49 protein-coding genes and 1 pseudogene (2 of these 50 running past the window's edge) are annotated in these 56,863 nt (G+C 64.3%); 22 read left to right on the top strand and 28 right to left on the bottom strand.

All coding sequences use genetic code 11. The annotated features are described in order from the left end of the window. Positions 1–1,282, top strand: partial view of an Hsp70 family protein gene (locus AC2CQI_RS13210; protein WP_484580402.1) — the 3' portion only. Its footprint begins 410 nt before the window's first position; 1,282 of the gene's 1,692 nt are visible here — the last part of the coding sequence; the start codon falls outside the window, past its left edge; the stop codon is at positions 1,280–1,282. Here the strand turns inward: AC2CQI_RS13210 and AC2CQI_RS13205 are convergent. Both AC2CQI_RS13205 and AC2CQI_RS13200 read right to left on the bottom strand, forming a co-directional pair. Next, a complete protein-coding gene (locus AC2CQI_RS13205) occupies positions 1,230–3,941 on the bottom strand; it encodes a DUF805 domain-containing protein (protein ID WP_484580401.1) in 2,712 nt (903 codons plus the stop codon). The two genes, AC2CQI_RS13210 and AC2CQI_RS13205, sit on opposite strands and share 53 nt — an antisense overlap. Further along, entirely contained in the window at positions 3,938–4,633 is a 696-nt protein-coding gene (locus AC2CQI_RS13200; protein ID WP_075803736.1) for a DUF1266 domain-containing protein, read from the bottom strand. Before AC2CQI_RS13200 ends, AC2CQI_RS13205 begins: the two co-directional genes overlap by 4 nt. Before the next feature lie 428 nt (positions 4,634–5,061). Between AC2CQI_RS13200 and AC2CQI_RS13195 the strand changes: the two genes are divergently transcribed. After that, positions 5,062–9,051, top strand: coding sequence for a bifunctional nitrate reductase/sulfite reductase flavoprotein subunit alpha (locus AC2CQI_RS13195; RefSeq protein ID WP_484580400.1), 3,990 nt, complete (start codon positions 5,062–5,064; stop codon positions 9,049–9,051). A gap of 77 nt (positions 9,052–9,128) precedes the next feature. Here AC2CQI_RS13195 and AC2CQI_RS13190 read toward each other — a convergent pair. Further along, a pseudogene (locus AC2CQI_RS13190) lies at positions 9,129–10,181 on the bottom strand (nucleotidyl transferase AbiEii/AbiGii toxin family protein). Next, positions 10,150–10,569 carry a DUF6088 family protein gene (locus tag AC2CQI_RS13185; protein ID WP_075803739.1) on the bottom strand — a complete coding sequence of 140 codons (420 nt, stop codon included), beginning with the start codon at positions 10,567–10,569 and terminating at the stop codon, positions 10,150–10,152. Before AC2CQI_RS13185 ends, AC2CQI_RS13190 begins: the two are co-directional and overlap by 32 nt. A 420-nt stretch (positions 10,570–10,989) precedes the next feature. On the opposite strand from AC2CQI_RS13185, the gene nirB reads away from it, so the two are divergent. From nirB to AC2CQI_RS13150, 7 genes are all read left to right on the top strand, one after another. Further along, positions 10,990–13,548 (top strand): nitrite reductase large subunit NirB, encoded by a 2,559-nt coding sequence (gene nirB / locus AC2CQI_RS13180; RefSeq protein ID WP_484580399.1) that lies wholly within the window; start codon positions 10,990–10,992, stop codon positions 13,546–13,548. Next, positions 13,548–13,907 carry a nitrite reductase small subunit NirD gene (gene nirD / locus AC2CQI_RS13175; protein WP_484580398.1) on the top strand — a complete coding sequence of 120 codons (360 nt, stop codon included), beginning with the start codon at positions 13,548–13,550 and terminating at the stop codon, positions 13,905–13,907. The genes nirB and nirD overlap by 1 nt, the downstream gene beginning before the upstream one ends. Positions 13,908–14,000: 93 nt before the next feature. Further along, on the top strand, positions 14,001–14,933 hold the full coding sequence (gene pcaQ / locus AC2CQI_RS13170; RefSeq protein WP_075803742.1) for a pca operon transcription factor PcaQ: 933 nt from the start codon (positions 14,001–14,003) through the stop codon (positions 14,931–14,933). A gap of 177 nt (positions 14,934–15,110) precedes the next feature. Further along, complete coding sequence (gene bamJ / locus AC2CQI_RS13165) at positions 15,111–15,869, top strand: BamJ family beta-barrel-assembly machinery protein (protein WP_075803743.1); 759 nt, start codon at positions 15,111–15,113, stop codon at positions 15,867–15,869. Positions 15,870–16,144: 275 nt separating this feature from the next. After that, positions 16,145–16,585: a YkvA family protein gene (locus AC2CQI_RS13160; protein WP_075803744.1), complete on the top strand. Its 441-nt coding sequence runs from the start codon at positions 16,145–16,147 to the stop codon at positions 16,583–16,585. 100 nt (positions 16,586–16,685) lie between these two features. Further along, entirely contained in the window at positions 16,686–17,030 is a 345-nt protein-coding gene (locus AC2CQI_RS13155) for a helix-turn-helix domain-containing protein (protein WP_484580397.1), read from the top strand. Next, positions 17,027–17,395: a hypothetical protein gene (locus AC2CQI_RS13150; RefSeq protein ID WP_075803746.1), complete on the top strand. Its 369-nt coding sequence runs from the start codon at positions 17,027–17,029 to the stop codon at positions 17,393–17,395. Before AC2CQI_RS13155 ends, AC2CQI_RS13150 begins: the two co-directional genes overlap by 4 nt. An 85-nt stretch (positions 17,396–17,480) precedes the next feature. On the opposite strand, the gene AC2CQI_RS13145 is transcribed toward AC2CQI_RS13150, so the two are convergent. Next, positions 17,481–19,238, bottom strand: coding sequence for a bifunctional diguanylate cyclase/phosphodiesterase (locus AC2CQI_RS13145; protein WP_075803747.1), 1,758 nt, complete (start codon positions 19,236–19,238; stop codon positions 17,481–17,483). Positions 19,239–19,382: 144 nt separating this feature from the next. Continuing rightward, positions 19,383–21,485, bottom strand: a complete 2,103-nt coding sequence (locus AC2CQI_RS13140; protein WP_372239121.1) for a carboxy terminal-processing peptidase — start codon at positions 21,483–21,485, stop codon at positions 19,383–19,385. Between the two features lie 138 nt (positions 21,486–21,623). Here AC2CQI_RS13140 and AC2CQI_RS13135 point away from each other — a divergent pair, with 138 nt between their 5' ends. Beyond that, positions 21,624–22,586, top strand: coding sequence for an NAD(P)H-quinone oxidoreductase (locus tag AC2CQI_RS13135; protein ID WP_484580396.1), 963 nt, complete (start codon positions 21,624–21,626; stop codon positions 22,584–22,586). A gap of 90 nt (positions 22,587–22,676) precedes the next feature. Further along, positions 22,677–24,028 (top strand): IS3 family transposase gene (locus AC2CQI_RS13130; RefSeq protein WP_484577124.1). Its coding sequence is split into 2 segments (ribosomal slippage): positions 22,677–23,157 and positions 23,157–24,028, totalling 1,353 coding nucleotides; the frame shifts between segments, so codons are not numbered across the junction. A gap of 96 nt (positions 24,029–24,124) precedes the next feature. Here the strand turns inward: AC2CQI_RS13130 and AC2CQI_RS13125 are convergent. The 6 genes from AC2CQI_RS13125 to AC2CQI_RS13100 form a co-directional block, all read right to left on the bottom strand. Continuing rightward, on the bottom strand, positions 24,125–24,778 hold the full coding sequence (locus AC2CQI_RS13125) for an HAD family hydrolase (RefSeq protein WP_484580395.1): 654 nt from the start codon (positions 24,776–24,778) through the stop codon (positions 24,125–24,127). Between the two features lie 22 nt (positions 24,779–24,800). Continuing rightward, positions 24,801–25,790 carry an ABC transporter ATP-binding protein gene (locus tag AC2CQI_RS13120; protein WP_484580394.1) on the bottom strand — a complete coding sequence of 330 codons (990 nt, stop codon included), beginning with the start codon at positions 25,788–25,790 and terminating at the stop codon, positions 24,801–24,803. Position 25,791: 1 nt separating this feature from the next. Further along, positions 25,792–26,589: an ABC transporter permease gene (locus tag AC2CQI_RS13115; protein ID WP_075803752.1), complete on the bottom strand. Its 798-nt coding sequence runs from the start codon at positions 26,587–26,589 to the stop codon at positions 25,792–25,794. Beyond that, positions 26,576–27,418 (bottom strand): ABC transporter permease, encoded by an 843-nt coding sequence (locus AC2CQI_RS13110; protein ID WP_484580393.1) that lies wholly within the window; start codon positions 27,416–27,418, stop codon positions 26,576–26,578. Before AC2CQI_RS13110 ends, AC2CQI_RS13115 begins: the two co-directional genes overlap by 14 nt. Then, positions 27,415–28,221: an alkaline phosphatase family protein gene (locus tag AC2CQI_RS13105; RefSeq protein WP_484580392.1), complete on the bottom strand. Its 807-nt coding sequence runs from the start codon at positions 28,219–28,221 to the stop codon at positions 27,415–27,417. The genes AC2CQI_RS13110 and AC2CQI_RS13105 overlap by 4 nt, the downstream gene beginning before the upstream one ends. A 105-nt stretch (positions 28,222–28,326) precedes the next feature. Then, positions 28,327–29,391 (bottom strand): ABC transporter substrate-binding protein, encoded by a 1,065-nt coding sequence (locus AC2CQI_RS13100; RefSeq protein WP_484580391.1) that lies wholly within the window; start codon positions 29,389–29,391, stop codon positions 28,327–28,329. Positions 29,392–29,736: 345 nt separating this feature from the next. Here AC2CQI_RS13100 and AC2CQI_RS13095 point away from each other — a divergent pair, with 345 nt between their 5' ends. Beyond that, positions 29,737–30,450 carry a UTRA domain-containing protein gene (locus AC2CQI_RS13095; protein WP_484580390.1) on the top strand — a complete coding sequence of 238 codons (714 nt, stop codon included), beginning with the start codon at positions 29,737–29,739 and terminating at the stop codon, positions 30,448–30,450. On the opposite strand, the gene AC2CQI_RS13090 is transcribed toward AC2CQI_RS13095, so the two are convergent. From AC2CQI_RS13090 to minC, 7 genes are all read right to left on the bottom strand, one after another. Beyond that, positions 30,447–32,603: a mechanosensitive ion channel family protein gene (locus tag AC2CQI_RS13090; RefSeq protein WP_484580389.1), complete on the bottom strand. Its 2,157-nt coding sequence runs from the start codon at positions 32,601–32,603 to the stop codon at positions 30,447–30,449. The two genes, AC2CQI_RS13095 and AC2CQI_RS13090, sit on opposite strands and share 4 nt — an antisense overlap. Positions 32,604–32,652: 49 nt before the next feature. Beyond that, on the bottom strand, positions 32,653–32,823 hold the full coding sequence (locus AC2CQI_RS13085; protein ID WP_178392000.1) for a hypothetical protein: 171 nt from the start codon (positions 32,821–32,823) through the stop codon (positions 32,653–32,655). Positions 32,824–32,941: 118 nt separating this feature from the next. After that, on the bottom strand, positions 32,942–34,231 hold the full coding sequence (locus AC2CQI_RS13080; RefSeq protein WP_075803759.1) for a M18 family aminopeptidase: 1,290 nt from the start codon (positions 34,229–34,231) through the stop codon (positions 32,942–32,944). Positions 34,232–34,336: 105 nt separating this feature from the next. Next, positions 34,337–34,972: an RluA family pseudouridine synthase gene (locus AC2CQI_RS13075; protein WP_484580388.1), complete on the bottom strand. Its 636-nt coding sequence runs from the start codon at positions 34,970–34,972 to the stop codon at positions 34,337–34,339. A gap of 93 nt (positions 34,973–35,065) precedes the next feature. Next, a complete protein-coding gene (gene minE, locus AC2CQI_RS13070) occupies positions 35,066–35,323 on the bottom strand; it encodes a cell division topological specificity factor MinE (RefSeq protein WP_075803761.1) in 258 nt (85 codons plus the stop codon). A 3-nt stretch (positions 35,324–35,326) separates the two neighbouring features. Next, positions 35,327–36,139, bottom strand: a complete 813-nt coding sequence (gene minD / locus AC2CQI_RS13065) for a septum site-determining protein MinD (protein ID WP_075803762.1) — start codon at positions 36,137–36,139, stop codon at positions 35,327–35,329. Positions 36,140–36,241: 102 nt separating this feature from the next. Then, the gene (gene minC, locus AC2CQI_RS13060) at positions 36,242–36,997 is read right to left on the bottom strand and encodes a septum site-determining protein MinC (protein ID WP_484580387.1); all 756 of its coding nucleotides are present in this window, start codon (positions 36,995–36,997) and stop codon (positions 36,242–36,244) included. A 121-nt stretch (positions 36,998–37,118) separates the two neighbouring features. Here minC and AC2CQI_RS13055 point away from each other — a divergent pair, with 121 nt between their 5' ends. Next, positions 37,119–38,045 (top strand): lipid A biosynthesis lauroyl acyltransferase, encoded by a 927-nt coding sequence (locus AC2CQI_RS13055; protein WP_484580386.1) that lies wholly within the window; start codon positions 37,119–37,121, stop codon positions 38,043–38,045. A gap of 34 nt (positions 38,046–38,079) precedes the next feature. Next, a complete protein-coding gene (locus AC2CQI_RS13050) occupies positions 38,080–39,282 on the top strand; it encodes a patatin-like phospholipase family protein (RefSeq protein ID WP_484580385.1) in 1,203 nt (400 codons plus the stop codon). Between the two features lie 53 nt (positions 39,283–39,335). Here the strand turns inward: AC2CQI_RS13050 and AC2CQI_RS13045 are convergent, their stop codons facing one another. Continuing rightward, positions 39,336–40,121, bottom strand: a complete 786-nt coding sequence (locus AC2CQI_RS13045) for an MlaA family lipoprotein (protein ID WP_484580384.1) — start codon at positions 40,119–40,121, stop codon at positions 39,336–39,338. After that, positions 40,114–41,412 carry a serine/threonine protein kinase gene (locus tag AC2CQI_RS13040; protein ID WP_075803767.1) on the bottom strand — a complete coding sequence of 433 codons (1,299 nt, stop codon included), beginning with the start codon at positions 41,410–41,412 and terminating at the stop codon, positions 40,114–40,116. Before AC2CQI_RS13040 ends, AC2CQI_RS13045 begins: the two co-directional genes overlap by 8 nt. Before the next feature lie 240 nt (positions 41,413–41,652). Between AC2CQI_RS13040 and AC2CQI_RS13035 the strand changes: the two genes are divergently transcribed. Next, the gene (locus AC2CQI_RS13035; protein WP_075803768.1) at positions 41,653–42,018 is read left to right on the top strand and encodes a hypothetical protein; all 366 of its coding nucleotides are present in this window, start codon (positions 41,653–41,655) and stop codon (positions 42,016–42,018) included. A gap of 113 nt (positions 42,019–42,131) precedes the next feature. On the opposite strand, the gene AC2CQI_RS13030 is transcribed toward AC2CQI_RS13035, so the two are convergent. Beyond that, the gene (locus AC2CQI_RS13030) at positions 42,132–43,679 is read right to left on the bottom strand and encodes a glycoside hydrolase family 17 protein (protein ID WP_484580383.1); all 1,548 of its coding nucleotides are present in this window, start codon (positions 43,677–43,679) and stop codon (positions 42,132–42,134) included. Positions 43,680–44,023: 344 nt separating this feature from the next. On the opposite strand from AC2CQI_RS13030, the gene AC2CQI_RS13025 reads away from it, so the two are divergent. The 3 genes from AC2CQI_RS13025 (at position 44,024) to AC2CQI_RS13015 (ending at position 47,043) form a co-directional block, all read left to right on the top strand. Then, positions 44,024–44,872 (top strand): glycine betaine ABC transporter substrate-binding protein, encoded by an 849-nt coding sequence (locus AC2CQI_RS13025; RefSeq protein ID WP_075803770.1) that lies wholly within the window; start codon positions 44,024–44,026, stop codon positions 44,870–44,872. 204 nt (positions 44,873–45,076) lie between these two features. Next, a complete protein-coding gene (locus AC2CQI_RS13020; protein WP_075803771.1) occupies positions 45,077–45,388 on the top strand; it encodes a DUF485 domain-containing protein in 312 nt (103 codons plus the stop codon). Continuing rightward, positions 45,385–47,043 carry a cation acetate symporter gene (locus AC2CQI_RS13015; RefSeq protein WP_075803772.1) on the top strand — a complete coding sequence of 553 codons (1,659 nt, stop codon included), beginning with the start codon at positions 45,385–45,387 and terminating at the stop codon, positions 47,041–47,043. The genes AC2CQI_RS13020 and AC2CQI_RS13015 overlap by 4 nt, the downstream gene beginning before the upstream one ends. Before the next feature lie 71 nt (positions 47,044–47,114). Here the strand turns inward: AC2CQI_RS13015 and AC2CQI_RS13010 are convergent, their stop codons facing one another. Continuing rightward, the gene (locus AC2CQI_RS13010) at positions 47,115–47,267 is read right to left on the bottom strand and encodes a DUF3309 family protein (RefSeq protein ID WP_009407510.1); all 153 of its coding nucleotides are present in this window, start codon (positions 47,265–47,267) and stop codon (positions 47,115–47,117) included. A 399-nt stretch (positions 47,268–47,666) separates the two neighbouring features. On the opposite strand from AC2CQI_RS13010, the gene AC2CQI_RS13005 reads away from it, so the two are divergent. The 3 genes from AC2CQI_RS13005 to csrA all read left to right on the top strand — a co-directional run bounded on the left by AC2CQI_RS13005 (position 47,667) and on the right by csrA (position 49,181). Continuing rightward, positions 47,667–48,482, top strand: coding sequence for an SDR family oxidoreductase (locus AC2CQI_RS13005; RefSeq protein WP_075803773.1), 816 nt, complete (start codon positions 47,667–47,669; stop codon positions 48,480–48,482). Positions 48,483–48,530: 48 nt separating this feature from the next. Then, positions 48,531–48,866: a YnfA family protein gene (locus AC2CQI_RS13000; RefSeq protein WP_075803774.1), complete on the top strand. Its 336-nt coding sequence runs from the start codon at positions 48,531–48,533 to the stop codon at positions 48,864–48,866. 129 nt (positions 48,867–48,995) lie between these two features. Beyond that, complete coding sequence (gene csrA / locus AC2CQI_RS12995; protein ID WP_009407517.1) at positions 48,996–49,181, top strand: carbon storage regulator CsrA; 186 nt, start codon at positions 48,996–48,998, stop codon at positions 49,179–49,181. Here csrA and AC2CQI_RS12990 read toward each other — a convergent pair whose 3' ends face one another. From AC2CQI_RS12990 to mnmC, 5 genes are all read right to left on the bottom strand, one after another. Further along, a complete protein-coding gene (locus AC2CQI_RS12990) occupies positions 49,182–49,409 on the bottom strand; it encodes a YheU family protein (protein WP_075803776.1) in 228 nt (75 codons plus the stop codon). 147 nt (positions 49,410–49,556) lie between these two features. After that, complete coding sequence (locus AC2CQI_RS12985; protein WP_484580382.1) at positions 49,557–50,741, bottom strand: osmoprotectant NAGGN system M42 family peptidase; 1,185 nt, start codon at positions 50,739–50,741, stop codon at positions 49,557–49,559. A 13-nt stretch (positions 50,742–50,754) separates the two neighbouring features. Next, positions 50,755–52,500 carry an N-acetylglutaminylglutamine synthetase gene (gene ngg, locus AC2CQI_RS12980; protein WP_484580381.1) on the bottom strand — a complete coding sequence of 582 codons (1,746 nt, stop codon included), beginning with the start codon at positions 52,498–52,500 and terminating at the stop codon, positions 50,755–50,757. 3 nt (positions 52,501–52,503) lie between these two features. Next, positions 52,504–54,291 (bottom strand): N-acetylglutaminylglutamine amidotransferase, encoded by a 1,788-nt coding sequence (locus AC2CQI_RS12975; protein ID WP_484580380.1) that lies wholly within the window; start codon positions 54,289–54,291, stop codon positions 52,504–52,506. 235 nt (positions 54,292–54,526) lie between these two features. Continuing rightward, on the bottom strand, positions 54,527–56,515 hold the full coding sequence (gene mnmC / locus AC2CQI_RS12970) for a bifunctional tRNA (5-methylaminomethyl-2-thiouridine)(34)-methyltransferase MnmC2/FAD-dependent 5-carboxymethylaminomethyl-2-thiouridine(34) oxidoreductase MnmC1 (RefSeq protein ID WP_484580379.1): 1,989 nt from the start codon (positions 56,513–56,515) through the stop codon (positions 54,527–54,529). Positions 56,516–56,630: 115 nt separating this feature from the next. On the opposite strand from mnmC, the gene pap reads away from it, so the two are divergent. Then, positions 56,631–56,863, top strand: the 5' portion of a protein-coding gene (pap, locus tag AC2CQI_RS12965) for a polyphosphate:AMP phosphotransferase (protein ID WP_484580378.1). The gene runs 1,258 nt beyond the window's last position; the window shows 233 of its 1,491 coding nt (coding positions 1–233); its start codon is at positions 56,631–56,633; the stop codon falls past the right edge of the window.

Genomic DNA, 56,863 nt, shown 5'->3' with positions numbered 1-56,863 from the left:
GGTCTTCGCCGCCGAACTGGCCGGCCTCAAGGTGCAGCGCCTGATCAACGAACCGACTGCCGCCGCCATGGCCTACGGCCTGCACGAGCAGAAGTTCGAACGCACCCTGATCTTCGACCTCGGTGGCGGCACCTTCGACGTCACCGTGCTGGAATATTCGCTGCCGCTGATCGAGGTGCATGCCTCCACCGGCGACAACTTCCTCGGCGGCGAGGATTTCACTGCCGCGTTGCTGCAAGCCTGCCTGAAGGACTGGCAGCTCGATATCGCGAAGATCGAGCCCCAGGCCCTGGCCACCCTGTGCGATGCCCTTGAACAGCTCAAATGCCGCCTGGCCCAGGGTCCGCAGTCGCTGAGCTGGAAAGGTGCGGGTGAGGTGCGTGAATGGCGACTGGACGAAGCCCGTGCCCAGTCGATCTGGGAGCCGCTGCTGGCACGCCTGCGCGCACCGATCGAGCAGGCCCTGCGCGATGCCCGCCTGAGCCCGCGTGACCTCGACAGCCTGGTGCTGGTAGGCGGTGCCACGCGCATGCCGGCGGTGCAGCAGATGGTCGCCACCCTGTTCGGGCGCCTGCCGTACCGGCACCTCGATCCGGACACCATCGTCGCCCTCGGCGCCGCCAGCCAGGCGGCCTGCAAGGCGCGGGACGCGGCGATCGAAGAGCTGATCCTGACCGACGTCTGCCCCTACACCCTGGGCATCTCGACCACCCGGGGCGAGGAGGTGCGCGGCGCCTTCTCGCCGATCATCGAGCGCAATACGGTGATCCCGACCTCGAAGGTGCAGCGCTTCTACAGCACCCACCCCGAGCAGAAGGTGATCCGCATCGAGGTGTACCAGGGCGAGCGCCCGTGGGTGCGCGACAACATCTTCATCGATGCCTTCGAGGTGCAGTTGCCCCAGGTCGGGCGCCAGCAGGAACTGGATGTGCGTTTCAGCTACGACATCAACGGCCTGCTGGAAGTGGACGTGACCCTGCTGGAAAGCGGCGAGCGCCACAGTCACAGCATTGACCGCAGCCCCACTGGCCTCGACGAGGAAGCCCGGGCCAACAGCCGTGCGCGCCTGGCCGCGTTGAAGATCCACCCCCGCGACACCTTGCCCAACCGAGCCCTCACGGCCCGTCTGGAGCGGGCCTGGATGCACAGCCTGGGCGAGGAGCGCGAGCGTATCGGCGCCTGGCTGGACGAGTTCAATGCGGTACTCGCCAACCAGCGCGCCGAAGAGATCACCAGCCGTCGCCAGGCTCTAACACGCTTGCTGGACGAGCTCGGCGTTTAGGTTTCAGCTGGCGCAGCAGCGCCTGCAGACCGCCGGCTTTCGGGTTCTGCCCGTTGGCCGGCTTGCCGAAGCGACTGGGCAGGATGTCGCCGGGCAGCACCAGGAGTGCCAGCAGGTACAGCGGGATCAGCACCGGCACGATCACCAGGGCGATCCATAGCCAGATCGGCTGCTCGCGGTCGCGCAGGCGGCGGATTCCGGTGCCCAGCGTGCCGACGGTGCAGAAGATCGCGGCCAGCACATGCAGCTCGTTCGGCATGAACGGGATGCTGGCGCCGAACCCGGCCCAGAGCGCCAGCATCAGCCCGTAGTCGCGCCGGCCCAGGCGCCGGTCGATTCTCCAGAACTGCCAGGCCCCGACCGAGTCTTCCGGGGTATTCACTTCCATCATGGCTTCGGCCAGCCCCAGCACTGCGGTCACTGCCAGGCGCAGGCCTGTGCCGTTGGCCGGGTCGTCCTTGGCCATCTGCAGGGTCGCCAGGGCTCGGGAGGCGGGCCAGGCGGTGTTGACCGCTGCCATTTTCTCCAGCGCGTCCAGGGCCAGGTAGAAGGTATCGCTATCCTTGCCTTCCAGCGCCTTGCGCGCCGGGCGCTGGATCTCGCGCTTGGGCAGGTGCTGGCGGAATTGCTCGCACCACGGGTCGTCGCCGGCCACGGCCTGCATCCGGTCAAGCACGTGGCCGCGATCCTCGTCGCTGAAGCGCGGGTTGAAGAACAGCGCGCCGAGGAACAGGGTCATGCTGTAGCGATCGCCGCCGAAGGCCTCGGGGTCACTGCCGAAGGTTCTGAGCAGGAGGTTGTGGCGCGGCAGCCGGGCGTCTGCCAGGACGCTGTCGAGGGTGCAGAGTTCGTCGGCGAGCAGTTCCTGTACCGGGTTGTCGCGGTCCAGGCCAGCCAGCAGCGTCTCGACTGGCGCCCCGGATTCCAGCCATTGGCCGAGCAGGTCGCGGGTCTGGGCGAACGGATGCCCGGCCGGGTAGTCGAGGTTGCGCAGCATCGACGGGGTGATCAGGGCCAGCCAGCGCTCGGGTTGCTCCAGCAGGGCAAGGATGAACAGCCCTTGTGCGTGCCAGGTCCACGGATCCTCGGCAGGGTCCGCTGCGCTCAGTTCGATGTCGCGGTTGGCCAACCGTCCCAGGTGGTCCAGGGCAAACGGAGCGGGTTGCATCTGGCCGGGGGCGAAATGCTCGAACACTCGCTGCAGGGCGCGCAGGTCGTAGGCGCGCATGTGCCGCAACCAGTTGCGGCAGGCAAGGGGACCGAATTCCTTGGCCAGGGCGCGGGGGAAGTCCGGGTATTTTGCTTCGCTGTGCAGATAGCCACTGAGGGCTAGCGGCACCGGTGCCTCTGTCAGCCAGCGCAGGCGCTGTGCGGCCTGGCGGCGGAAAGCCTTGAGCACCAGTTCCTCGAACAGCTCCGTAGCGTCGGGCGCTTCGCTGATTTCCCGCAGCAGCGCGTCGTTGCCACGGGCCAGGCCCCAGGCGTAGCGGTAAAGGCGTTGCAGGTGTGGCTGCGGATGGTCGTCCAGCAGCAGGGCCAGCAGATTGACCTCGGTGCTGTCATCGAGACGCCAGTCGACGTAGGCGGCAGCCAGGCCATCCAGCTCCGTGCGCCTGGCGATGTACCAGCGTGACAAGGTCTCCGGGGATTGAGCAAAGCTGCCGAAGAGCTGGCCCTGTTCCTCCAGGCCTGGCGGCCAGGCATCGACGTCCTGCTGCCGGTCGAAGGCCTGGACCAGCAGCGGCACGAACTGCGGTTGCTGGCCGTGGCACAGCTCGATCAGCCGGCGCGGCGCCTGCGGATGCTGGAACTCCCAATGCAGCCGCGTCCAGCTGACCAGCGCTTCCGGGACCTGGTCCAGGATCGTCGCGTGCTGGGCCAGGAGGAACAACAGGTCGATATCGTCCGGATCAGCGGCCTGCTGTTCGGCGCAGCGCTCGTACAGGCTCTGGCTGGGCACTTCCGCCTTGGCGAACTGCACCATCAGGCGCTGCACCAGGCTGTCGTCCGCCGGCAGGGGCAGGCAGGTATGCAGGTTGGCGAAGCTGGCGTACTCGAACAGCGGGCGCTGGTGGAACAGGTACTCCAGGGAGTTCAGGTACCACAGGGTTTCCTGCTGGGCGATCGCCGACCACTGGCCCATCAGCCCGGTGGGGAAGGGGTCGGGTTGTTCGAGGTGCTCGAGAAAGCCCTCGATCTCCCGCGCCGCGTCGAAGTCCAGGCGCAGCAGTTGCTGGGACCAGGCCAGGCGTTTGGCGAGCAGGCCTACGCACTCGCGGGAAATCATCCCGCAACTGCGCACGCCTTGCAGCAACGACCAACTGACGTCCTCGAGGGTTTCCAGCGGCAATTGGTCCAACTGGCGGACAAAGGCCTGCCAGGCCGGCGGGTCGTAGCGCCGGGTGCTGTCTTCGAGCAGGGCGCGGAATTCGTCGAGGATGCCCGGTGGGGCTGCGGACTCTGGCTCTTCCCGTGGCGGCTCTTCCCTTGATGGCTCCTCGCGCGCGTGGCGCAGGGCACTTTCATAGGCTTCGCGCAGGGCCTGGAAACCTTCCGGGTCGGTTTCCGGGTGATGTTCCGGCAGGCGCGCGCGGTAGGCGCCGCGAATGGTGTTCTGATCCTTGGTCGGTTCGATGCCAAGGCGGATCCAGCAACTCATGACCAGTTACCTTCGGCGAGGGAGTCGGGTTGTTCCGGCAGGTTCAGTTCCAGGTGCCAGGGCAGGTCGATCAGCGGCGAGTCGGGGTCGTTGCTCAGGCTGGCAATGATGTGCTGGTTCCAGTGCTCGGAGCCCTGGCGTTCCAGTTGCCGGCTGAACTGCTCATCGGGCAGGTCGGAGCAGCCCCACAGGCCGCGGCCGATCACATAGCCCGCCACATAGGACGACCAGCTGCCGTAGTAATGCCGCGCCCGTGCCGCCAGGCGGCCTTGCAGCCAGAGGCTTTCCTCGAAGCTGATCCACTCGTTGCGCAGCCCGCAACGCAGCAGGAAGCCCATCCGTCCCAGATCCCAGGAACGGGTGCCGCCGAAGCCGCAGTCGAGGAAGGTACGCGCGGCGTAGTCGTGGAGGATTCGTTCGCGCAGGCTCAACTGTTCCAGCAGCGTCTGCCACTCGCCGGGCAGTGCGCGCTGATAGCGCCAGTAAGCGGTGTTGAGGTCGGTGGCGTGACCGTTGTCGGCCATGCGCCTGACGATATCGAGCAACTGCTCGCGGGAATCGACGTTCCACGACTCGCCCAGGTTGATCTTGCGTTCTTCGTCGTAATAGTACGGCGAGGTGTAGCTCGCGCCGTTGAGCGCGGCCATTGGCGCTGACAGGGCATAGAGCCAGCGCTGTTCGATCTCTTCCATGAAGCACTCCGGAGGCGGGACGGGCGGATTGTAACCAGACGTTAGAGGCTACGACCACGTCTGCCGCGCTTTGGTGCGGGCCTCACCACGACGGTGCAGGTTTACGCGGGTCCTTGGGGCTAGTCATGACGTTTGTGCTCGCCACGGACCCTGTAGGAGCTGGCTTGCCAGCGATAGGGCCAGACCTGAAAACATCGTTGCCCGGGCTGGCCTCATCGCTGGCAAGCCAGCTCCCACAGTGGTCCGCGTTGCTCTGAGTGCCGGCTTGCGAACAATCTGGCGCGCCCCTTGCTTTACCTGCGTATCAGGCAATCAACGTCGATTGCCCCGTTCACGACAAAGGCGCCGTGCTGCTCCCCCTGATCCTTCAGGCAGGAGCGGCAGGGCGCCTTTTTGTTTTTGCGCAGTAAGGCAGGGGAGTCAGGGCCATGACCAGCACGACGGTGCGCAGTGTCTGTCCGTATTGCGGTGTCGGTTGCGGCATCGTCATGAGCGTGACCAACAACAGGGTGACCAAGGTCAGCGGTGACAAGCAGCACCCGAGCAATTTCGGCCGCCTGTGCACCAAGGGCCTGAGTTGCCATCAGCCGCTGCGCGACTCCGGGCGCATGGAGTGGGCCTGGCTGCGCGACCAGCGCCAGCGCGATCCGGTACGCCTGGGGATGGACAAGGCCATCGAACAGACCGCCCGGCGCTTGCGCGACATCATCGACACCCACGGCGCGGATGCCTTCGCCCTGTATGTCTCCGGGCAGATGTCGCTGGAGGCCCAGTACCTCGCCAACAAACTGGTGAAGGGCTATATACGCAGCCGCCATATTGAATCCAATTCGCGCCTGTGCATGGCCAGTGCCGGTAGTGGCTACAAGCTGTCCCTGGGCGCCGACGGGCCGCCGGGCAGCTACCAGGATTTCGACCGCGCCGAGGTGTTCTTCGTGATCGGCGCGAACATGGCCGACTGTCACCCGATCCTCTTCCTGCGCCTGCTCGACCGGCTCAAGGCCGGCGCCAAACTGATCGTGGTCGACCCACGGCGCAGCGCCACGGCGGACAAGGCCGATCTGTTCCTGCAGGTCCGTCCCGGCACCGACATGGCGCTGCTCAACGGCCTGCTGCACCTGCTGCTGGAGAACGGCCACACCGACAACGCCTTCATCGAGCGCTACACCGAGGGCTGGGACGAGCTGCCGGCCTTCCTCGCCGACTACACCCCGGCGCGGGTCGCAGACATCACCGGCTTGAGCGAGGCCGCCATCCGCCAGGCCGCCGCCCTGATCGGTGGTGCGAAGAACTGGATGAGCTGCTGGACCATGGGCCTGAACCAGAGCATCCACGGTACCTGGCACAGCAATGCACTGTGCAACCTGCACTTGGCCACCGGCGCCATCTGCCGCCCGGGCAGCGGTCCTTTCTCCCTGACCGGCCAGCCCAATGCCATGGGCGGACGGGAAATGGGCTACATGGGGCCGGGACTGCCCGGACAGCGTTCGGCGCTGGTCGAGGCTGATCGCCAGTTCATCGAAAAGCTTTGGAGACTCCCCGCCGGCAGCCTGCGCGCCGAGGCGGGCGAGGGCACCATCGGCCTGTTCGAGCAGATGGCGGCGGGGCAGGTGAAGGCGTGCTGGATCATCTGCAGCAACCCGGTGGCCAGCGTTTCCAACCGGCAGAACGTGATCGACGGGCTGCGCAAGGCGGAGCTGGTGATCAGCCAGGACGCCTTCCTCGACACGGAAACCAACCGCTACGCCGACATCCTCTTGCCGGCTGCGCTGTGGGCCGAATCCGAAGGGGTGATGATCAATTCCGAGCGCAACCTGACCCTGACCGCCAAGGCCGTGGATGCCCCGGGCGAAAGCCTCGCGGACTGGCAGATCATTGCCCGGGTGGCCTGCGCCATGGGCTATGCGGAGGGTTTCAGCTACGCCAGTGCCGATGAAGTCTTCGATGAAATCCGCGAGGCCTGGAACCCCGCCACCGGCTATGACCTGCGCGGCCTGGACTACGCAAAACTGCGCAGCGGTCCACAGCAATGGCCCTTCGAGCCGGGCCGCAGCGAGGCGCGCAGTCCGCTGCGCTACATCAACAACGGCCTGAGCCAGAACCTGCGGGAAAACGCCGACGGCGAGCGTCCGGCAATCACCTTCGCCACCGCGTCCGGCAAGGCGCGCTTCTTCGCCCGTCCGTGGCTGCCGCCTGCCGAACTGCCGGACGAGTCCTACCCGCTGGTGCTCAATACCGGACGGGTCCAGCACCAGTGGCACACCCTGACCAAGACCGGCAAGGTCGCCAGCCTGAACAAGCTGGAGCCGGGTCCGTTCCTGGAGATCCATCCGGACGATGCCGCCGTCCTCGGCATTGTCGAGAAGGACCAGGTGCAGGTCCGCTCGCGTCGCGGTCAGGCGGTGTTGCCGGCGCGGATCAATACCCGGGTGATGCCGGGCAACTGCTTTGCGCCGTTCCACTGGAACGACCTGTATGGCGAGCAACTGGCGATCAACGCCGTGACCAGCGATGCGGTGGACCCGATCTCCCTGCAACCGGCTTTCAAGCACTGCGCCGTGGCCCTGACCCGGGTTGGCGGTGAACGAATCGATGCCCTTGAACTGAACCCTGCCCTCCCCGAGGAGACCCGGCCGATGCCCACCGACACCCTGCGCAAGGCCCTCGGCCTGGGCGCGCCGCCCGCCATGGCCCTGGCCGAGAGCGAGCAGCAGTATCTCCACGGTTTCCTGCAAGGACTCGGCGCCGCCCAGCCGCACGGCGTACCGGTGTTGCCGGCGAGTGCGCCGCTGGCGCTGGAGCGGCGGCTGTTTATCGATGGGTTGCTGGCGGGCGTCTATTCGCGCGCCGAGCCGGCCAGCTTGCCGGCGCTGGTGGAAACGCCCCGGCATCTGGTGCTCTGGGCCTCGCAGACCGGCAACAGCCAGGCCCTGGCCGAACGCTGCGCCAGTCATCTGCGCGAGGCCGGCCTGACGGTGCAACTGGAGTGCATGGAAGCTGCCCAGCCGGCGCAGGTCGGCACGGCGGCGAGCCTGCTGCTGATCACCAGTACCTTTGGCGATGGCGAAGCACCGGACAGCGCCGCGGCGTTCTGGCAGTCGCTGCAGGGCGAGGCCGGGGACTGGGCGAAACGGCCTTACGCGGTGCTGGCTTTGGGCGATTCCAGCTACGACCAGTTCTGTGGATTCGGACGCAGGCTGGACCAGCGCATGGCCGAGCTGGGTGGCCAGCGCCTGCTGGAGCGGGTGGATTGCGAGCCGGACTTCGACGAGCCCTTCGCCGGCTGGTTGCAGGCGTTGACGGCCAAGCTGGCGCAGGCGCCGGTCGCATTGACCGAGGTGGAGAAACCGGCGTTCGGCAAACAGACTCCGCTCCCCGCGCGACTGCTGGAAAACCGCCTGCTCAATGGACCGGGGGCGAGCAAGGAAACCCGGCAAATCGTCTTCGATCTGGGCGACAGCGGCATGAGCTATCAGGCGGGCGATGCGCTTGGGGTGTGGCCGCGCAACTGTCCGGAGCTGGTGGCCGAGTTCCTGCGTTGCTCCGGTCTGGATGGCAGTGCCGAGGTCGATTGTAAAGGACCGATGCCCCTGGCGACCGCGTTGACCGAGCACCTGGATGTCACCCGCATCACTCCGCAGATCTTGCAGAAAATCGACGGTCTGCCCACGGACAAGGCCGCGCTGAACGACTGGCTGTGGGGCCGGCAACTGGTGGACCTGCTGGCCGAGTTTCCGTTGAAGCTGTCCCAGGCCGAATGGCTGACACTGCTCAAACCGTTGCAGCCGCGCCTGTACTCCATCAGCTCCAGCCCGAAGCGGCACCCGACGCAGGTGCACCTGACCCTGTCCACCGTGCGTTATGGCCAGCGCAAGGGTGTGTGTTCCAGCTTCCTCGCCGATCGCGCGCAGGACCTGAAGGTCGCGATCTTCCCGCAGCCTTCGGCGAGCTTTCGTTTGCCGCAGAACGATGAGCTGCCGGTGATCATGATCGGTCCGGGCACCGGGATCGCGCCGTTCCGCGGGTTTCTCCAGGAGCGGGAAGGGCGCGGGGCCAAGGGGCGCAACTGGCTGTTCTTTGGCGAGCAGCGTGAGGCCTGTGATTTCTACTACCGCGACGAACTGATGGCATGGCGCGAAAGCGGCTTGCTGACCCGGCTGGACACGGCGTTCTCGCGGGATCAGGAGGAGAAGATCTATGTGCAGCAGCGCATGCGGGAGCAGGGCGCGGAGTTGTGGCGCTGGTTGCAGGAGGGGGCGTTTTTCTATGTGTGCGGGGATGCTGCGCGGATGGCGAAAGATGTGGATGCGGCGTTGAAGGCGGTGGTGGCGGAGCATGGCGGGATGAGTGTCGATGAGGCTGGTGCTTATGTGGCGCAGATGGGGAGGGACAAGCGGTATCTGCGGGATGTCTACTGAGAGTCAAGTCACAGGCTTCAAGCCGCAAGCGGTGGCGCGGAACGCTTTTTCTCGCCGCTTGAGGCTTGAGGCCGGCCTCAAGCTGGATGGTTGAGTAGTCGTTCTGCCACCGCAGCGAACGAGGCGTAGCACGTCTGGAAATCCGGTTTGTCCGTTGAGTAAAGCAATGGCTTCAGACGATATTCGAAGTTCTCCCTGAGTCCTTCGTGGGTGGCAGCATTGGCCAGGGCACGTCGAAGTACTGCATAGGGATCCTGGTCAAATTCAGGATGCTGCCGTTGAAACTCTTCCACATCCTTGGCGACCAGCGCAGCGAATACCTGGCACGCAGGCTCGATGGCATCGGGCTGGCTTTCGGCGATACGCCAAACATCGTAAACGTGACGCACCAGCGCGGTATCGAATGTCCCGCGTTGATGCCCATCCCAGTTCCAGGCGCAGCGACGCAGCAGTGATAACACCTTCTCGCCTAGCGTCTCCGCTACGCTGATGCAGGTCATCGAGAAGCGTTCGGGTGCTTCGCGAGGGATGAAGTCGTCAAGCATGTAACCCATTTCACGTGCCTCGCCAGCCAGCACCGGAGGACGGTGAATCAGCTCAAGCTTGAGCTGGGGGCGGAGTGCACCGGAGGTGTCCTGGAAATGCGCACCGTATGAAACCAGCAGGCAGTAATAGCGTCGGCTATCCCGCATGATCGGGTTTTCTTCGTTGTCATGAACGACACATTGAAAGCCCATCTAGGCCAAGCGGCGCTCGATTTCTTCCTGCAAATCCTTCAACCGCCCGCGGTTTCCCTTGTCTCCCAGGCTATAACCTTCCGGTACTTCTTCCAGCACAACCTTGATATCGATGTCTTCGGACATTCGCTCAATCAGGCCGTGTGCTTTCGAAAGGCAGGTGCCACCTGCGAAAACCAGGCGCGTAGCTACATCAATAGAGGCTGGGGCAGGGTCCCCTTTACGACGATCCCGCTGACGTGCGGTATCTACCATCTCGATTTGAGCTAGAGCGCGAAGTGCGTCAGTGATGTGCTGGTCCTTCTCAGCCACTGCTGGTGGGAGATCACCCAACATCCCCGCAGTAGCAGCATCTTCGATATCAGATCGAAGCGCGTCTGGAATTTTTTTCATACGCTAAAGTGCTGTTCCCTACCTTGACCTTCCGCGAGATGCGCCGACGCCCGGTGTTGATCGTCGCGCCCATTGGAATCTGGGTCGACTTGCCGCTGTTGTACTCCGCGACCAGCGAACTGGGCTCCACACAAATATTGAGCTTGCTGAACAGTTCGGCAGCGATCATCTCCAGAGTCCCGGCCGGTGTTGGCAGGCCTGTGAATTTATTGATGCGGGTTTTGGCAAATGCGCCTTTGCTCACGCGTACGAGCCTGCCTTCTGCGACAAAACGCGCCAGCACTCGCCCGATTTGAGAGTCACTGGCCATGCTCGCGAAGTCCGAGCGCAAGACCACCAAGCCCGCACGCTGCGTGATGGAGCGAACCATCCGGTCTTCGAGTTTCATAAGGTGCCCCCACTACAGCTAAAAATAACAAGGTCACTCTACTCCTCGATTTCAATTTCATCCACTATTCAAAGGGGTTTTATCCTGCAAAGACTGCGCATATATGCATAGATATTGTATTCATGCTGGATCTTTCGCCTTAGCAGGCACACCATCAGGAAACATGCTCCAAAACGGTGATTCCCGCACCACCATGGTTCAGAAAACCACCCCCTAAACCCCGAAATCCCCCGAAATCACGCCCCGCCAGCACTTGGCACAGTCCCTGCTTTTACCTTTTCACAACGTCCTCGGTGGTCAACGTCGATCACCCCTCAGGACCATAACGATCAAGACCAGGCAAAGGCGCCTGGAGCTTCGGCTCCAGGCGCCTTTTTTTGTGTTTTTTTGGGGCACGCCCCACACCGTGAGGAACCGCGCATGAACGCCTTCGCGTCCATCCAACAACGAGAAAAGCTGGTAATCGTCGGCAACGGCATGGTCGGCCATCACTGCGTCGAGCAACTGATCGAACGCGGCGCCCTGGCCCGCTTCGAGGTGCGGGTGTTCGGTGAGGAACGGCAGCGCGCCTATGACCGGGTGCACCTGTCCGAGTACTTTGGCGGCAGTGATGCCGAAGCCCTAGCCCTCGGTGAAGCCGGCCTGTACGCCGAACACGGCGTGGCCCTGCACCTGGGCGAGGCGGTGCTGGAAGTGGACCGCGAACGCCGCGAGGTGGTGACCAGCGCCGGCCGTTACGCCTATGACCATCTGATCCTCGCCACCGGCTCCTATCCCTTCGTGCCGCCGATCCAGGGCTCCGAAGGGGTGGCGCGCCTGGTCTATCGCACCCTCGACGATCTCGACGGCATCCGCGCCGCCGCTGCCAGCGCCCGACGCGGCGTGGTGGTCGGCGGTGGCCTGCTCGGCCTGGAGGCGGCCAACGCGCTCAAGTCCCTCGGCCTGGAAGCCCATGTGGTGGAGTTCGCCCCGCGCCTGATGCCGGTGCAACTGGACGGCGAGGGCGGCGCGGCGTTGCGGGCGCGAATCGAGGCGCTGGGGGTTGGCGTGCACCTGTCCCGCGCCACCCAGGCCATCGTCGCCGGCGAGGAGTACCGCTACCGGATGAACTTCGACGGCGGCGAGTTCCTTGAGACCGACCTGATCGTGTTCTCCGCCGGGATCCGCCCGCAGGATGCCCTGGCCCGTGCCTGCGGCCTGGAGGTGGCGCAGCGAGGCGGCGTGGTGATCGATGACGCGTGTCGCAGCAGCGATCCGCACATCTATGCCATCGGCGAATGTGCGTCGTGGAATGGCAGCGTGTTCGGCCTGGTCGCGCCGGGTTACAGCATGGCGCGCAACCTGGCGGCAACCCTGGCCGGGCAGCCGTCCAGTGCCTTCACCGGCGCCGATATGTCGACCAAGCTCAAGCTGCTCGGCGTCGATGTCGGTTCCATCGGCGACGCCCACGGCGCCACTCCGGGTTCGCGCAGCTACCGCTTTATCGACGAGGGCGGCAGCAGCTATCGCCGGCTGGTGCTGGATGCCAGCGGCAAGCGGGTGATCGGCGCGGTACTGGTGGGCGACAACAGCTACTACGACACCCTGCTGCAATATGCGCAGAACGGCATTGCCGTGCCCGCCGATCCGTCGGCGCTGATCCTCCCGCAATCTTCCGGCGCCCCGGCCCTGGGCGCCGATGCCCTGCCGGACAGCGCGACCATCTGCTCCTGCCACAACGTCAGCAAGGGCGCGATCTGCGCCGCCATCGACAGCGGCTGCGGCGACCTCGCGGCGGTCAAGGGCTGCACCAAGGCGGCCACCGGCTGCGGCGGTTGCGCGGCCTTGCTCAAGCAGGTCTTCGAGCATGAACTGACGGCGCGCGGCGTGGCCGTGGACAAGAGCCTCTGCGAACACTTCGCCTACACCCGCCAGGAACTGTATGCGCTGGTGCGGGTCGAAGGCATCCGTGATTTCGACGAACTGCTGACCCGTCATGGCAAGGGCCATCTGGGCTGCGATATCTGCAAGCCCACGGTCGGCTCGATCCTCGCCTCGTGCTGGAACCAGCCGATCATGGACCCGGCGCTGGTGCCGCTGCAGGACACCAACGACACCTTCATGGCCAACATGCAGAAGAACGGCACCTACTCGGTGGTACCGCGGATTCCCGGCGGCGAGATCACCCCGGACAAGTTGATCGTGATCGGCGAGGTGGCGAAGAAATACGACCTCTACACCAAGATCACCGGCGGCCAGCGCATCGACCTGTTCGGCGCGCAGTTGCACGAGCTGCCGCTGATCTGGGAAGAACTGATCGCCGCCGGCTTCGAGACCGGGCATGCCTACGGCAAGTCGACGCGCACGGTGAAGTCCTGCGTCGGCAGCACCTGGTGCCGCTACGGCGTGCAGGATAGCGTGAAGATGGCCTTGCTCCTGGAAGACCGCTACAAGGGCCTGCGTTCGCCGCACAAGCTCAAGTTCGCGGTGTCCGGCTGCACCCGTGAGTGCGCCGAGGCGCAGAGCAAGGACATCGGTGTGATCGCCACCGAGAAGGGCTGGAACCTGTATGTCTGCGGCAACGGCGGCATGCGTCCGCGCCACGCCGAGCTGTTCGCCACCGACCTGGACGACGCGACCCTGGTGCGCCTGATCGACCGCGTGCTGATGTTCTACATCCGCACCGCCGACAAGCTGCAGCGCACCTCGGTGTGGCGCGAGAACCTGGAAGGCGGCCTGGACTACCTCAAGCAGGTGATCCTCGACGACAGTCTCGGGCTTGCCGCCGAACTGGAAGCGCAGATGCAGCATGTGGTCGACCGCTACGAATGCGAGTGGGCCAATGCCCTGAAGGACCCGGAAAAGCTCAAGCGCTTCCGTACCTTCGTCAACGATCACCGCGCCGACCCGGGCGTGCACTTCGTCCGCGAACGCGGCCAGCGCCGGCCGATTGCCGCGGCCGAACTTCACCTGATCCCTGTCACCGAGGAGGTGCTCTGATGAGCCTGTCGAATGCTGTGTTGAAAACGCCGGTGGCCTGGACGCCGGTCTGTGCCGAATCCGACCTGGTGGCCCGTTCCGGGGTGGTGGTCTGGCATGAGGGGGCGCAGGTGGCGCTATTCTACGTGCCGGGGGCGGAGACCGAGGTGCATGCGCTGGATAACCATGACCCGGTGTCCGGGGCCAATGTGATCGGGCGTGGCTTGATCGGCAGCCTGAAGGGCGAACTGGTGGTGGCTTCGCCGTTGTACAAGCAGCATTTCTGCTTGCGCGATGGGCGCTGTCTGGAGGATGACGAGCAGGCGTTGCGGGTGTGGCCGGTGCGGGTGAATGAGGGGCGGGTGGAAATTGGGGCCTGACAGGTAATCGGGTTGCTCCTATCGCTGGCTTGCCAGCGATAGGGCCCTCAAACCCGGCACAAAAATGTCAGGACACAGATACACTCCCACCCCATGAACCTCGACTCCCGTATCAAATTCCGCCATCTCCTGTGCTTTCTCGAAATAGCCCGCCAGGGCAGTTTCGCCAAGGCCGCCGATGCCGTGGCCATCACCCAGCCGGCGATTTCCAAGACCCTCAAGGAACTTGAAGACCTGCTCCAGACCCGCCTCTTCGAACGCGGCCGCCAGGGCGTCGAGCTGACGCCCGCCGGGGTGCGCTTCATGCGCTACGCCGGCCCCTGCGTGCAGGCCCTGCGCGAAGGGGTGAGCAGCCTGCGCGGCGAGGAACACGCGCCGCCGCAGGTCAAGGTCGGGGTGCTGTCCACCGTGGAAAGCCTGCTGATGCCGGAAGTCATCCGCCGTCTGCACCAGCGCCACGCGGCCTTGGTGGTCAGCGTTGCCACCGGCCCCAGCGCCCACTTGCTTGCCCAGTTGCACGTCGGCGAACTGGACCTGGTGATCGGCCGCATGACCGACAGCCCGCAGATCCAGGGCCTGCTGTTCGAACACCTGTACAGCGAATCCATGTCGCTGGTGGTGCGTCCTGGCCATCCGCTGCTGGCCAGCGACCCGCTGGAGCGCGCGCGCCTCGCCGACTATCCGCTGGTGCTGCCGCTGGCCGGCACGACCATCCGCAAGCATGCCGACAGCCTGTTCGTGCAGTGCGCCATCGAGCAGCCGCTGCAGCGCCTGGAAACCCTGTCCCCGGCCTTGAGCCGACGTTATGTGCAGGAGAGCAACGCCGTCTGGGTCGCGCCCCGGGATGCGGTGCGGGTCGACCTCGATCGCGGCGAACTGCGCGAGCTGGACCTGGGCGTCAGCGAGCCCGGCGGCTCGGTGGGGATCTGCAGCAATGCGGCCTTGCCGTCGGCCCTTCCGGCGCAATGGCTATGCGAAGTGTTGCGTGAAGTTGCAACGCAATACCGGGATGGCGACTACCCTTGACGCCTGTCGGGTCGCCCCTGCTGGCCCGGTGCCGGCTGCCTGCATGAAGAACTGTTCATGGTCCTGAACTTCCGGGGCTTTTCTTGCTCTTATTGCCGGTAGCCATTGGTCGGGGCCGCCTGATATTCTCGCGGCTTTACCCCGATTGCCCCTTTGGCGCATGAACAAGGAAATAGCATGAAACAGCATCGGTTGGCGGCTGCGGTTGCCCTGGTTAGCCTGGTCCTGGCGGGTTGCGATTCGCAGACCAGCGTCGAGCTGAAAACCCCGGCACAGAAAGCCTCCTACGGTATCGGCCTGAACATGGGCAAGAGCCTGGCCCAGGAAGGCATGGACGACCTCGATTCCAAGGCCGTTGCCCAGGGCATCGAAGATGCCATCGGCAAGAAGGAACAGCGCCTGAAGGACGACGAGCTGATCGAAGCCTTCGCCGCCCTGCAGAAGCGCGCTGAAGAGCGCCTGACCAAGCTGGGCGAAGAATCCGCCGCAGCCGGCAAGAAATTCCTCGAGGAAAACGGCAAGAAGCCTGGTGTGGTCACCACCGCTTCCGGCCTGCAGTACGAAGTCGTGAAGAAGGCCGACGGCGCCCAGCCGAAGCCGACCGATGTGGTCACCGTTCACTACGAAGGCAAGCTGATCGACGGCAAGGTCTTCGACAGCTCCGTCGAGCGTGGTGCGCCGATCGACCTGCCGGTCAGCGGCGTGATCCCGGGCTGGGTCGAAGGCCTGCAACTGATGCACGTGGGCGAGAAGGTCAAGCTGTTCATCCCGGCTGACCTGGCCTACGGCGCCCAGAGCCCGAGCCCGCAGATCCCGGCCAACTCGGTCCTGGTCTTCGACCTGGAACTGCTGGCGATCAAGGACATGTCCAAGCTGGAAGCTCCGGAGGCCGACGCTCCTGACGCCCCTGCTGCCGACGCTGCACCCGCCAAGTAATTCGGCTGCTGCTGTTGTCCAACGCCCCATGGCCTCACCGCCCTGGGGCGTTGTCGTTTTTGCAGGAGGGTGGGAGTAGCGTCGCCAGGCCAGCTGTGACAAGGTTCACAAAAGCTTCCGCAAAACGATTGCGCAATGAAACAAGTGTGTAAAAAACGCCCGATCCGACCCCGGCCCTTGCCCGCCGGGAGCCCTGGGCCGGAAATGAAGCTCTGTTCACAAGGTTATCCACAATTAATGTGGATAACCTTCCCGCCACCGCTGATGGAGGTCTCATGAAAGCACCGTGGAATTTCGCCCGCTTCCTGCCGCTCGCCGAGCGTCTGCTCAGCCGTGGGCGCCTGCCGACGCTGCTGTTCGCGGTGGCCCGCAAGGGCCCGCGACTGGGGCAACTGAAGGAGGACGTGCGTCTGCTGCAGGCCCTCTGCGCGGCCTGGTGGCGGGGTGAGTACCGGGCGGTCAGCCCCAAGGCGCTGGTCACCATCGTCGCCGGCCTGCTGTACTTCGTCAGCCCGCTGGATGCGATTCCCGACTGGCTGCTGGGCGTCGGCTTTCTCGATGACATCGCCGTGCTTGGCTGGGTGTTGAAAACCGTGAGCGATGAACTGGACGCCTTCCGCGCCTGGCGCCAGCGCCAGTCGCCGGAAAAACTGCGAGTGGTCGAGCGCTTGCCGGACACCCCCGAAGCCTTGCGCCTGGAGCGAAACCACAGCTGACAAGCGCGACGTGCTGCAATTCCCCCGAGGGCTGGTAATATTATTGGCATAACGATTATGCCTACAGATTACATGCGAGAAGTCCGACAAGGGGGTTGTGATGGCTATTCAGGTTATTAGCCGAGATGGTCAACCCGAGTACGCGGTTGTTCCCTGGGATCAATATCAGGCGTTACTCAAGGCGGCGGGGCAACCGGAGGCGCTGTCCCCCGACGAGCCAGCCAGCACTGAAGCACCTTTGACTGCGGCCAGCCTGCCAGCGTTTGGCGAGCTGGTCGCGTTGCGTCAGGCCAAGGGCATTGCTGCCGACCAACTGGCGCGCAAGGTCGGGATCAGCCCGGTGTACCTGGCGATGATCGAAAGTGGCGAGCGGGTGCCGGACTCGGCGATTCGCCGCAGCCTGGCCTGGGAACTGGGATTATCCGGCTGGAGCGATCCGTCATGAGCGCGGTGCGGATCAGCCGGCAACACTGGGAAGGGTTGCTCGGCGAGCTGGATGTCGCGCGCCGGCAGCGTCATCTGCTGACCTACCGTGCGCTGCTGGAGCGCCTGCAGTTGCCGAGCCCGGCGATGCAGACCCTGACCGCGGCGCTGGAATACCTGGCGGTGCTCGATGCCCGTGCCGAGCAGCCGCTGCGCAGCTCGCTGGTGATCAGCCAGGGCGCGAGCCGTTTGCCGCGGACCGGATTCTTCGAGTGCGTGGAGCGCCTTGGGCGGTTTTCCGGGCCGTCGGATGGCATGGCGGCGGCGTCGTGGCATGCGTCGGAGGTGGTGCGGGTGTTCGAGTATGCCTATCCCGAAGAAGCTTGAGACTTCAAGGGCCTCATCGCTGGCAAGCCAGCTCCCACAGGTTATGCGATCCCTGTGGGAGCTGGCTTGCCAGCGATGAGGCCCTTCAGGCTGCCGCAGTATCGATCAGATACACACTGGCCCCCTGAACCTCCTTGGCATGGTGCTTGGCCTGCGAGGCCAGATCCGCCAGTTGGTCCGCATCCAGCTCGGCGCAGGTTTCCGGGCGCAGTTGCACCACCCCGATCGACAGCGACAACAGCGGAAACTCCTGCCGCTGCCCGAGCCGGTTATGGGCAATGAAACACCCCGCCTCCAGGTGCTCGCTGCGATAGAAGCGCCGGCACTGTTTCTCGAAGTCCGCCAGCAATACATCCAGGCGCTGCTGCCAGTCCTGTGAACTCAACACCAGCATGAAATCGTCGCCACCGATATGCCCGACGAAGTCCCGGCTCGGGTCGACCCGCTCGTTCAGGCATTGCGCCAGGCACAGCAGCACCTCGTCACCGCGGGCATAGCCGTAGATATCGTTGAACGGCTTGAAGCTGTCGATATCCACGTAGCAGATCGCCGCCTGGCGCTTCTGCTGCAGCAGGCGCGCCAGGCATTGCTGGATCGGCACGTTGCCCGGCAACAGGGTCAGCGGGTTGGCGTAGCGGGCCTGCTGGATCTTTTGTTCGGTGATCAGCTTGAGCACGTCGATCACTCGCCCCAGGCCGATATAGCGGCCCTGGTCGGTAATGATGAAGTCTTCCTCGATACGCTGCCGCGCCCGGCTGGTGAGCAGGCGGCTGACACTTTGCAGCGACTGGTTCAGTTCCACCGCGAGGAAGTCCTCGCTCATCAGCCGGCTGATCGGCTTGCGCGCGAACAGCTCGGTGGCGAAGGGCTTGAGCAGGGCATCGGAAAGCGAGTAGCGGTGCACGATGCCAACAGGTCGTTGCTGTTCGTCGAGCACCGCCAGGGAATTGAGGTTGGCCTGGCGGCGGAAGGCTTCCAGCACCAGCGGCGTCGCCGTATCGCGGGTGACGGCGGTCTGTTCGATCAGCAGCGCGCCGAGGTCCGAGACTTCATCGGCCAGCACCGGCAGGCTGCTCAGCATCGGGCTCGGCAGGAGCAGGGCAACATCCTTGGGCGGATGTTCCTGGGGCCGGCAGACCAGGTAGCCCTGGACCAGATCCACGCCCATTTCCGTCAGTACCGCCAGTTCCTCGGGCAGCTCGATCCCTTCGGCGACCACCTTGGCCCGCGACGCCTTGGCGATCTGCAGGATGGAACCGACGAATTCGCGCTTCACCGCATCCAGATGGATGCCGTCGATGAAGTGGCGGTCGATCTTCACGTAGTCCGGACGCAGTTCCGACCACAGGCGCAGGCTCGAATAGCCGGCGCCGAGGTCGTCGAGGGCAATCGAGAAGCCCATGTCGCGGTAGTGGTGCAGGGCGTTGTAGAGCAACTGGAAATCGTCGGTCGGGGTCTGCTCGGTGAGTTCGATGACCACCTGGCTCGCCGGGATGCCGAGATTCTGCAACAGCTTGAGGGTCAGCCCGGACTGGTACTGCGGCTCGAGCAGGGACTCCGGAGAGACGTTGAGGAACAGCTTGCCTTCGAGCTTTTGCTGGCTGAAGCGCCGGCAGGCGCTCTCCCGGCAGGCGATCTCTAGCTCGGTCAGGCGCCCGGCATGGCGGGCCACGGCGAACAGGTTGATCGGCGAATGCAGGGGGCTGTTGGACGGGCCGCGACTCAGGGCCTCATAACCAAGAATGCGCCGTTCGGAAAGGCAGACGATAGGCTGGAACAGGCTGTGCAAGCCGCCTTGAGTCAGGATGGAACTCAATGCGCTGAGCTGTTCGGTCATGGTCATATCGTGACTACCTGAAAACTGCCTGAAAAAAAGGGACTGGGCGTTGGTACGCCCGGTCCCTTATTTCACGACAGTTTGATGACTGTTTAATGACGCAATGCTACGCGGTCATAGTATTTCGCCATTATCGGTTCAGCGCGTCTGTCAGTGCTTGGCCACCGACGAATTCAGGCTCAGGTAGTCGAGCAGGATACGCCCGGTTTCACTCAGGTAGGCGTCGTCTTCCGGCTTGCTGTCGTCCGGCTCGGCAGGAATCGCGTCCTCGTCTTCCTTCTTCAGTTCCTTGAGCGGTTCTTCGCCCTTGGCCTTGCGCCGGGTGTTTTCCAGGGCCAGTTGCTGGCTCTCGATATCGGCGTGCTGGGCGCGGCGTTCTTCCTCGTTGAGGCTGACGGTTTTTTCGCTCATCAGTTTCTGGGTCAGGGCCAGGCGGTCGCGGATGTAGACGAATTCGGCATCCTTGGCACTGCGCACGTCATGACGTTCCTTGAGCTGGGCCAGGAACGGCTTGAACGGGTCGCTGGCCGGCTTGATCGCGGCACGGATGGTGTCCCATGGCATGGCCTCGGGCAGCGCGCTTTCACCGATTTCCTTGGTGTCGATGATCGACGGGTAATCGATGTCCGGCAGTACGCCCTGGTGCTGGGTGCTCTGCCCGGAAACCCGGTAGAACTTGGCCATGGTGACCTTCAGCTCGCCGTGGTTGAGCGGTTCGAGGTTCTGCACGGTGCCCTTGCCGAAGGTCTGGCCACCGATGATCAGCGCGCGATGGTAGTCCTGCATGGCACCGGCGAAGATCTCCGAAGCCGAGGCGGACAGGCGGTTCACCAGCACCGCCAGCGGACCACGGTAGTAGGCGCCGGTCGGGTTCTGGTCCTCGAGCACGGCCAGGCGGCCATCGCCGCTGCGGATCAGCACGGTGGGGCCGCTGTCGATGAACAGGCTGGTCAGCTCCTGGGCTTCCTGCAGCGAACCGCCGCCGTTGTTGCGCAGGTCGATGACCACGCCGTCGACTTTCTCCTGCTTCAGTTCGCCAAGCAGCTTCTTCACGTCCCGGGTGGTGCTCTTGTACTCGGCATCACCGGCCTTCATGGCCTTGAAGTCCTGGTAGAAGGCCGGCAGTTCGATGATACCGATCTTGTAGCTGTGTCCGTCCTGCTTGAGTTGCAGGATGGATTTCTTCGCCGCCTGCTCTTCGAGCTTCACCGCTTCGCGGGTGATGGTGACGATCTTGCTGGTCTGGTCGTTCGGTGCGTTGTTCGCCGGAATCACTTCGAGGCGTACCACCGAGCCTTTCGGGCCGCGGATCTTCTTGACCACTTCATCCAGGCGCCAGCCGATCACATCGACCATTTCGCCGTCGCCTTGGGCGACGCCGATGATCTTGTCGGCAGGGGCGACCTGCTTGGTCTTGGCGGCCGGGCCGGCCGGCACCAGGCGGACGATCTTGACCTGGTCGTTGTCGCTTTGCAGGACCGCACCGATGCCTTCCAGCGACAGGCTCATGTTGATGTCGAAGTTTTCCGCGTTGTCCGGCGACAGGTAGTTGGTGTGCGGGTCGTAGGACTGGGCGAAGGTGTTGATGTAGGCCTGGAAGATATCTTCCGAGCGGGTCTGCCCCAGGCGCGCCAGCTGGTTCTTGTAGCGCTTGACCAGCAGCTCCTGGATCGCCTTGGGTTCCTTGCCGGCCAGTTTCAGGCGCAGGACCTCGTCCTTCAGGCGTTTGCGCCAGAGGTCGTCGAGCTCGGCCCCGGTCTTGATCCAGGGCGCGTCCTTGCGGTCGACCAGCAGGGTCTCGTGGGTGGTGAAGTCGATCTTGTCGACGCCCTTGTCCAGCTCGGCCAGGGTGAAGTCAAGGCGCGACTTCACCCGGTCCAGGTAGCGCTTGTAGATATCGAAGCCCGGCTCCAGGTTGCCGCTCTTGAGGAAGTCGTCGAACTGGGTCTTCCACTTGTCGAACTCGGCGATATCGCTGGCCAGGAAATAGCTGCGCGCCGGGTCCAGCAGCTTGAGGTAGCTGTCGTAGATAATCACCGAGCGCGCGTCGTCCAGCGGTGGCTTGCTGTAGTGACGGCGCTTGAGCAGCTCGACGATATTGACGCTGGCCATCGCCTGCTCGCGGTCGGGGTGAAGCGAGTCCCAGCTGTTGTTCGCCGGGGTGCTGGCCGCCGCCAGTGCAGAGTCTGCCAGGGGCAGGTTGCCAAGGCCGATCAGCAGGGCGAGGGCGGTGCTGGAGAAGAAGTGCTTCATGCCGATTCGACGCAGGGGCAATTGATAACGCATAGTGGGCCGTCTTTGATTCGCCGGCTCCAAAGAGCCGGGCGCAGAATGCAAAAAGCCTGGAGCTAGCAGCTCCAGGCCCCGTCTGACATCAACTATGGAGGCACTGTGAAGGCATTGCAAGGCGTTGAAGGACATGTGGAGTGGGTTGAGGCGACAAGTCCAACATGCGATGTAGGTCAAGTGCGCATTCGGGTTGCCGCCGCTGGCCTCAACCGTGCCGACCTGTTGCAGCGTGCCGGGCTCTATCCGCCGCCACCGGGGGCCAGCGAATACCTCGGCCTTGAGTGCTCCGGGGTGATCACCGAGGTGGGTGCTGGCTCGTCCTGGCAGGTGGGCGACCGGGTCTGCGCGCTGCTCGCCGGTGGCGGCATGGCCGAGGAAGTGGTGGTAGATGCCCGGCATGTCCTGCCGGTGCCGGAAGGCCTGAGCCTGCATGAGGCGGCGGCAGTGCCGGAGGTGTATGCCACGGCCTGGCTCAACCTGTTCCAGCTGGGTGGCTTGCGTCCGGGTGAGAAGGTCCTGTTGCATGCGGGCGCCAGTGGCGTGGGCTCGGCGGCGATCCAGCTGTGCAAGGCATTTGGCAGCCCGTGCTGGGTCAGTGTCGGTTCGGCCGAGCGGCTGGCCTATTGCGAAAGCCTGGGGGCCAGTGGCGGGGTGATTCGTGGGGATGACCTGCAGGCGCTGAACGATTTCGCGCCGTTCGATGTGGTGCTCGATCCGGTCGGGGCCAGCTACACCGAGCTGAACCTGAAGGTGCTGGGGCGTGACGGGCGCTGGGTGGTCATCGGTTTGATGGGCGGGCGCAAGGCCGAGCTGGACATGGCGTTGCTGCTGGGCAAGCGTATCCAGGTGACCGGCTCGACCCTGCGTAACCGGGATGACCAGTTCAAGGCCGACCTGCTCAGCGACCTGCACCAGCAGGTGTGGCCGCTGTTTGCCGAAGGGCGCTTGAAGCCGCAACTGGTGGGCAGTTATCCGGTGGCGGATGCCCAGGCGGCGTTCGAGGAACTGGCGGGGAACCAGGTGTCCGGGAAGCTGGTGCTGGTGGTTGATCCAAGCCTTGTGTGAATTCTGAGGGCCTCATCGCTGGCAAGCCAGCTCCCACAGTGATGGACTGCCCCCAAGAAATTGGAGACTAATCCAACCCTTGGGGGAGTTATGAAGTACACCGAACAGTTCAAGCTGGCAGCCATCACTGCCTATCTAGAGGGCAGTGATGGTTTTCGAAAGGTAGCCCAGCATTTCAACATCGATTTCAGCCTGCTGAGGCGCTGGGTGGCCAGCTACAAAGCTCGCTCCACTATCAGTTCCATACCTCATAGTCAGCGCTACCACATCGACTTCAAGCGCAGAGTTGTGCAGCACATGCGCGAGCACCGGCTTTCCCTGCGTCAAACGGCAGCGCATTTTGGCTTGGGCCAGTCCTCTCGGATAGGCATTTGGGAGGACCAGTACTACAGTGGCAACCTTGCCTCCTCTGCCTCTCAACGAAAAAAGCCTACCGACGTGTCCAAGAAGATTAAGCCACTCAAACCCACTGATACCGACGACGCGCTGAAGCCACGAGATCAGCTCATGGCGGAACTCGAGTATCTGCGCATGGAGAACGCTGTCCTAAAGGAGCTGAAGGCTTTGAGAGAGGAGAAGGAGCGAAGGCAAGAGAAAAAACGCTGATCGTTTCCAGACTCCGAACCCGGTTCCCGCTGTCAGCGTTGCTGGACTTGGTTGAGTTGTCGAACAGCACCTTCTATTACCAGCTCAAAAGCCTTCAAAGGCCGGATAAACACGCCCATCTGAAAGAACTAGTGAGTCAGGTCTATCACAAGGAAAAAGGGCTCTATGGGTATCGGCGCGTGACGCTGGCGATCAAGAATCAAGGCGTCCTGGTGAACAAGAAGGTTGTGGAGCGACTGATGGCAGACCAAGGTTTGCAGGCGGTAGTGCGGCCTAAAAAATATCGGTCCTATCGAGGAGAGGTAGGCAGGATTGCCGAGAATCTGCTGGAGCGGAACTTCATCGCCCAGCGGCCCAATCAGAAGTGGGTAACTGACGTAACCGAGTTTAAAGTGGCTCAGCAAAAGCTCTACCTCTCACCAGTGATGGACCTGTACAACAGTGAGATCGTGGCCTACGAGATCGCTCGCCGGCCCAGCTATGAGCTGGTGGGGAACATGCTGGAAAAAGCCCTGAGTAGCTTGGGAAAGGAGCCGAAGCTGGTCATTCACTCTGATCAGGGGTGGCATTATCAGCAGCGCCAATACCGAGAAAAGCTTGAGCAGCGCGGCGTAAAGCAGAGCATGTCGCGCAAAGGGAATTGCCTGGATAACGCCGCTATGGAAAGCTTCTTCGGCACGCTCAAGTCGGAGTTTTTCTACTTGAAACGGTTTGAGAGCGTCGAAGAGCTGATCACCGGCCTAGATGAGTACATCCGCTACTACAACCATGACCGCATCAAGCTGAGGCTAAATGGCCTAAGCCCCGTCGATTACAGGGCTCAGGCCGCTGGCTAAAGCTGTCCAACTTTTCGGGGGCAGTCCAGTGACCGCATGCACCGCCGGACCTGTGGGAGCTGGCTTGCCAGCGATAGGGCCCTCAAGGGCGACCAATCAGCTCCAGGCCAGAACCGGCCAGCCATTCTTCTCCGCATGCTCACGCAGCACCGGATCCGGATTCACCACATGCGGGTGGTCCACCTTCAGCAGCAGCGGCAGGTCATTGCGCGAGTCCGAATAGAAACTCGCCCCTTCCAGGTTTTCTTCCTCCTGATCCAGCCATTCCAGCAACCGGGTGATCTTGCCTTCGCGGTAGGTCAGCACACCCTGAGTGCGCCCGCTGTACACCCCGTTGACCACCTCGAGATCGATCGCCAGGAACTCGTCGATCCCCAGGCGCGCCGCGATCGGCCCGACCAGGTGATTGCCCGACGCCGAGATCACCAGGATCCGGTCGCCCAGGCGGCGGTGCTCGGCGATTGCCCGGCAGGCATCGCTGAAGATGATCGGCTCGATGAAGTCCTCGACCCACGGTTCCACCAGATGCTCCACCTCTTCCGGCGTGCGCCCGGCCATCGGCTCCAGGCTGAAGGCCATGTAGTCTTCCATCGCCAGGTGACCCTTGCCGTAGGCCTCCATCAGCTCATGGTCGCGGCGCAGGAAGGACGGGCCGTCGACCCAGCCGAGGCGGGCCATCTGCTCGCTCCACAGCGAGGCACAGTCGCCGTGGATCAGGGTTTCGTCGAGGTCGAAGATCGCTAAAGCCATAACGCAAAACTCCCGTGCATCCCTACGCGACTTCGCGCAGGGCAGTTGGATCGATCGACAAGGATACCCGTTGTCCGTCCGGATAGAGATCGGCGGACGAGCGGTTGAGCACATCCACCAGCAACTCGACGCCCCGGGCCTCGACCCGGTAGCGGATGATATTGCCCAGCAGGCTGTGGCTGCGCACCTGGCCGTCGAGCACGCCGTCCAGGCTCAGCGCGATGGCTTCCGGGCGGATCGCCAGGCGACAGCTGACCGGACGCTCCAGCAGGCGGCTGGCGCTGTCGGCGTCGAGCAGGTTGTAGTTGCCGATGAAACCGGCGGCGAAGGCGTCCACCGGCGCGGTGTAGAGGGTCTCGGCATCACCGCTCTGGACGATCTTGCCCTGGTTCATCAGGAAGATGCGGTCGGACAGGGTCAGCGCTTCTTCCTGGTCATGAGTGACGAACACCGTGGTCAGCCCCAGCTCGCGCTGGATGCCGCGGATCTGTTCGCGCAGGTGCTTGCGGATCCGTGCATCAAGCGCCGACAGAGGCTCGTCGAGCAGCAGCAGGCGCGGGCGGGTCACCAGCGAGCGGGCCAGGGCCACGCGCTGGCACTGGCCGCCGGAGAGCTGGTGCGGGTAGCGCGCGGCGAAGTCCTGCAGTTCCACCATGCGCAGGGCCTCGTCGACCCGCACCTGGCTGTCCTGGCCGCCGACCTTCTGCATGCGCAGGCCGAAGGCGACGTTCTGCGCCACGGTCATGTTGGGGAACAGCGCGTAGCTCTGGAACACCATGCCGATCCCGCGCTTCTGCGGGCTCATGGGCACCAGGTCGGTGCCGTCGAGGAGGATCTGGCCGCTGTCCACCGGGGTCAGGCCGGCGATGCAGCGCAACAGCGTCGACTTGCCGCAGCCGGAGGGGCCGAGCAGGGTGATGAACTCGCCGCGGGCGATAGTGAAGTTGATGTCCTTGAACACCGGGCTGCCGGCGTAGGTCTTTTCCAGGTTCTGGATGCTGACGAAGCTCATTTCAGGTCTTGTCCTTGTTCAGGCGGTTGGCTGCCCAGGTCAGCACCAGTACGAAGAGGAAGTAGGAAATCACCAGGGCACTGTTGAAGTGGCCGCTGCTGTTGCGCATGTTGTTCAGGTACACCTGCAGGGTTTCGTAACGGGTGCCCACCAGCAGGTTGGCGAAGACGAACTCGCCGAAGAGGAAGGAGAACGACAGCAGCAGGGCGACCATCAGGCCCTTGCGCAGGTTCGGCAGCACCACCAGGAACGCCGCCTGCCAGGTGCTGGCGCCGAGCAGTTGGGCGGCGTCCATCAGGTCGCGCAGGTTGATGGCCTGGAGGTTGTTGGTGATCGCCCGGTACATGAACGGCAGGGCCACGGTGAAGTAGCAGCCGATCAGGATCCACGGCGTGCCGACCATGGCCATCGGCCCCGAACCGTAGAGCTGCAGCAGCCCCACCGAGGACACCACCGGCGGCACCGCGAAGGGCAGCAGAATCAGGATGTTCATCAGCCCGTCGAGCTTGGGGAAGTGGTAATGCACCACGAACAGCAGTGGCAGGATCAGCAGCACCGACAGCGCCAGGGCGCCGACGCAGACCAGCAGCGACTGGGCGAAGGCGGCGAGGAAGCGCGGGTCGCTCCACAGCGCCACGTACCATTTGAAGGTCAGCCCGCTGGGCAGCAGGCTCGCCGACCAGCTGGTGGAAATGGAGTAGAGCAGGGTGCCGGCCAAAGGCAGCAGCAGGATAAGGAACAGCACCCAGACCACCACGCGGTGGTAGGCGGCACTGCGCCCGGGTTCAGCGCGCGACATGGTAGCTCCTCTTCAGCAGCCATTGGTGGACCAGGGTCACCAGGGTCATCAGTCCGACCAGGATGATCGCCAGGGCGCTGGCCAGGTTCGGATCGAGGGAAATATCACCGGCCACCAGGGCGGCGATGCGGATCGGCAGGACGTTGAAGTTGCCGGTGGTCAGGGCATACACCGTGGCGTAGGCGCCGAGGGCGTTGGCCAGGAGGATGACGAAGGTGCCCAGCAGTGCCGGGGTCAGCACCGGCAGGCCGATATGCCGCCAGTACTGCCAGGGGCCGGCGCCGAGCAGCGCGGCCGACTCGCGCCAGTCTTCGCGCAGGGCGTCGAAGGCCGGGTAGAGCAGCAGCACGCCGAGGGGAATCTGGAAGTAGGTGTAGAGGATGATCAACCCGGTCTTGGAGTACAGGTTGAAGTCCTCGATCAGCCCGGCCTGCTTCAGGGCCAGGGTCAGGGCGCCGTTGAAGCCCAGGAGGATGATGAAGGCGAAGGCCAGCGGCACCCCGGAGAAGTTGCTGGTCATGTTGGCGAAGGCGTTGACGAAGTCGCGCAGGCGCGAGTCGACCCGTTGCAGCGAATAGCTGCCGAGCACCGCGATGAGGATGCCGAACAGGCTCGACCAGAAGCTGATCTCCAGGCTGTGCTGGATCGCCTGGCGGTAGAACTTCGAGGCGAAGATCTTGCTGAAATTGTCCAGGCCCCAGCCGCTTTCGGCTTGCAGGCTGTGGATCGCCACCCAGGCCAGCGGGGCGATCTGGAAGATGATGAAGAACACTGCGAAGGGCAGCAGGCACAGCAGCGCCAGCCACTTGCCGCGGGAAAACGGATTCACGAGAGCAGCTCCCGGCAGAACGGTTTGTCGTGGGCCACGCCCAGCAGTTGGCAGATGCTGCCGCACAGCTCGGTTTGCAGGGGCTTGGCATTGGGGTCGAGGCTGAAGCCGTCGCCGAAGACGAACAGCGGCACTTCCCGTTCTTCCGGGAGCAGGCCGTTGTGCGAGCGGTCGTTGTTCATGCCATGGTCGGCGGTGACCAGCACCTGGTAGCCCTCGGCGAGCCAGGTGGCCAGGTAGTCGGCCAGGAGGATGTCGGCCGAGCGTGCGCTGTTGCGGTACTGGCTGCTGTCCAGGCCGTGGCGGTGGCCAGCGTCGTCGATGTTCATCGGGTGGATCAGGAGGAAACCGGGGTCATGCTTGCGCCGCAGGTACTCGGCATCGGCGAACAGGTGCGAGTCCGGGTAGTGGTCGGCGTAGTAGAACAGGCCGTGCTGGATCGGCAGTTTCGGCGCGTGGGTATGGCGGTCGCGGACCGGGTCGAAGGGCGTGCGGTTGTACAGCTCGCTGACCCAGTGATAGGCCGCGGCGGCGGTGGGCACGCCGGCTTCGCGGGCGTAGTGGAAGATGCTGCGCTGGGTCGACAGGCGCGAGACCTGGTTGTGCACGATGCCGCTGTCGATTGGTGCAACGCCGGTGAGGATGCATTCGTACAGCGGGCGCGACAGCGCCGGCAGTTCGCATTCCAGGCGGTAGAGGGCGGCGCGGTCGGCTTCGACGTAGGCGTGCAGGTGGCCCATGGCATGGTGCGCGACCTGGTGGTTGAGGCCGTCGAGCAGGACCAGGATGACTTTGTGGTTCATGTGAGGCTCCGGGGACCGTGTGTGCAGCATCGCTGGCAAGCCAGCTCCCACAGGGATCGCGTGCACCGCCGAACCTGTGGGAGCTGGCTTGCCAGCGATTGGGCCTCACTCCATCTCGATGATGACCTGCTCCTGCCACTTCTGCGGCAGTGCCTTGGAGGTCGCCTCCCACGCCGCCGCATCCTTGATCGGCTGGGCCGCACGGTACTGCTCGTTCGGCAGCAGCTTGGCCTGGACTTCAGCCGGCAGCTTCAGGTGCTCGGCACGGATCGGACGGGCGTGACCGATCGCCAGGTTGGTCTGTCCGGCATCGCTGAAGATGTACTCACGGGTCAGCTTGGCCGCGTTCGGGTGCTTGGCGTATTTGTTGATGATGGTGGTGTAGCCGGAGATCACCGAGCCATCGGACGGGATCAGCACTTCAAAGCGCTTGGGATCGATCTGCTCGCGGTAGCTCAGGCCGTTGAAGTCCCAGACCACGCCGACTTCCACTTCGCCCTTCTCCAGGGTCTGGATGGTCGGGTTGGCCAGCGACAGGCGCTTCTGCTGGGCCAGCTTGGTGAACAGCTGCAGGCCCGGCTCGATGTTCTTCTCGTCGCCCTTGTAGGCGATGGCCGCAGCCAGCACGCCGTTGGCGGCCTGGGCGGCGGTGCCGACGTCACCGATGGCGACCTTGTACTTGCCCTTTTCCAGGTCATGCCAGGTTTTCGGCATGTCCGCTTCCTTCACCAGTTGCTTGTTGATGATGAAGGCGATGGTGCCGGTATAGGCCAGTGCCCAGTGACCGTCCTGGTCCTTGGCCCAGGCCGGGACCTGGTCCCAAGTGCTCGGCTTGTACGGCTGGGTCACGCCCTTGGCCACGGCGATGGGGCCGAAGGCGGCGCCGACGTCACCGATATCGGCGCTGGCGTTGTCCTTCTCGGCGTCGAACTTGGCCACTTCCTGGGCCGAACTCATGTCGGTGTCCATGTGCTTGAGACCGTATTTCTTCGCCAGGTCTTCCCAGGTTCCTTTCCAGTTCGCCCAGGCATCCGGCATGCCCACGCTGTTGACGGTGCCTTCCTTGCGGGCGGCGTCTTCGAGTGCCTTGAGGTCGGTATCTGCGGCCACGGCGGTATGCGACAGGGCAATGCTCGCGCCTAACAGAGAGGCCAGGAAAAGCTGTTTCATCCGAAGCTCCTTAATGGGTGCCTTGCACAACATGAGAGGTTGGGGCGTGTTGCGTTTCGGTTGGTCTAGGTCAGCAATACCTGAGCCAAGGTAGGCGCCTTGCGTGACAGTTTCATGTCGCACACGGGCGCCGGGGCTCGCCAACTGACCTTGGCTTTACAGCGTAGACCAGCCTTGAAGGCACGTTTGGCGGGGCTTCCAGGGCGACGGCGGACAACCGTTGGGCGGCCATGTCATCTGGCGTTCATCTGCATTGCCTAAGCTCATGGGGTTTTTCCGGCTGAACACGGCGCACCTTTGCGGGGCGCAATGTGAGGCTGGACTAGTCCAGACAGGAAGCCCTCGATGCAAGCACTGCCGCCCCGCGCCGTTACCGCGATCTGCCATGCCCTGCAGGAGCAGATCGAACACGGCCTGCTCCCGCCGGGATGCAAGCTGCCGGCTGAACGCAAGCTCAGCGAAGTCTTCGACACCACCCGCATCACCCTGCGCGAAGCGCTGGTGCAACTGGAGGCCCAGGGCCTGATCTATCGCGAGGAACGGCGTGGCTGGTTCGTCGCGCCCGAACGCCTGACCTACGACCTGATCGAGCGTAGCCACTTCCACGCCATGGTGCGGGACCAGGGGCGCACCCCAGCCACCGAACTGCTCTCGGCGCGGTTGCAACCGGCGGCTGCGGCGATCTGTGCGCGGCTGAAGCTGCCGCCGCTGTCCAGCGTGATCCAGATCTGCCGCCTGCGGCGTATCGACGGGCGCGCGGTGCTGTATGCCGAGCACTACCTGAACCCCGAGTATTTCCCCGGCATCCTTGAACACGACCTCGGCCAGTCGCTGACCGAGATCTACGGCCAGCACTACGGTATCCAGTACGGCAGGGTGTGTTTCGAGATACTGCCGACCGCCTTGCCCGTGGCGGCGGCGTCGGCCCTGAAGGTGTCGCCGGGCAGTGCCGGCCTGCACATCACCCGGGTCAACAGCGATCAGTCCGGGCGCCTGATCGACTGCGACCTTGAATACTGGCGGCACGATACGATCCGCATTCGTGCCGACGTCGGCTAGCTTTTCCCGCTGCTTTCGCTTGCGGCGCCGCCCGCAGTGGTCAGCACCTGCACTGAGAGCCGCGGCGTGGCCAGGTCCAGCCCGGCTTCGTCGAGCTGGCGCTTGAGCGCCAGGTTGAAGGCCCGGGACACTTCCCACTGCTTGATCGGCGCAGTCTTGAAGCGCGCCCGCAGCACCGCCGAGCCGGACTCGAAACTCTCCACCCCCTGCAGCTCCAGCGGCGACCAGATATTGCGGCGCTGCAACGGGTCGGTGCGCATCTTCTGCCCGACATCGCGGACCAGGGTGATGGCCTGGTCGATGTTCATGCTGTGCGGAATGGCGATGCGGAAGATCGCGTAGCCGAACTCCCGGGAGTAGTTCTTGATGCTCTTGATCTCGCTGAACGGAATGGTGTGGACGATGCCGTCGATGTCCCGCAGGCGCACGGTGCGGATGGTCAGGCCCTCGACCGTGCCGAGGTGGCCGCCGACATCGACGTAGTCGTCGATGGCCAGGGAGTCCTCGATGATGATGAACAGCCCGGTGATCAGGTCGGCCACCAGCGACTGTGCGCCGAAGCCGATGGCCAGGCCGATGACACCGGCACCGGCGAGCAGCGGGGTGACGTTCATGCCCATGTTCGCCAGGGCGATGATCAGGGCGATGATGGCGATGGCCACGAACAGCACGTTGCGGATCAGCGGCATCATGGTCTGCGCCCGGGCATTGGCCAGGCCCTTGCGCGAGCGGGTCAGGGCGTGATGCACGGCGGTGTCGGCGAGGATCCACACCAGCCAGGCGGCGATCAGGGTGCCGGCCAGGCCGCCCAGGCGGATCGCCACCTCATGGCCGTCGCCCTCGGCGAAGCTGACCAGCGAGAGGCCCCAGACCCGCAGGCCCAGCTCGACGAACAGCAGCCATACGCTCAAGTGCACCAGGGTGTAGGCGAAGCTGCGCAGGCGCTCGGCGTACACCGCCTGGCGCCGGTTGTTGCGCTGCTGCTGCCTGACCGCATGGCGGCGTACCAGGCCGTTGATCACCATGCACAGGATCACCAGCACCGTGCACATCAGTGACTGGCGCAACGCCGTGCTGGTATCCCCGGCGGAGACGAAGGTGGCGAACAGCGAGATGCCCACCAGCACCAGCGCCGGCAGGAACCAGAAGCTGCCCAGCACCTCGATGGTGTCGCTCAGGGCCCGGCGCTTCAGGCGATGGGCCAGTGGCTGGTTGCGGATCAGGTGGGCGATGGGCCGGCGGAAACGCAGGATAAACAGCGCCGTGGACAGCGCCGCGAGGATATTGGCAAGGGTCGCCAGGGCATGGGCCAGGTGGGTGCCGAGGGCGAGGTACAGGCGCGGGTCGTTCATCGCCTCGCCGAAGGCGGCGAAGCTGCCGATCAGCCACAGCGGACGGAACGCCTGGTGCCGCAGGATATGCAGGGCGCGGTGGCGGTGCGGGCCGTCGAGCAGGGAGAAGGCGATCACGCAGATGGCCGAGAACAGCGTGCCCACCACCAGGGCGTAGGCGATGACCATGGCCATGGATTTGCCCAGGGACGAGGGCAGGGCGAAGCTCAGGTACACGGTGATGATCAGCGCCACCAGCCAGGGCCCGAGCTTGCGCAGGGCGAAGCGCACCAGGTCCCAGGTGCGCGGATGCTGGGGCAGTTCCTCGGTCAGGCCGAAGCGCAGGCGCAGGCGGTGGCCGACCCAGTTCAGGGCGTAGGCCAGCAGGCTCCACAGGGCGAGGATGGCGATGAAACCGAAGAGCAGGCCGGGCAACTGCTGCACCGGCACCTGCAGGGCGGCCAGTTCGATGCCGGCCAGCTCCATCTCGTCGGCCCAGCGCTTGAACGGGCTGGCGTCGCCGCTGAACTGCTTTTCCAGCTCGGCCAGGGTGCCGCCGATCAGGCCGAGCACCCCCTGCTCCGGTTCCGGCTGGGCCTGGCGGGTGCTGTCGCGCAGCTTCTTCAGGTCGTTGAGCAGGCGCGTACGCTGCTGGTCGTTTTCCAGGGTGGTGATGACTTCATCGAGGGACTTGCCCAGCGGCTCGCTGGCCTGGGGTTGGGCCGGGGCGCTGCCACCGAGCAGCCCCGGCAGGCCGGCGGCCTGGGTCTGGGCAGCGAAGAGCAACAGCAGCAGGGTGAAACAACGCAGAAGGGCGGACACTGGGCGATCAACCTCGAACACAGGTAATCGGCGCAGTGTAGAGCATCCGTCAGTGGAGTTTCTCGAGGATCTTCCAGACCATGATGCCGAGTATGGAAAGCATGCCGAGCCACATCATCAGCACCCCGGAATTGTTTTCCCGCTTGTTGAAGCCGATGGTCAACAGAATCAGGCCCGCGAGGACCGGCAGGAACATCGACTGGAACGTTGACAGGCTCAAGATCCCTCTCCCGACTGCGAAAATTCTCACTTGAGCATAGGCGCTAAATGACAGGGCGAGGTTGACTGGTGTCACAAACCGCGCAGGAAGCGGCGGGGCAGAGCGCCCCGCCCAGGTTCTACGGCAGTTCGCGGCTGCGGTAGAACGCGGTCAGCACCTTGACCAGATGGGCCAGGTCCTGGCTGCCGCACAGCTCGCGGATCGAGTGCATGGCGAAGGTCGGCAGGCCGATATCGACGGTGCGCACGCCGAGATTGCTGGCGGTGATCGGGCCGATGGTCGAGCCGCAACCCATGTCGCTGCGCACCACGAAGCTTTGCACCGGGACTTCCTCGGCCATGCACAGGTGGCGGAAGAACCCGGCGGTTTCGCTGTTGGTGGCGTAGCGCTGGTTGTTGTTGACCTTGATCACCGGGCCGGCGTTGAGCTTGGGCCCGTGGTTGCCGTCGTGCTTGTCGGCGTAGTTGGGGTGCACGCCGTGGGCGTTGTCGGCCGAGACCAGCAGCGAGCGCTGGATGGTGCGGACGAACTCGTCGCCATCCGGCAGCAGGCGGCGCAGGGTCTGTTCGAGCATCGGGCCGTCGGCGCCGCAGGCCGAGCAGGAGCCGACTTCCTCGTGGTCATTGCACACCAGCACGCAGGTTTCGTCGCTGTCGGCATCCAGCAGGGCGCGCAGGCCGGCGTAGCACGACAGCAGGTTGTCGAGGCGGGCACCGGCGATGAACTCGCCATGCAGGCCGATCAGGGCGGCGTCCTGGGTGTCGTAGAAACCCAGTTCGTAATCCAGCACCACGTCGGCGTTGAGGCCGTGTTCGCGGGCCAGTTGCTCGGTGAGCAGGGCGCGGAAATCGACGCGCTCGTCGCCGGCGACCTGGGCCAGGATCGGTGGCAGCTCGGTCTGCGGGTTGATCGCCCAGCCTTCGTTGGCGGTGCGGTTGAGGTGGATCGCCAGGTTGGGGATCACCGCGATCGGCAGCTTGAAGTCGATCAGTTGGCTCTCCACCTTGCCGTCACGGCGGAAGGTGACGCGGCCGGCCAGGGACAGGTCGCGGTCGAACCACGGCGCGAGCAGGGCGCCGCCGTAGACTTCCACGCCCAGTTGCCAGAAACCGTGGCGTTGCAGCTCGGGTTGCGGCTTGACCCGCAGGCACGGGCTGTCGGTGTGGGCGCCGACCAGGCGGATGCCGTCGAGCAGCGGCGAATGGCGGCCGAGCTTGATGGCGATGATCGAGGAGTCGTTGCGGGTCAGGTAGTAGCGACCGCCGGGCACCGTGGCCCAGCTGTCGCGCTCGTCCAGGCGCTGGTAGCCGGCCGCTTCGAGGCGCTTGGCCAGGCTGGCAGTGGCGTGGAAGGGGGTGGGAGAGGCTTTGAGGAAATCAATCAGGCCTTGGTTCAGGGCGTCGCGCATAAGTCACTCCAGACAGCAGTGCCGGGAGTTTGAAGCTGCAAGCTCCAAGCTGCAAGAGGCGGTGACCGCGCATTCTCTTATAGCTTGTAGCTTGCGGCTTGTAGCTCAAAAGGGCGCCGGGCACTCGAACCTGAGGCGCTCGCCCGTCACCGGGTGGGTAAAGCTCAGCATCGAGGCATGCAGGCACAGCCGCTCATGGGCCGCCAGCGCCTCCGGATTGGCGTACAACCGATCCCCCAGCAGCGGATGCCCGATCGACAGCATATGCACGCGCAACTGGTGCGAACGCCCGGTGATCGGGGTCAGCTCGACCCGGCAGTGGTCGCCGCAGCGTTCGACGATGCGCCAGAAGGTCAGGGCATGCTTGCCCTGTTCGTGATCCACCACATGCCGCGGCTTGGTTGGCGGGTCGTAGCGCAAAGGCAGGTCGATGCTGCCGCTGTCGCGCTCCGGCTGGCCCCAGCACAGGGCGGTGTAGGCTTTCTCGGTTTCGCGGTCGTGGAACTGCCGGGACAGCTCGCGGTGACTGTCGGCATCCCGCGCCAGCAGGATGATCCCCGAGGTTTCCCAGTCCAGCCGGTGCACGATCAGGGCATCGGGGTAGCCGTTTTCCTGCAGGCGGGTGATCAGGCAGTCCTTGTTGTCTTCGGCCCGGCCGGGCACGGAGAGCAGCAGGGTGGGCTTGTTGATCACCAGGATGGCGTCATCCTGGTAAAGGACTTCGACGTTGGACAACGGCATTGCGTGTTCTCTGCAAACGCCAACGGCGACGACCGGAACCCGGACTCTGCAGTCCGGACCCGGCCGTCGCCGTGGCAGGTTACCCGCGATCGCTTACGTGCGTTCGGGCAGGGTGATGTTGAGTTCGAGAATCGAGCAGCTACCCTGGTTCTCCAGCGCTACCTGCACGTCGTCGTTGCCGATGTTGACGTACTTGCGGATCACTTCCACCAGCTCTTTCTGCAGGGCCGGGAGATAGTCGGGGGTAGTGCGCTGTCCGCGCTCGTGCGCCACGATGATCTGTAGACGCTCTTTCGCAACCGACGCGGAACTCTGTTTTTTGCTGGCACGAAAGAAGTCAAAAAGGTTCATGGGTCAATTGCCTCCAAACAGGCGCTCGAAGAATCCCTTCTTCTGCACATCGAGGAACCGGTGTTCCACGGTTTTGCCCAGCAGGCGGTCGACAGTGTCGCTGTACGCCTGGCCGGCATCGCTCTGGTCGTCGAGGATGACCGGGACGCCCTGGTTGGAGGCCTTGAGCACGGCCTGGGATTCGGGGATGACACCCAGCAGCGCGACGGAGAGGATTTCCTTGACGTCTTCGACGCCCAGCATCTCGCCCTTGCTCACGCGCTCGGGGTGGTAACGGGTGATCAGCAGGTGTTCCTTGATCGGGTCTTCGTTGCGCTCGGCACGGCGCGACTTGCTGGCCAGCAGGCCGAGCATGCGGTCCGAGTCACGGACCGAGGACACTTCAGGGTTGGTCACGACGATGGCTTCGTCGGCGAAGTACATCGCCAGGTGCGCGCCCTTCTCGATACCGGCCGGAGAGTCGCAGACCACGTAGTCGAAGGTTTCCTTGAGTTCCATCAGGACCTTCTCGACGCCTTCCTGGGTCAGCGCGTCCTTGTCACGGGTCTGGCTGGCGGCCAGCACGTACAGGTTTTCCAGGCGCTTGTCCTTGATCAGGGCCTGCTGCAGGTTGGCCTCGTTGTTGACCACGTTGACGAAGTCGTACACCACGCGGCGTTCGCAGCCCATGATCAGGTCGAGGTTACGCAGGCCGACGTCGAAGTCGACGATCACAGTCTTGTGCCCGCGCAGCGCGAGGCCGGTACCGATGGCGGCACTGGTGGTGGTCTTGCCCACACCACCCTTGCCGGAAGTAACCACGAGAATCTTGGCCAAGGTGTATCACCCCTAAAAATGATGAAAAAGGACGTGCGGTCCCAAAATGCAAAAACGGCAACTAACTGACTAAAGTTGCACGGAAAATGGCGGCAGTATCCGTTAAAGGCGGGTGATGTTCAACACGTCCCCGGACAGGCTGACCTGCACGCCGGCCCCCCACAGCGGATCGCGGCGCAGGTCTTCGGAGACCTTGTACTGCCCGGCGATCGAAACCAGTTCGGCGGTCATCTGCTGGCAGAAAATCCGTGCCCTGGTGTTGCCCTTGATACCGGCAAGGGCGCGACCACGCATTGGCCCGTACACATGGATATTGCCATCGGCGAGAAGTTCCGCACCCGGGCTTACCGCCGACACGACGACCAGGTCGCCTCCCTGAGCATAGATCTGTTGGCCGCCGCGTACAGGCGCGGTGATGATCTTGGTCGGGCGCACCGTTGGCTCCGCAGGCGGCGGTGGCGCAGGGGCGGGCTCGGGCTTTTTAACCGGCTCGATCTCCACCGGGTCCACCGGCCGCTCGCGGGCGCCGGAGGGCGGCAGCACCGGCAGGTCGATGGCGATGGCGGCGGCGATGTCCTCGATGCGACTGGCGCGGATCGCCAGGGTGCGCAGGCCGTGCTGGCGACAGATGCGCATCATGCCCGGCAGGTCGACGCTGCCTTCGCCGGCCGGCAGCTTGTCCAGGGCCAGCACCAGCGGCGTGTTGCTGAAGAAGTTCGGCGCCTGGGCGACCTTGGCCGCCAACTGCCGATCGAGACCTTCGAGGTCATTGCGGGCAAGCTCCAGCACGGTGATGGCGAGCATGCTGCCCTTGAGCTGGAACACGGTGGCTTGGTCTGGCGTCTGGCTTTGGCTCATGGTCTGCGTCGAGGCGGCTTTGTTGCGAAAAGTGCCCAGACTTATAACGAGAACGCCGGTTAGCCGCAACCCGCGCCGAACCGTTGTAGAATGCCCGGCCTTTTTCTTTCCGGAATATTGAATGGATCGCCCGCGTTTTCGTCCTTACTTCCTGCACCCGCGTTTCTGGCCGCTGTGGCTGGGGCTCGGCCTGCTCTGGCTGATCGTTCAGCTGCCGTACCCGGTTTTGCTGGGGATCGGCCGTGCCCTGGGGGCGGTGATGTACCGCGTGGCCGGCGCGCGCCGGGCGATTGCCGCACGCAACCTGGAACTGTGTTTCCCGGAATTGCCGCTCGTCGAGCGAACCCGTCTGCTCAAGGAAAATTTCGCCTCCACCGGCATCGCCTTCTTCGAAATGGCCATGAGCTGGTGGTGGCCAAAGGCCCGTTTGGCGCGCCTGGCGCACATCGAAGGGCTGGAGCATCTGCAGGCCGCGCAGCGTGATGGCCAGGGAGCCATCTTGATGGCCTTGCACTTCACCACCCTGGAGATTGGCGCCGCGCTGCTCGGCCAGGAGCACACCATCGACGGCATGTACCGCGAGCACAAGAATGCCCTGTTCGACTTCGTCCAGCGTCGTGGTCGCGAGCGTCACAACCTCGATTCCCTGGCGGTGGAGCGCGAGGACGTGCGCGGCATGCTCAAGCTGCTGCGCGCCGGCCGCGCCATCTGGTATGCGCCGGACCAGGACTACGGCGCCAAGCAGAGCCTGTTCGTGCCGCTGTTCGGCATCCAGGCGGCGACGGTCACCGCCACCACCAAGTTCGCCCGCCTGGGCCGTGCCCGGGTCATCCCGTTCACCCAGGAGCGCCTGGCCGACGGCAGTGGCTATCGCCTGGTGATTCATCCGCCGCTCGAAGACTTCCCCGGCGAGACCGAGGAAGCCGACTGCCTGCGTATCAACCAGTGGATCGAACAGGCCCTGCGCGAATGCCCCGAGCAGTACCTGTGGGCGCACCGGCGCTTCAAGTCGCGGCCGCCGGGAGAGCCAAAGCTGTACAAGAAGTAATCAGCTGTTATCCGTCATCTCAGGGAGCACATGCATGGCAGCAGAACCGGTCACCGGCCTGATCCTCTCCGGCGGCGGCGCCCGTGCCGCCTATCAGGTCGGGGTCCTGGCGGGCATCGCCGATCTGCTGCCGCAAGGCGCGGCCAATCCCTTTCCGGTGATCGTCGGCACCTCGGCCGGGGCCATCAATGCCGTGACCCTGGCCAGCGGCGCCCTGCATTTCGCCGAGGCGATCCGTCGCCTGACCGGTTTCTGGCAGGGTTTTCGCAGCCATCAGGTGTTGCGCAGCGACTGGCCTGGCGTGGTACGCCAAGCCAGTCGCTTTTTCGGTCACAGCCTGTTGGGGCTTGGCCGCCAGGTGCCGGTGGCCTTGCTCGACAGCTCGCCGCTGCGCGGGCTGCTCACCGAGCACCTGGACCTGAGCGGCATCGGCCAGGCCATCGAGCAGCGTCATCTGCGCGCGGTGGCGGTGACCGCCTTCGGGTACGAGTCCGGCCAGGCGGTGACCTTCTATCAAGGGCGTGGCGCCATCGATCCCTGGTTGCGTCATCGGCGCATCGGCCTGCCGACGCGCCTGAGCATCGAGCACCTGCTGGCCAGTTCGGCGATTCCGCTGTTGTTCGCCCCGGTCAAGCTGGGGCACGAATACTACGGTGATGGCGCGGTACGCCAGTCGGCGCCGATCAGTCCGGCGTTGCACCTCGGGGCCAACCGGATTTTGGTGGTGGGGGTCAGTGGCAACCCGCGCGGTCCGGCGGACACCATGCCCCATGCGCGCGTCTACAGCGGACAGCCGCCGACCCTGGCGCAGATTGGCGGGCATCTGCTCAACAGCACCTTCATTGACAGCTTGGAAGACGACCTGGAGTTGCTCCAGCGTCTCAACCATCTCAGTCATCTGGTGCCGCCGCAGGATCATCCGCAGCGCCTGGGGCTGGCGCCGGTGGAGGTGCTGGTGGTCGCGCCCAGCCAGCCGCTGGACGAGATCGCGGCGCGGCATCGGCGCGAGTTGCCGGCGGCGCTGCGTCTGTTCCTGCGTGGGCCGGGGGCGACCAAGACCAGCGGGGCGGGGGTGCTCAGTTATCTGCTGTTCGAGGCGGCGTATTGCAGTGAGCTGATCGAGCTGGGGCGGCGGGATGCGCTGGCCAAGCGCGCGCAGTTGTGCAGTTTTCTTGGGTTGGCTGACCCGGCCTCATCGCTGGCAAGCCAGCTCCCACAGGTACCCCACCGCTCTTGAGGGCAGTAGTGAACCTGTGGGAGCTGGCTTGCCAGCGATTGCGATCTTGAAAACTACTCAGCTATTTGAAGCTTGCGCGACTCCGTATACACATACCGCACCTTCTCATACTCGAACGGCGAGTTCATCTGCCCATAACGGAAGTTGGTGGTGTAGCGCTTGTCGATCGCCCGCAGCACCCAGATTTCCGGGTGATCGCTGCTGACCTCGGCGACATTGAGGAAGTTGATCTGGTTCTCCGCGCCATAGTCCACCACCAGCCCGCCGGTATCGCGCAGGTTCGACGGGCCGAGGATCGGCAGCACCACATACGGCCCGCTCGGTACGCCCCAGACGCCGAGGGTCTGGCCGAAGTCCTCGTTCTGCTTCGGTACGCCCATCATGGTCGCCGGGTCCCACAGGCCGAACACGCCGATGGTGGTGTTGACGAGCAGGCGCGCGGTGATGTCCAGGGAGCGCTTGCCCTTGAACTGCAGCAGGCTGTTGAGCAGGTTCGGCACATCGCCCAGGTTGCTGAAGAAGTTGCTTACGCCGCTGCGCACGAACTGCGGGGTGACGTAGCGGTAGCCATTGACCACCGGCAGGAACACCCATTGGTCGAAGCGGTAGTTGAAGTGGTAGACCCGGCGGTTCCACGATTCCATCGGATCGTAGACCTCCAGGGCATCGAGGGTCGCGCGCTCGAACTCGCGCTGGTCCAGGCCCGGGTTGAATTTCAGTTCCTTCAACGGCTCGGTGAAGCCGTCGGTATCCAGGACGCTGGCGGTCGGCGCGGGCTCGTCGGCGAAGGCCGGGGCGGCAGAGAGCAGCAGGGCGGTGATCAGCAGACGTTTAACCACGGAAGAACTCCAGCATGGCGTCGCTGTTGACGCGGTAATTGAGGTTGCCGCAATGGCCGCCGTGGGGGTACAGGGTCAGCCGGTCGCCAAAGGTCTTGCGCAGGAAACCGATATCGCCCGGGCCGAGGATCAGGTCGTCGGCATTGTGCATCACGGCGATCTTCGGCGATTTGCTCAGGTAGTCCTGCAGGGCATAGAGGCTGACCTGGTCGATCAGTTGCAGCAGGCTGCCGCCGTCGGTGCGCGCACGCCACATAGGGATCACCTGTTCGGTCAGGTAGCAGTCGAAGTCGCATTGCAGGGCGCGCTTGAAGAAGGGCGTCAGGCTGCTGCTTTCGGTGATCGGGAATTTCGGCGGGATGATCAGGCCGCGACGGTTGATCAGGTCCGAGGTGAAGGCGATATCGGCCGCAGAGAAGCGGAACGAGCTGCCGATCAGCATGGCCATCTGCTCGTTGGTCAGGTGCTGGCGCGATTGCTGGAAGTCGTAGAGCAGGGCGTCGTTGAGGTCGATATAGCCCTTTTGCTGGAAGTAGCGGGTCAGCTTGGCGAGGACCAGTTCATAGAAGGTGGTGTGGCTGGTCACGCCCTTGACTTCGGTTTGCACCAGGCGGTCGAGGTTGGTGATCGAGGTGTACAGGTTGACCGGCGGGTTGAGCAGCAGCACGCGCTTGAAGTTGAAGCTGCGCCGGGTTTCGTCGAGATGGGCAACGAAGGCCGCGTCGAGGGCGCCGAGGCTGTAGCCGCTGAGGTAGAACTCCTTGATCGGCAGACGCGGGTGCTGGGCACGCACGCCCTGCATGACCCGGTACAGGTCCTCGGCGTCCTCGCTGCTGACGCCCGGCGTGGCGAAGCGCGAGGCGGCGCTCATGAAGTCGTAGCTGGTCGGCGAAGACAACTGCACCACGTGATAGCCGGCCTTGTAGTACAGGCGCTTGAGGTATTCGTTGATGCTCGCGTTGTACGGCGCACCGGTACCGGCGATCAGGAAGATCAGCGGTGCCTCGTGGTCCTGGCGGGCCAGGCGGTAGGTGAGTTTCTTCACCGGCCAGAAGTTGTCCGGCAGGCTGAACTCGCGCTCGGGGCGCATGTTCAGGGTGTAGTCGCTCTGGCTGATGTCATCGTCGGTGGGCAGCTCGGGACGCAGGTCCGGCGGCGTGGTGGCGATGGTCGCCTCGAAGGGGTTGGTCAGTGGATAGCCATAGGTGGCGGCATCGATATCCGCCGCCGACGCGGCCGCACACAGTAGTAGGCCGCCCAGCAAGGCAGCGAGGCGCAGTGGTCGAAACATGACGGGTCCCCGGAAAAAGACAAAAAGCACGATGCAGCCTAGGACACTTGCGTTACCGAAGAAGTTGCCAAGTGCCACTGTCTTTGTTGCCCAGAATGTTGCCGCGCCCGCTTTGGCCGTTGCAACAATTGGTTCCATTTATCTTGAGGGTAAAAATAGCCCAGGATAGCGCTTTCGCCTTGCGCCTGCGGTCCGAGGGATTATGCTGGCCGGCGGTTTTTTCTGACTTTGGAGTTGCTGATGTCCCAGCGTTTGCCGTTGATCGCACTGTTGCTGTTCATTCCGGCGTGGCTGGCCGCCAGTTATGGCGTGCGCTATGGGTTCATGGAGGATCCGCAGTGGGTCGGGGTGTGCTCGGCGCAGGTGCAGGTGTGGGAGTGTTCGGTGCGTTCGATGCTGGGGCTGACCATTCACTTCCGCATCCTGGCGTGGATCGGCCTGGGGCTGGCGGTGCTGGCGACCGTGGTACCGCGCAAGGCCGGATGGTGGCTGGCGGTGCTGGCGCTGGTGGCGGGGATTCCGGCGTTGGTGCTCTATACGGCGAGTATTGCGGTATTTACGGTGGTGCTGGCGGGGTTGCGGTTGGTTCGCCGGTCTGTGCGTTGAACTTCAGGGCCTCATCGCTGGCAAGCCAGCTCCCACAGGTTCGGCGGTGCACGCGGTCACTGTGGGAGCTGGCTTGTCGGACCGCCGCACCGCAGCGATGAGGCCCTCAAGGACTATCGAGTTCTGAGGCAGCGCCACAAGGCAGCAGTCATCACCACACTGACCCCCGCCCAGATCCAGGCCTGCTCACTTACCAACCCTTCCCGATACAACTGCGGCGCAATCCCCGCGCCCACGATCAAGGTCAATAGCGCCACCTCGGCCCGCGCCACCCGAACCGGCCGCAGCACATAGACCAGCGCCGGCACCACGAACGCTGCACTCGGGAAGCTCCGATAGCGTGGATCGAACACCAGCGCCAGCATGCTCACCGCCGCCGCGAAGCCCGCCGCGATCACCCACCAGGCCCCCCGCGCTTCCAGCCAGGCGAACGCCCGCTCGCGCCAGCCATCCCGCGCCGAAAGTGCCAGTGCGCCATGGGCCAGGACAATCAGGTTCAAGCCCACCAGCAACACCACCCAGGTCCACTCGCCGACGAACCGCGCATTGGTCCGCGCCAGTTCGCCCCACAGGCCGATACTCGCCGCACCAACCGCCGCCAGCAGCGGCAAGGCCAGGGCATTGCGCGCATTGCGTACCGGCCCCGCCAGCAGCAGGGTGGTGAAGAACAGCACGCCACTGGCGACCAGCCACTGCGGCCAGAACGGCAGGTTGCTTACCGGGCCTTCCAGCACGCCCTTGTCCTGGCGATCCGCGTCATACAGCCCCCAGTAACCCCCGACCGCCCCTTCACTGGCGCGCTTCCACGGCTGGTCGAAGGCTTCGATCAGGTTGTAGTGCCAGCCATGTTCCTCGGCCATGGCCACGAAACCACGAATGAAGCGCGCCTCATTGACCCGGCTCGGCACTGCGGTTTCCCGCTGGCGGCCTTCGCTGGGCCAACCGGTCTCGCCGATCAGGATGTCCTTGGGCGCGAACCTGTTGCCGAACACCTGGCGGATCTCGCCGACGTGGGCCAGGGCGTCATCGATACCGCGCGGGTCATCCTCCCAGTACGGCAGCAAATGGATGGTCAAGAAGTCCACCGCCGGGGCGATCTGCGGGTGCTGCAGCCAGAATTCCCAGACGTCCGCGTAGGTGACCGGCACCTGCACCTGGCTTTTCACCTGGCCGATCAGCGCGGCCAGGCGGTCGCCGGTGATTTCCTTGCGCAGCAGGGTTTCGTTGCCGACGATCACCGCGCGGACCACGTCCGGGTTGGCATTGGCCGAGGTGATCAGGGCGCGGATTTCCTTGTCGGTATCCACCGGGTTGCCGTTGACCCAGGCCCCGAGCATCACCTTCAAGCCGTACTTGCGAGCAACCACCGGGATGTCTTCGAGCCCGGTCATGGAATAGGTGCGGATGCACTCGAAGCGCTTCGACAACAGCGCCAGGTCGGCATCGATGCGCTCCGGGCGCAGGGTGAAGGGCTGGTCGAAGGGCGATTGGTCCTTGTCGAACGGCGTGTAGGAAGCGCACTGCAGTTTGTGCGTGGCGCTGGCGGCATCCGGCAGCAGCACCGGCCGACCCAGCCCGTACCAGAGCCCGGCAAGGGCAAGCAGGCCGAGCAGGCAGGCGAACAGATAGGGCGGCAGCGCAAAGCGGGCAGTCGAGGACATGGAGCGATCCGGCTGAGGAAACAAAGCCGCCAATACTACCTGCAAAACCCCGGGGATATTTCCTTGGCATGCAAAGTTCGGGCGGGTTTTCCTACAGGCCCCGCAGGCCGGCCAGCTACTGGCCTGTTGATGTCGTTTCTCGGTGTTTCAAGGTCGCTGACACAACAGGATCGTGGCGGGCCGGGGTTGATGATGGCAGCCATCAGTTCTCCGCTGATGCGGTCCCTGTGGTGGTATCCAGGCGTGAAGGGGGCGCCTTGCACCAGAACAAGACATGGCCCGATCTGTGTCGGGCGCCTGACTATCCGTGAAGTGACTATCCGTGAAGTGAAGGGGAAGCTTTGATGAAAATGCGACGACTCCTGGGGGCGGGTGCCGCCCTGGTATTGGCAATGAGCGCCGTACAGGCGATGGCCAAGGAAGTGAGCATCGGCTATGTCGATGGCTGGTCCGACAGTGTGGCGACCACCCATGTGGCGGCCGAGGTCATCAAACAGAAACTGGGCTATGACGTGAAGCTGATGCCCGTGGCGACCGGGATCATGTGGCAGGGCGTGGCCACCGGCAAGCTCGACGCCATGCTCTCGGCCTGGCTGCCGGTCACCCACGGCGAGTACTGGGCCAAGAACAAGGACGAAGTGGTCGACTACGGCCCGAACTTCAAGGACGCCAAAATCGGCCTGATCGTGCCGGAATACGTCAAGGCGCAATCGGTCGCCGACCTCAAGACCGATGACAGCTTCAAGAAGAAGATCGTCGGCATCGACGCCGGCTCCGGGGTGATGCTCAAGACCGACCAGGCGATCAAGGACTACGACCTGACCGGCTACAAACTGCAGGCCAGCTCCGGCGCGGCGATGACCGCCGAACTGGGCCGTGCCTACGCCAAGCAGCAATCCATCGCGGTGACCGGCTGGGTGCCGCACTGGATGTTCGCCAAGTGGAAACTGCGCTTCCTCGAAGACCCGAAAGGCGTGTACGGCGCCGCCGAGACCGTCAACAGCATCGGCAGCAAGGAACTGGCGACCAAGGCGCCGGAAGTGGCCGAGTTCCTGAAGAAGTTCTCCTGGCAGTCGAAAGACGAAATCGGCGAGGTCATGTTGGCCATTCAAGAGGGCGCAAAGCCCGATGCCGCAGCCAAGGACTGGGTCGCCAAGCATCCTGAGCGCGTCGCCGAGTGGACCGCCAAATAATGGCTTGATGCCTCTAGCCTGAGCCTTGCAGGGCCGCCCCCCGGTTTTCCGGCGGGCGGCCTTTGTGTTTGTGGGGACTTCGCAGGTTGTTACCTGGTTCGCAAAAGACTTTTACATCTAAGACTAAGGTCGTCTGGAGTGCGTTCATGGGCAGCATAAAGTGGTGACGGGTTCTACCTAATCTGTGCTGCGAGGACAAAAACAATGAACGACAGCATTTACCTATCGATACAAAACAGCCCGCGGTTCAAGGAGCTGGTGTCAAAACGGGAACGATTCGCCTGGATTCTCTCGGTGATCATGCTCGGTCTCTACTCTGCTTTCATTCTCCTGATTGCCTACGGCCCGCAAGTACTGGGCGCCAAGATCAGCCCTGACTCGTCGATCACCTGGGGCATTCCCCTCGGCGTCGGCCTGATCCTGTCGGCTTTCATTCTCACCGGCATCTACGTGCGTCGTGCCAACGGTGAGTTCGATGAGCTGAACGCCGCAATCCTCAAGGAGGCTCAGCAATGATCCCGCGCGTACTGGCAACCCTGGCCATCGGCGCGTTCGCACCCGCCGTCTGGGCCGCTGACGCCCTCACCGGCGAAGTGCAGAAACAACCGCTGAACATTGCGGCGATCCTGATGTTCGTCGCCTTCGTCGGTGCCACCCTGTGCATCACCTACTGGGCCTCGAAGAAAAACAACTCGGCGTCCGACTACTACGCCGCCGGCGGGAAGATCACCGGCTTCCAGAACGGCCTGGCGATCGCCGGCGACTATATGTCCGCGGCGTCCTTCCTGGGGATTTCCGCCCTGGTGTTCACCTCCGGCTACGATGGCCTGATCTACTCGATCGGTTTCCTCGTCGGCTGGCCGATCATTCTCTTCCTGATCGCCGAACGCCTGCGCAACCTGGGTAAATACACCTTCGCCGACGTGGCCTCGTATCGCCTCGGCCAGAAGGAAATCCGCACCCTGTCCGCTTCCGGTTCGCTGGTGGTGGTGGCCTTCTACCTGATCGCCCAGATGGTCGGCGCCGGCAAGCTGATCCAGCTGCTGTTCGGTCTCGACTACCACATCGCGGTGATCCTGGTCGGCATCCTGATGTGCATGTACGTGCTGTTCGGCGGCATGCTGGCAACCACCTGGGTGCAGATCATCAAGGCGGTGCTGCTGCTCTCCGGTGCCAGCTTCATGGCGCTGATGGTGATGAAGCACGTCAACTTCGACTTCAGCCAGCTGTTCTCGCAAGCCATTGCCGTGCACCCGAAAGGCGAGGCGATCATGAGCCCTGGCGGCCTGGTGAAGGACCCGATCTCGGCCTTCTCCCTCGGCCTGGCGCTGATGTTCGGTACCGCCGGCCTGCCGCACATCCTGATGCGCTTCTTCACGGTGAGCGACGCCAAGGAAGCCCGTAAATCGGTGTTCTACGCCACCGGCTTCATCGGTTACTTCTACATCCTGACCTTCATCATCGGCTTCGGCGCGATCCTGCTGGTCAGCACCAACCCGGCCTTCAAGGACGCTGCTGGCGCCCTGATCGGCGGCAACAACATGGCAGCGGTGCACCTGGCTGACGCGGTTGGCGGCAGCGTGTTCCTCGGCTTCATCTCGGCCGTGGCCTTCGCCACCATCCTCGCGGTGGTTGCCGGCCTGACCCTGGCCGGTGCCTCGGCGGTATCCCACGACCTGTACGCCAGCGTCTGGCGCAAGGGCAAGGCCAACGAGAAGGACGAGATCCGCGTTTCGAAGATCACCACCATCGCCCTGGCCGTGCTGGCCATCGGCCTGGGCATTCTCTTCGAAAGCCAGAACATCGCCTTCATGGTCGGCCTGGCGTTCTCCATCGCGGCGAGCTGCAACTTCCCGGTACTGCTGCTCTCGATGTACTGGAAGAAGCTGACCACCCGTGGCGCCATGATCGGCGGTTGGATGGGCCTGATCAGTGCGGTCGCGCTGATGATCCTCGGCCCGACCATCTGGGTGCAGATCCTGCACCACGAGAAGCCGATCTACCCGTACGAGTACCCGGCGCTGTTCTCGATGATCATTGCCTTCGTCGGTATCTGGTTCTTCTCGATCACCGACAAGTCCAAGGCGGCTGATGAAGAACGTGCGCTGTTCTTCCCGCAGTTCGTCCGTTCGCAGACCGGCCTGGGTGCCAGTGGTGCGGTTTCCCACTGATCACTGAGCCCTGAATGAAAAACGGCCCTTCGATGAAGGGCCGTTTTTTTTGCCTGCGATTCAGTCGTGGGTCATATGTAGCCCAGCAATAGCAGGATCAGCAGCACGATCAGCACGGTCCCGATGACCCCGGATGGCCCGTAGCCCCAGCTTCTGGAGTGCGGGAAGACCGGCAGACCACCGATCAGCAGGAGAATCAGGATGATGATGAGAATTGTGCCCATGACGGATTCCTCTGGTTTCGGTCGGATGGGCAGACCTGCTGGTCAGGTCCGCTTAATAGTGTGATCCCCGCCGGGCGCGGAAAGTTTAATCAACTTTCTTGCCCGCCATGCGCCGTCTGTAGGAGCTGGCTTGCCTGCGATGGACCGCGCAGCGGTCCCAAAACCTGCCACTCCTGAGGATCTGGATGGATTCGATAGGGCAGGCGCTGGGAATCCAGAAAAACTGAAACAAGCGAACTCGTGCAGGATGGTCTTGGGCCCGCTGCGCGGTCCATCGCAGGCAAGCCAGCTCCTACAGGGATCGCGGTCGGCCTATTCAGCCGGTTGATACCCCTCCGACCCCCGCAAACCCTTCGCTACACTGCCCCTCACCATCACGAAAGACACAAGGCAGGCGCTATGCAGAACCGCATGATGATCACCGGCGCGGGCTCCGGATTGGGGCGCGAGATCGCCCTGCGCTGGGCGCGCGAGGGCTGGCAACTGGCATTGAGCGACGTCAACGAGGAGGGCCTGAAACAGACCCTGGCCCTGGTTCGCGAAGCCGGCGGCGACGGTTTTACCCAGCGCTGCGACGTGCGCGACTACAGCCAGCTGATCGCCCTGGCCCAGGCCTGCGAGGAGCACCTCGGCGGCATCGATGTGATCGTCAACAACGCCGGCGTCGCCTCCGGTGGCTTCTTCGCCGAGCTGTCCCTGGAAGACTGGGACTGGCAGATCGCAATCAACCTGATGGGCGTGGTCAAGGGCTGCAAGGCCTTCCTGCCGCTGCTGGAGCGCAGCAAGGGGCGGATCATCAATATCGCCTCCATGGCCGCGCTGATGCAGGGCCCGGCGATGAGCAACTACAACGTGGCCAAGGCCGGGGTGGTGGCGCTGTCGGAAAGCCTGCTGGTGGAACTGCGCCAGCTGGAAGTCGATGTGCATGTGGTCTGCCCATCCTTCTTCCAGACCAACCTGCTGGACTCCTTCCGCGGCCCGACCCCGGCGATGAAGGCCCAGGTCGGCAAGCTCCTGGAAAGCTCGCCGATCAGCGCGGCGGATATCGCCGGGTACATCTACCAGGAGGTCGCCCGCGGCCAGTTCATGATCCTGCCCCACGAGCAGGGGCGCATGGCCTGGCACCTCAAGCAGCATGACCCGCAGGCGCTCTACGACGAGATGGCCAGCATGGCCGAAAAGATGCGCGCCAAGGGCCGTCCGAGCCAATCCTGACGCGTCTGATCAGGTATCCTCGGCGTTTTGCCAGTACCGGGGATACCTGTGGTCAATTACCTGCTGTTCTTCTTCGCCGCCGTGTTCGAGATCGCCGGTTGCTACGCCTTCTACATGTGGCTGCGGCTGGGCAAGAGCGCCTGGTGGATCGCCCCGGCGCTGCTCAGCCTGACCCTCTTCGCCCTGCTCCTGACCCGCGTCGAAGCGGCCTACGCCGGGCGTGCCTATGCCGCCTACGGCGGGATCTACATCGTCACCTCGCTGTTGTGGCTGGCGTTCGTCGAGAAAGGCCGTCCCTTGACCAGCGACTGGCTCGGCGCTGCGCTGTGCGTACTGGGGGCGACGGTGATCCTGCTGGGCCCGCGGCTACAGAGCGCAGGCTGATTTTGTAGGAATTTTCAGTAGGGCGTTTCTTTAGCTGTTGTAGGACAGCTCTATTTGCCGGCCAGACCATTGAAGCGGACTACGCCGACAGCCAGTCTCCAGATTCACCCGGATATGGAGGATTTGGCGATGCTGGTCATAGGACGCGAGATTGGCGAGGTCATCAACATCGGTAACGACATCAAGCTCAAGGTGATTTCCGTGGACGGCGGCACGGTGCGCTTCGGTATCAGTGCGCCGCGCGACGTGGAAATCCACCGCGCCGAGATCTATCGGCGCCTGGCGGAGGAAGCGCAGAAGCAGAAGGCGGGCTGATCAGTCGAACAGTTCCTTGGGGATATCGTGCTTGGCCAGCAATTGGCATTGCTGGCTGTCCATATCGAAGAGGATGAACGCCTGCCCCTTGGCCAATGCCTGGCGCACACGCAGGACGCGGGTTTCCAGCGGGGTATCGTCGCCGTTGTCGGTGCCGTCGCGGGTGACGAAGTCCTCGATCAGGCGGGTCAGGGTTTCGGCTTCGAGTTGGTCGTAGGGGATGAGCATGGGGGCCTGCCTTTGAATTGATGGCACATGCTACCTGCTTTGTTGCTCTTGAGGGCCTCATCGCTGGCAAGCCAGCTCCCACAGGTTCTGCAGCGACTCGGACCCTGTGGGAGCTGGCTTGCCAGCGATAGGGCCCTCAAGATCACATCAATCTCTCCGACCGAGCACCTCATCCACCGTCGGCACCCGGGTATCACTCTCCATCTGCGCATCATGCTCCAGCTGGTGACTGAACCTTTCCAGCGAACTCCCCGCCGGATGCGAATCCGCTGCGAACACCGGCGGGCTCAGCAGATAAGCCCCGAGCAAGCGACTCAAGGCCGCCAGGCTGTCGATATGGGTCCGCTCATAGCCATGGGTCGCATCGCACCCAAACGCCAGCAACGCCGTCCGGATATCGTGCCCGGCGGTAATCGCCGAATGCGCATCGCTGAAGTAATAACGGAACAGGTCGCGCCGCACCGGCAGGCTGTGCTCATTGGCCAGATGCAGCAGATGCCGCGACAGGTGATAGTCATACGGCCCCGACGAGTCCTGCATCGCCACGCTGACCGCATGCTCGCTGGACTGCTGTCCCGGCGCGACCGGAGCGATATCGATGCCGACGAACTCGCTGACATCCCAGGGCAGGGCGCCCGCCGCGCCGGAGCCGGTTTCCTCGGTGATGGTGAACAGCGGATGACAGTCGATCTCCGGCGTGCGCCCGCTTTCCACCACCGCCTTGAGCGCCGCCAGCAGTGCGGCCACACCGGCCTTGTCGTCGAGGTGACGGGCACTGATATGTCCGCTTTCGGTGAACTCCGGCAGCGGATCGAAGGCGACGAAGTCACCGACATTGATCCCCAGCGACTCGCAATCGGCCCGGGTCGCGCAGTAGGCGTCCAGGCGCAGTTCGATGTGCTCCCAGCTCACCGGCATCTGGTCGATGGCGGTATTGAAGGCGTGCCCGCTGGCCATCAGCGGCAACACGCTGCCGCGCAGCACGCCGCTGTCGGTGAACACGCTGACCCGGCTGCCCTCGGCGAAGCGGCTCGACCAGCAGCCCACCGCCGCCAGGCCCAGGCGACCGTTGTCCTGCAACACGCGGACGCTGGCGCCGATGGTGTCGAGGTGTGCGGAAACCGCGCGGTCGGGGGAATTCTTGCGGCCCTTGAGGGTGGCGCGGATGGTTCCGCGCCGGGTCAGCTCGAAGGGGATGCCCAGTTCTTCCAGGCGCTCGGCGACGTAGCGCACGATGGTGTCGGTAAAGCCGGTGGGACTGGGGATCGCCAGCATTTCCAGAAGGACTTTTTGCAGATACTTCAGGTCCGGTTCGGGTAGCGGGGCTGTCATGAGCACTCCTGATTCAGGGTGTCGCCCGGCTGTGGGGGAACAGCAGGTCGACGAAACGTTCGGCAGTGGGTTGTGGTTCATGGTTGGCCAGGCCAACGCGCTCGTTGGCCTCGATGAACACGTAATCCGGCTGGTCGGCGGCGCGGACCATCAGGTCGAGGCCGACCACCGGGATATCCAGGGCGCGGGCGGCCTGGATCGCCGCGTCGGCGAGGGTTGGGTGCAGGCGCGCGGTGACATCTTCCAGGCAGCCGCCGGTATGCAGGTTGGCGGTGCGTCGCACCGCCAGGCGCTGGCCGGCGGGGAGGATGCTGTCGTAGTCGAAACCGGCGGCCTGGATCGTGCGCAGGGTCTCGTCGTCCTTAGGGATGCGGCTTTCGCCACCGGTCGCGGCCTGGCGCCGGCGGCTGTGAGCCTCGATCAGCCGGCCGATGCTGTGCTGGCCATCACCGATCACTTCCGCCGGGTGACGGATGGCGGCGGCCACCACGTCGAAGCCGATCACCACGATGCGCAGGTCATAGCCTTCATGGAAACTTTCCAGCAGCACCCGGCTATCGAAGCGCCGGGCCTGCTCGATGGCGTGGGTGACTTCCTCCAGGGTGGTGAGGTTGACCGCCACGCCATTGCCCTGTTCGCCATCCACCGGCTTGACCACCACCGCACCGTGGTCTTCGAGGAAGGCCAGGTTGTCGTCGGCATTGCCCGCCAGTTGCTGCGCCGGCACATTCAGCCCGGCGCTGGCGAGCGCCCGGTGGGTCAGGCGCTTGTCCTGGCACAGGGTCATGCTCACGGCGGTGGTCAGGTCGCTCAGGGATTCCCGGCAGCGCACCCGGCGCCCGCCGTGGTTGAGGGTGAACAGGCCGCCATCGGCGTCGTCCACCTGCACATCGATGCCGCGCTTGTAGGCTTCCTCGACGATGATCCGCGCATAGGGGTTGAGCCCGTCCTGCGGACCCGGGCCGAGGAACAGCGGCTGGTTGATGCCGTTCTTGCGCTTGACCGCGAAGGTCGGCAGGTTGCGGAAGCCGAGCTTGGCGTACAGGCGCTTGGCCTGGCGGTTGTCGTGCAGCACCGAGAGGTCGAGGTAGTTGAGGCCGCGGCTCATGAAGTGCTCCACCAGATGCCGCACCAGCACCTCGCCGACCCCGGGCCGGGTGGTGTTGGGGTCGACGGCCAGGCACCAGAGGCTGCTGCCGGCCTCGGGGTCCTCGAAGGCCTTGAGGTGATTGAGGCCCATCACGCTGCCGATCACCGCCCCGGTGGCTTCGTCCTCGGCCAGCCAGTACACCGGCCCGCCGAGATGGCGCGGGGTCAGCAGCTCGGTCTTCACCGGGAGCATGCCGCGGGTCTGGTACAGGGTGTTGATCGCCTGCCAGTCCTCGTCGCTTTGTGCCCGGCGAATGCGGAAGCCGCGAAACACCCGGCTGGCCTGGCGGTAGTCGCTGAACCACAGGCGCAGGGTGTCGGACGGGTCGAGGAACAGCTGGTGCGGCGCCTGGGCCAGAACCTGCTGCGGCGCCGCCACGTAGAGAGCGATATCCCGCTCACCGGGCTGCTCCTCCAGCAGCGCCTCGGCCAACTGGCCGGGCTCGGCGTAGGTATGACCGATCAGCAGGCGACCCCAGCCGCAATGCAGCGAGCGCGGTTCATCCTGCGGTTCGCTGCCTTCGCCGGCCAGGCGCGCCTGCAGGCGTTCATAGGACGGCACCTGGCCGCGCAGCAAGCGTTGGCCGTAGGCAGTTGCGTGGGCTTTCATCGGTCAGATTCCTTGTTCGCTGAGCCACAGGTTCAGGGCCGCCAGTTGCCAGAGTTTCGAGCCGCGCAGCGGGGTGAGCTGGCCATGCGGGTCGCTCAGCAGGCGGTCGAGCATCGCCGGGTTGAACAGCCCGCGATCCTGGCTCGGGTCCAGCAGCAGGTCGCGTACCCAGTCCAGGGTCGCGCCTTGCAGGTGCTTGAGGCCGGGCACCGGGAAGTAGCCCTTCTTGCGGTCGATCACCTCGCTGGGGATGACCATGCGCGCGGCTTCCTTGAGCACCTGCTTGCCGCCGTCCGGCAGCTTGAAGCGCGCCGGAATCCGCGCCGACAGCTCCACCAGGCGGTAATCGAGGAACGGCGTGCGCGCTTCCAGGCCCCAGGCCATGGTCATGTTGTCGACGCGCTTGACCGGGTCATCCACCAGCATCACCGTGCTGTCCAGGCGCAGGGCCTTGTCCACGGCGTCGCGGGCACCGGGCTGGGCGAAGTGCTGGCGGACGAAGTCGCCGGCCACGTCGCTGTCCACCAGCCACGACGGCTGCACGGTGTCGCGGTACTCATCGAAGCTGCGGTCGCAGAAGGCTGCGCGGTAGGCCGCCACCGGGTCGGCGGCGCCGTCCACCTGCGGGTACCAGTGATAGCCGGCGAACAGTTCGTCGGCGCCCTGGCCGCTCTGCACTACCTTGCAATGCTTGGCCACTTCCCGCGACAGCAGGTAGAAGGCGATGCAGTCATGGCTGACCATCGGCTCGCTCATGGCGCGGAAGGCCGCCGGCAGCTGGGTGATGATCTCGCGTTCGTCGATGCGCAACTGGTGGTGGCGGGTGCCGTAGTGCCTGGCGATCAGGTCGGAGTACTGGAACTCGTCGCCGCGCTCGCCACCGGCATCCTCGAAGCCGATGGAGAAGGTCGACAGGTCCTCGACGCCGACTTCGCGGAGCAGGCCGACCAGCATGCTGGAGTCCACACCGCCGGACAGCAGCACGCCGACATCCACGGCGGCACGCTGGCGGATGGCCACGGCTTCGCGGGTGCTGTCGAGCACGCGGTCGCGCCAGTCCTCCAGGGTCAGGTCCTGTTCATCGGTGCGTGGCCCGTAATGCAGGCTCCACCATTGCTGCTGCTGGCTGCGGCCCTGGGCGTCGATGCGCATCCAGGTGGCCGGCGGCAGTTTCTCGATATTGGCCAGCAGGGTGCGTGGCGCGGGGACCACGGCGTGGAAGTTCAGGTAGTGGTTGAGGGCCACCGGGTCCAGCACCGGATCGATATCACCGCCCTTGAGCAGGGCCGGGAGGGTCGAGGCGAAGCGCAGGCGTGAGTGGGTCCGTGAGAGGTACAGCGGCTTGACGCCCAGACGGTCGCGGGCGAGGAACAGCTGCTGCTTGTCGCGTTCCCAGATGGCCAGGGCGAACATGCCATTGAGGCGCGGCAGCAGTTGCTCGCCCCAGGCGTGGTAGCCCTTGAGCAGGACCTCGGTGTCGCCACCGGAGTAGAACACGTAACCAAGGCTTTCCAGCTCGGCGCGCAGTTCCGGGAAGTTATAGATGGCGCCGTTGAAGGCCAGGGACAGGCCCAGGTTCGGGTCGACCATGGGTTGGGCCGAGCCGTCGGACAGGTCCATGATCTTCAGGCGACGATGGCCGAGGGCGATCGGGCCCTGGCTATGGAAGCCCCAGGCATCCGGGCCGCGAGGGGCCAGATGGTGGGTAATCCGCTCGACCGCGGCGAGGTCCGCCGGGCGCGAAGGGGTGGCTACAGGGGTGAAACGAAACTCTCCAGCTAATCCGCACATAAGTCCTTACCGGTTTTGCCGTTGGGGAAGGTGCCCGAACAAGGGGCACTCAGAAACTGACCGGATGGGGTTGTGGGAGTTTTAGATCGATATGGAATAAAGCCTTGGGTAGGGTCTTGAGGGATGATGGTGTTTTTGAGGGCCTCATCGCTGGCAAGCCAGCTCCCACAGGTACAGCGGTGCTCTCAAGAACACAGGTGAACCTGTGGGAGCTGGCTTGCCAGCGATGAGGCCCTCAAGCCTTGCCGCGTTTCAGCTCACGCAACATGAACCGGTTCGGGTGACAGGCCTCCGCCATCTCCCGTGGCATCGGCAGGGCATCGCCATTGACCCAGGCGGCCAGCAGCTCGCCGCACAACGGCGCAGTGATCAGCCCGCGCGAACCATGCCCGCTGTTGACGAACAACCCCTCCAGCCATGGACACGGGTCATCCGGCACCTGCCGCGCATTCTTCGTCAGCGCCGCATAGGTCTCGGCAAAGGCCCCGGCCTCGGCCAGCGGCCCGACCAGCGGCAGGTAATCCGGACTGGTACAGCGAAACGCCGCCCGTCCTTCCAAGCGCTGCGCATCCAGTTGATCTATGTCCAGCCGTTCAGCCAGGTCCGGCGAAATCTCCCGCAGCAGCTCCAGGTTGCTGCGATGTTCCTCGACCGTCGGTACGGTATCGGTGCTGTGGAAATCGAAACTGGCCCCCAGGGTGTGCTCGCCATGCCGGGGTGGTGCGACATAACCGTCGGCGCAGACCACCGTCTGCAGGGCCTGGCTGGCGGCGGTCACCGGCAGTTTGCTGATCTGTCCACGAATGCGCTTGAGCGGCAGTCCGGCGCATCCCTCGAACTGGCGAATCTCCGCCGCCCCGGCCAGCACCACCACCGGCGCCTCGGCCAGCACCCGCTCGCCCTCCAGCGCCTGCCACAGCCCGTCGACGCGGCGCAGTTGCAGCACATTGTGGTGAGTGAGCAAACGCACATTCGCTTGCTGTGCCTGCCAGCGACACAGCGCCGGCGGATGCACCCAGCCACCTTCCGGATAGAACAGGCCACCACTGGGCAGGGTGATCCCGGCGACCGCCTCGGCCTGCTGGCGGTCCAGCCGTTGCACCAGCTCATCGCTGAACGCCCCGGCCAGTTGTGCCTGGCGCTGGTCTTCCTTGGCGTCGAAGGCCAGTTGCAGCACGCCGCAGTCGTCCCAGTCGGCACCCCTTTGCAAGCGTTCGAGCAGGCGCCGGGTGTGCCCGAATCCGCTGACGATCAGTTGCGACAGCACAGTGCCGTGGGCCGAGAGCTTGAGATAGAGCACGCCCTGAGGATTGCCCGAGGCTTCGCGGGCCGGCTGGTCATGGCGTTCCAGCAGGCTGACCTGCCAACCCCGTGCTGCCAGGCTGGCGGCGCTGCTGCAACCTGCGAGGCCTGCGCCGATCACCAAGGCGTGACGCGGACCCTCAAGCGCCGCAGGTCGGCGATACCAGGGCGCGATCGGGGCCGGCAGTGGCTGTTCTTCGGGCCAGCCCTTGAACAGCCCGCGCAGCACTTCCCATTTCTTGCCGATCCCCGGAATCCGCTTCATGCCGAAGCCCACCGCGATCAGCGCCCGGCGCACCCAGCCGGTGCTGGTGAAGGTGCCGAGGGTGGTTCCGGGCACCGACAGCCGGCCCAGTTGGGCGAACAGCTCCGGGGTCCACATGTCCGGGTTCTTCGCCGGGGCGAAGCCGTCGAGGAACCAGGCGTCGATGCGCCCGTCGAGCTTTTCGAACTGCTCGCGGGCATCGCCGATCATCAGGGTCAGGCTGATCCGGCCGTTGTCGAAGAGGAACGTCTGGTAACCCTCGTGCACCGCCACGTATTGCGCCAGCAGGGCCTGGCCCTGGCGGGCCATCTCCGGCCACAGGGCCAGGGCGCGGCGCAGGTCGTCGCGGGTCAGAGGGAATTTTTCGGCGCTGATAAAGTGCAGGCGCGCGTCGGCCGAGGCCAGTTGTTCGAACAGTTGCCAGGCATAGAGGAAATTCAGGCCCGTGCCGAAGCCGGTCTCGCCGATCACGAAGCATTCGCCGGCACCCAGGGCGGCGAAGCGCTGGCGCAGGTCGTTCTGTTCGATGAACACATGGCTGGTTTCCGCCAGGCTCTGGTCCTTGGAGAAGTAGATGTCGTCGTACTGCCGCGAATGCGGGCGGCCCAGTTCGTCCCAGTCGATCTGGGCGTGGCGCGGAGGAGGGGTGTCGGTCATGAGGGGCTCGGATTCAGCGGATGCGCCATTCTAGCCGATCGGTGAAACGCTGTTTGATCCCGGACAAAACCAATGGCAATCCGCTAGTCTTGCTTATCCATGAAGGGAGCCTGGTATGTTCGAATCCGCTGAAATCGGTCACTCGATCGACAAAGAAACCTACGACGCCGAAGTCCCCGCCCTGCGCGAAGCCCTGCTCGAAGCCCAGTTCGAGCTCAAGCAGCAGGCGCGTTTCCCGGTCATCGTGCTGATCAATGGCATCGAGGGCGCCGGCAAGGGCGAGACGGTCAAGCTGCTGAACGAATGGATGGACCCGCGCCTGATCGAAGTGCGCACTTTCGACCAGCA

The organism is Pseudomonas sp. P2S-1 (assembly GCF_057197725.1).
This window is presented reverse-complemented; position numbering and strand designations above follow the sequence as displayed.

Coding starts and splice junctions, on each gene's coding strand:
- AC2CQI_RS13025 (WP_075803770.1), top strand. CDS start 44,024: ATGAAAATGCGACGACTCCTGGGGGCGGGTGCCGCCCTGGTATTGGCA.
- minE (WP_075803761.1), bottom strand. CDS start 35,323: ATGAACCTTTTTGACTTCTTTCGTGCCAGCAAAAAACAGAGTTCCGCG.
- AC2CQI_RS13150 (WP_075803746.1), top strand. CDS start 17,027: ATGAGCGCGGTGCGGATCAGCCGGCAACACTGGGAAGGGTTGCTCGGC.
- AC2CQI_RS13105 (WP_484580392.1), bottom strand. CDS start 28,221: ATGAACCACAAAGTCATCCTGGTCCTGCTCGACGGCCTCAACCACCAG.
- pcaQ (WP_075803742.1), top strand. CDS start 14,001: ATGAACCTCGACTCCCGTATCAAATTCCGCCATCTCCTGTGCTTTCTC.
- AC2CQI_RS13100 (WP_484580391.1), bottom strand. CDS start 29,391: ATGAAACAGCTTTTCCTGGCCTCTCTGTTAGGCGCGAGCATTGCCCTG.
- AC2CQI_RS13195 (WP_484580400.1), top strand. CDS start 5,062: ATGACCAGCACGACGGTGCGCAGTGTCTGTCCGTATTGCGGTGTCGGT.
- AC2CQI_RS12990 (WP_075803776.1), bottom strand. CDS start 49,409: ATGCTCATCCCCTACGACCAACTCGAAGCCGAAACCCTGACCCGCCTG.
- AC2CQI_RS12975 (WP_484580380.1), bottom strand. CDS start 54,291: ATGTGCGGATTAGCTGGAGAGTTTCGTTTCACCCCTGTAGCCACCCCT.
- AC2CQI_RS13095 (WP_484580390.1), top strand. CDS start 29,737: ATGCAAGCACTGCCGCCCCGCGCCGTTACCGCGATCTGCCATGCCCTG.
- csrA (WP_009407517.1), top strand. CDS start 48,996: ATGCTGGTCATAGGACGCGAGATTGGCGAGGTCATCAACATCGGTAAC.
- nirD (WP_484580398.1), top strand. CDS start 13,548: ATGAGCCTGTCGAATGCTGTGTTGAAAACGCCGGTGGCCTGGACGCCG.
- bamJ (WP_075803743.1), top strand. CDS start 15,111: ATGAAACAGCATCGGTTGGCGGCTGCGGTTGCCCTGGTTAGCCTGGTC.
- AC2CQI_RS13120 (WP_484580394.1), bottom strand. CDS start 25,790: ATGAGCTTCGTCAGCATCCAGAACCTGGAAAAGACCTACGCCGGCAGC.
- mnmC (WP_484580379.1), bottom strand. CDS start 56,515: ATGACCGACACCCCTCCTCCGCGCCACGCCCAGATCGACTGGGACGAA.
- minC (WP_484580387.1), bottom strand. CDS start 36,997: ATGAGCCAAAGCCAGACGCCAGACCAAGCCACCGTGTTCCAGCTCAAG.
- AC2CQI_RS13160 (WP_075803744.1), top strand. CDS start 16,145: ATGAAAGCACCGTGGAATTTCGCCCGCTTCCTGCCGCTCGCCGAGCGT.
- ngg (WP_484580381.1), bottom strand. CDS start 52,500: ATGAAAGCCCACGCAACTGCCTACGGCCAACGCTTGCTGCGCGGCCAG.
- AC2CQI_RS13080 (WP_075803759.1), bottom strand. CDS start 34,231: ATGCGCGACGCCCTGAACCAAGGCCTGATTGATTTCCTCAAAGCCTCT.
- AC2CQI_RS13050 (WP_484580385.1), top strand. CDS start 38,080: ATGGCAGCAGAACCGGTCACCGGCCTGATCCTCTCCGGCGGCGGCGCC.
- AC2CQI_RS12985 (WP_484580382.1), bottom strand. CDS start 50,741: ATGACAGCCCCGCTACCCGAACCGGACCTGAAGTATCTGCAAAAAGTC.
- AC2CQI_RS13155 (WP_484580397.1), top strand. CDS start 16,686: ATGGCTATTCAGGTTATTAGCCGAGATGGTCAACCCGAGTACGCGGTT.
- AC2CQI_RS13125 (WP_484580395.1), bottom strand. CDS start 24,778: ATGGCTTTAGCGATCTTCGACCTCGACGAAACCCTGATCCACGGCGAC.
- AC2CQI_RS13005 (WP_075803773.1), top strand. CDS start 47,667: ATGCAGAACCGCATGATGATCACCGGCGCGGGCTCCGGATTGGGGCGC.
- AC2CQI_RS13115 (WP_075803752.1), bottom strand. CDS start 26,589: ATGTCGCGCGCTGAACCCGGGCGCAGTGCCGCCTACCACCGCGTGGTG.
- AC2CQI_RS13200 (WP_075803736.1), bottom strand. CDS start 4,633: ATGGAAGAGATCGAACAGCGCTGGCTCTATGCCCTGTCAGCGCCAATG.
- AC2CQI_RS13020 (WP_075803771.1), top strand. CDS start 45,077: ATGAACGACAGCATTTACCTATCGATACAAAACAGCCCGCGGTTCAAG.
- AC2CQI_RS13145 (WP_075803747.1), bottom strand. CDS start 19,238: ATGACCATGACCGAACAGCTCAGCGCATTGAGTTCCATCCTGACTCAA.
- AC2CQI_RS13055 (WP_484580386.1), top strand. CDS start 37,119: ATGGATCGCCCGCGTTTTCGTCCTTACTTCCTGCACCCGCGTTTCTGG.
- AC2CQI_RS13140 (WP_372239121.1), bottom strand. CDS start 21,485: ATGAAGCACTTCTTCTCCAGCACCGCCCTCGCCCTGCTGATCGGCCTT.
- AC2CQI_RS13205 (WP_484580401.1), bottom strand. CDS start 3,941: ATGAGTTGCTGGATCCGCCTTGGCATCGAACCGACCAAGGATCAGAAC.
- AC2CQI_RS13075 (WP_484580388.1), bottom strand. CDS start 34,972: ATGCCGTTGTCCAACGTCGAAGTCCTTTACCAGGATGACGCCATCCTG.
- AC2CQI_RS13030 (WP_484580383.1), bottom strand. CDS start 43,679: ATGTCCTCGACTGCCCGCTTTGCGCTGCCGCCCTATCTGTTCGCCTGC.
- AC2CQI_RS13185 (WP_075803739.1), bottom strand. CDS start 10,569: ATGAAACTCGAAGACCGGATGGTTCGCTCCATCACGCAGCGTGCGGGC.
- nirB (WP_484580399.1), top strand. CDS start 10,990: ATGAACGCCTTCGCGTCCATCCAACAACGAGAAAAGCTGGTAATCGTC.
- AC2CQI_RS13015 (WP_075803772.1), top strand. CDS start 45,385: ATGATCCCGCGCGTACTGGCAACCCTGGCCATCGGCGCGTTCGCACCC.
- AC2CQI_RS13040 (WP_075803767.1), bottom strand. CDS start 41,412: ATGTTTCGACCACTGCGCCTCGCTGCCTTGCTGGGCGGCCTACTACTG.
- AC2CQI_RS13010 (WP_009407510.1), bottom strand. CDS start 47,267: ATGGGCACAATTCTCATCATCATCCTGATTCTCCTGCTGATCGGTGGT.
- AC2CQI_RS13035 (WP_075803768.1), top strand. CDS start 41,653: ATGTCCCAGCGTTTGCCGTTGATCGCACTGTTGCTGTTCATTCCGGCG.